Consider the following 57070-nt stretch of genomic DNA (forward strand, 5'->3'; position numbering starts at 1 on the left):
GCAGCTGGTCGCGGCTGAGCACGCGGTTGGCGTGGTCGAGAAACACGCGCAGCAGGCGGAATTCCGCACCGCTGAGCGGATAGGCGGTGTCCTGCGCATCCAGCAGGTGGCGGGCGGTGGTATCCAGGCGCCAGTCGCCGAAGGCCAACTGGCGGCCGGCTTCGCTCACCTGCAGGTTCGGCGGCAGCATCTGCGTGCGTCGGATCACCGCATTGATGCGCGCCAGTAGTTCGCGTGAGGAGAACGGCTTGGTCACGTAGTCATCGGCGCCCATTTCAAGGCCGATGATGCGGTCGGTTTCATCGTCGCGGGCGGTCAGCAGCACCACCGGCACCGCGCGATGCTTGCCGGCACGCAGGTTGCGGCACAGGCTCAGCCCGTCCTCGCCGGGCATCATCACGTCCAGCACCACCAGATCCACCGCGTGGGTATCCATCAGCGCGCGCATCGCACGGCCGCCATCGGCCTGGCTGACACGCAGGCCGCTGCGTTGCAGGTAGTCGGCCAGCATCTGGCGGATCTCGCTGTCATCGTCGACGACCAGGATGTGCGGTACGTGGTTCATTGCGTTCTCGATGAAGACGGCGGTCAGGGCCGCGCTGCGCGGCCATGGTAGCGCGGCTCAGGGGCTGGGCAGCAGGCGCTGGATCTCGCTTTCGGTACGTGCGTAGTCGCCCTCGCCGTAATGGCGGTAGACCACCCGCCCCTGCCCGTCGAGCAGGTACAGCGCCGGCCAGAAGCGGTTGCCCCAGGCATTCCAGATCCGGTACTGGTTGTCCTGCACCACCGGCCAGGTGATATCCAACCGTGTGATGGCCCTGCGCACGTTGCTGGGCAGCCCTTCATAGGCAAATTCCGGCGTGTGCACGCCGATCACCTTCAGGCCCTGCGGCGCGTATCGCGTATGCCACTGGTGGACGTAGGGCGCCACGTTGAGGCAGTTGCTGCAGGTGTAGGTCCAGAACTCGACCAGCACCACCTGCCCTTGCAACTGCTTCAGTGTGAGCGGTGGGCTGTTGTGCCAGGGTCCGCCACCGTCGAACCCCGCCATCGGTGCTGCAGCGAGCGGCTGCGCACCGGCATCCGCGCCGGGCCATGCCAGCAACAGCGCCGCTCCGCCCAGCAGGCCCAACAACAGCGGCAATGCGTACCCTCGCAGTGCGGCCATCGCTCAGCCACCCTGCTCGGCCAGCGGCAGTTCCGCCGGCTTCACCCCTGCCGCTTCCAGAATGCTGTCGGCCACCTGCGCCGGATGCGAAAGCAGCGACACATGGCTGCTGCCGATCGATTGCAGCTGTGCACCGATGCGACGTGCGGTCGCGGCCTGCAGCTGTGGCGACAGCATGCGGTCATCGCGGCTGAGCACGTACCAGCTCGGCTTGCTGCGCCACGCCGCAACGTTCACCGCCTCGCCCAGTGCACTGGCCTTCAACGGGACCTGCGTGCTGTACAGCAATGCGGCCGATTTTTTCATCACGTCCGGCGCGAAGTCCTGGGCGATGGCATCCGCCGGCAAGGTCAGGTAGCCATCCCTTTCCTGCAGTCGCGCCAAGCCCGGACCGACCGGGAAACCTTCGCCCTGTTGCGCCGAAGACTGCCCTGCATCCGGCGCGAAGGCCGCCACGTACACCAGCGCCTGCACCTTCGGGTCATTGCCCGCTTCGGTGATGACCGTGCCACCCCAGCTGTGGCCGACCAGCACCACCTTGCCGGGCGCGGCGGCAATCGCGCGGCGGGTGGCGGCGACATCGTCGGCCAACGAGGTGAGTGGATTCTGTACGGCCACCGCCGGCAGCTTCCAGTCATGCAGGGTACTGATGACCTTGCTCCAGCTGGAGCCATCGGCGAAGGCGCCGTGCACCAGGATGACGGTGGGCGGTGCAGCGGTATCGGCCTGAGTAGCGAAGGCGGGGGCGGCGGCGCCGGCAAGGGCGAGAGCAGCGGCAAGCAACGAGGTACGGATCATGGGTGGCACTCCGGTGTTGGGAGTGGCCATTTCCATCTGCCGGTGTATCGGCGCTGTTTCTCCACGGCGCGGAGTTGTACCGGACTGTAGGGCGCAGGCGGGTTTCTACAGTGGGATACATTCGCGCGCCGGTCCTTGCTGGGTGCTACCGGGTGGATCAGGCTCCCCGCACGCGTGCGCGCAACGCCCCGATGTGCATCCAGGCATCGTCTTTGTATCCGACTGTACGAAACCCGGGCTGCGGCCACAGTCGCTGACAAAACCCCGGGCAACGGCACACGTTGCCGATACCTGCGCCGACTGAAATGGCCTCCATCGACCACTGGCCCGCAGGACACCACCATGATCAGCACTGCCTCTTCCGTCGTTACCCCCCGCCTGGACGCCGTCGGCCGCTGGCTCTCGCCATTGGCGCTGCGCATCCTGCTGGCTTGGGAGTTCTTTGAATCCGGCCGCGAGAAGCTGGCCGGCCAGAACTGGTTCGCCGACCTGGAAGGGCGTTTCCCGTTCCCGTTCTCCACCCTGCCTGCGTCACTCAACTGGCAGCTGGCCACCTGGCTGGAACTGGTGGGCGCTGTAATGCTGCTGCTGGGCCTGGCCACGCGCTCGGTGGCCTACATCTTCTGGGTGCTGACCCTTGTTGCCATCGCCGCTGTGCACTGGCCCGACCAGTGGAACGGCCTGGGCGAACTCTGGCAGGGCTATGCGATCACCGACCAGGGCTACGGCAACTTCAAGCTGCCGCTGCTCTTTCTGGCCATGCTGCTCCCACTGATCCTCAACGGCGGCGGTGCGCTCAGCCTGGACCACCTGCTGGCCGGCCCGCAGCGCCCCACGGCGGGCAACGACGGTCTCGGCTGGGGCGTGAGCCTGATCGCCCTGCTGCTGCCGGTCGCCGCGCTGCTGCCCGGCGTCGGCTTCGGTGGCGCGCTGCTCGGCGGCGCCCTGCTGTTGGGCTACGTACTGCGCCGTCGCCGCAACGCCTGATCCGCATCGCCCCTTCCCGCGCTTCTTCCCTTCGTTTCCGTCGCCTTCAGGCGGCGTCCATCCCGCACGCCCTGCGTGCCAATCCCAAGGAGTCATCATCATGTCCGTCTCGACCAAGAACACCCCCTCCTCCCGCCTGCCGCGCATCGGCGCCATCGGCATCGCCCTGGCCGGTGGCCTGCTGCTGGCTGGCCAGGCCGCCGCGATCCAGCCAATGGCCATCGGTGCCGTGGCGATGAGCGCCGCCGCCGAAGGCAAGTGTGGTGAAGGCAAGTGCGGCGCCAACAAGGCTGCCACCGGCAAGCCTGCCGGCAAGGCCAAGGTGGTCGAAGGCCAGTGTGGCGAAGGCAAGTGCGGCGACGCCTCGTTTGCCCGCACCGACCGAGATCACGACGGCCGGGTCTCGCGTGCCGAGTTCAACGCCGTGGCGGCCAAGCGCGCCGCCGAATTCGACCGCATCGACACCGACCACGACGGCTACATCAGCGAACAGGAAGCGCACGACTACCTGCGCAGTGTCTACACCGCCAACGGCAAGCCGATGCCGAAGGGCCTGTTCTCCCGCGTCAACGACTGATCGTTCCCCACCCGGCGCCGCCCTTGCGGCGGCGCCACTGCCCTGGAGTACCGTCGCATGTCCCTGCCCCTGTCTTCCGCCAGCGCTGGTCTCGGCCTGCGCCGTGGCCTGATCGATGAACTGCTGGCGATGCCGGCCAATGCCATCGACTTCCTCGAAGTGTCGCCGGACAACTGGATCGGGGTTGGCGGTGCCCACGGCGCGGCGCTGCGCCAGTTGAGTGAGCGCCATCGCCTGACCTGCCACGGCCTGTCGCTGTCGCTGGGCGGTCCGGACCCGCTGGATCGCACGCTGCTGGGACAGACGCGCGCCTTCCTCGATCTGCACCAGGTGCAGCTGTACAGCGAACACCTGAGCTACTGCGCCGCCGGCGGCCATGTCTACGACCTGCTGCCGCTGCCGTTCACCACCGAGGCCGTGCACCATGTTGCCGCTCGCATCCGCCAGGTGCAGGACATGCTGGGCCGACGCATCGCCGTGGAGAACATCTCCTACTACGCCGTTGCCGGTGCGGACATGAGCGAGATCGACTTCATCAACGCCGTACTCGCCGAAGCCGACTGCGACCTGCTGCTGGACGTCAACAACGTCTTCGTCAACGCCTGCAACAACGGTTACGACGCCTTCGATTTCCTGGCCCGCGTGCCGGCGCATCGCGTCGCCTCGCTGCACGTGGCCGGCCACTTCGACGAGGACGATGGCTTCAAGATCGATACCCACGGTGCGCCAGTGAAAGGCGTGGTCTGGGCGCTGCTGCGTGAGGCCTATGCACGTGTCGGCGTCCACCCCACCCTGCTGGAGCGCGATTTCAACTTCCCGCCTTTGGCCGAGCTGCTGGCCGAGGTCGAGCAGATCCGCCACGCGCAGGCCGATGTGCTGCTGCCCGAGGTGGCCCATGGCTGAGCCGCTGGCCACCCTGCAGCAGCGCTGGGCCGACCATGTACGCGACCCATCGATGCCCGCGCCTGAGGGCATCGATGCACGGCGGATGGCGGTCTACCGCCGCCTCTGCATCGACAGCCTGGACAGCCTGCTGGCAGGCAGCCTGCCGCGCCTGCAGGCGCAACTGGGTGATGCCTGCTGGCGCGACACCGTGGAGCACTACTACGCGCGGCATGCCTGCCATACCCCACTGTTCCCGCAGATCGCCGGCGAATTCGCCGCGTGGCTGGGCGTGCAGGCAGACCTCGCGCTGCCGGGCTGGGTGGCGGAACTGGCGCATTACGAAAGCACGCAGCAGGCACTGCACATTGAAGCGCGGGACACCGGCCAGCAGCCATTGCATGCGCCACAGGCAGGCAGCGTGCTGGCGCTGTCTCCACTGGTGCGGGTGCTGGGCTACCAGTGGCCTGTGCATGAGGACGCCGGCCAGAACGGCGCGCCTACCGCGATGCCGACGTTGCTGCTGCTGCGACGCCTGGGTGACTTCAGCCTACAGGTGCAGGAACTTTCACCGCTGGCATATGCGCTGCTGTCGGCGTTCGGCGATGACGGCGCCCGTGCGGAAGACGCGCTGCAGGTACTGGCCGATCTGCATGGCGTGGCCGCCGACGAACTACGCACAGCCTGCATTCCGCTGCTGGGCGAGCTGTGCGCGGCCGGCGTGCTGGTTGTGCCGAACGACTGTTGAAGGCGCCGGCCAGCGGCCGGCACTCCCCATTCCTTGGCCGGCCAGAGGCCGGTGCCACCCATTTCCTGATTCGAGGTTTGATCATGGCTGTTTCCAATACGTCCTCCCTGCACGGCTGGCGCCTGTTCGTGGCCATCGCCGTGGTCCTGATCGCATTCGCACTGGCGGCATTCACCCTGCAGCCCGACGTGGTCGAGGGCAGCCGCACGGCGATCCGGGTGACGGCACGCACATCGTTCCTGCTGTTCCTGGCCGCCTTCACCGCCTCCTCGTTCGCCAGCCTGCTGCCCGGCCCGGTCACCCGCTTCCTGTTGCGCGAGCGTCGCATCGTCGGCCTGTCGTTCGCGTTCTCGCACCTGCTGCATGCGGTGGCGATCACCGCCTTCGGCATCCTCAACCCCGCGTTCTGGCCGGCGCGCTCGGCCCTGGCCAACCTGCCGGGCACGATCGGCTATGTAGCCATCCTCGCCCTGGCCATCACCTCGCATCGTGGCATCGCCCGCCGCATGGGCCCCACCGCGTGGCGTCGCCTGCACGTGACCGGCATGTGGATCATCGCCGCAGTGTTCACCTATTCGTACTTCAAGCGCGTGCCCGGCAACTTCGGGTACGCGGTGCCCTCCGCGTTGCTCTTCACCGCTGTCGTGGTGCGCGCGATCGCCAAGCGGGCGCAGTCGCTGCGGCGCAATGCGCATGCGCGGCCGCCGCTGCGGAGTTCTTGAGGAGGCGGTTACCTGTAGAGCCGAACCCATGCTTGGCTGCCTCTGGTTCAGCCGAGCATGGGCTCGGCTCTACAGAGGGATCCCAGCACGATAGACAGCGAATTCCTCGCGGAAAGGGATCTGACCCCACTTCAGATCACGGGGCGCGGCGCAGGGTGATCAGGGTGATTTCCGAAGGCACGCCGATGCGTGCCGGGAATCCGGCCCACAGGCCAGCGCCATTGCTCACGTACAGGGTCATCCCGTCCACCTCGTAGCGGCCGGAGACGTAGCCGCCGTTCGCCCGCTTCACCAGCTGGTCCATGCCGATGATCTGCCCCCCGTGGGTATGCCCGGACAACTGCAGCTTCACGCCGCGCGCGGCCGCCTCACGCGCATTGCGTGGGCGATGATCGAGCAGGATCACCGGTGCGGACGGATTGGCACCGGCCAACGCGGCATCCAGATCCGGCAACGGCAGGCCGTAGCGTGCCGCCACCGGGTCGGTGACACCGGCGATGGTCAGCGCCGCATCACCGCGTCGTACCTGCAGGTGGCTGTTCTCCAGCACCTGCATGTGCAGCGTGCGGAACGCCTGCATCCAGTCCTGGTACTGCGCGTAGTACTCGTGGTTGCCAGTGATGGCGATGACGCCATCCGGAGCCTGCAGATCGGCCAACGGTCGCGCGTCGTCGCGGCGGGCCTCGACGCTGCCGTCGATCAGATCGCCAGTGATCACGATCAGGTCCGGCTTCAGCGCGTTGCTCTCGGCCACCACCCTGCGCACCCACTCGCCGGTCAGCAGACGGCTGGCGTGGATGTCGGTCAGCTGCAGCACGCGATAGCCGTCGAATGCGGCCGGCAGATCCTTGATTGCCACGTCGATCTGCCGGGGCTTGGGTACGGCCATGCCCTGGCTGATCCCATAGCCACTCACAAGCAGGGCCAGCAGGCCGGCCAGCGGCCGCAGCTGCGGTGCACGCAGGGCCGATACCATGCGCGGCCAACGCAGCAGGCGCGAAACCAGCAGGCCGGCGTCCAGTACCAGCATCACCAACGCCAGCAGCAGCACGGCAGTGGAGCAGGTCGCCAACAGGGCGATCGCCATTTTCGGAATTTCCGGCGACGCCATCGTGCCCCAGAAGGTGGCCACGATGCGCAGCTGCACGGCCACGGCCACCACCAGCAGCGACAGCACGACCTTCAACCCGATGGGCATGCGCAGAGGCCAGAACAGGCGCCAGGCCACATACAGGCCCATCAACAAACCGATCGTACTCAGCACTGCAACCATCCATGACAGAAAGCGGGCCCGCCATGGTGACGGCTGCGGGCCATGTTGTGTAGAGCCGCGCCATGCTGCGCTGCTTTGAATGTAGAGCCGAGCGCATGCCCGGCTACATCCGCGGAGCCGAGCATGGGCTCGGCTCTACAACGGCTGGTCGAGGCGCTCCAACCGCAGGCGGGCGATGCGGCGCTTTTCCATCGCCAGCACGGTGATGCGCACGCCGGCCACGTCCACCGCATCACCGATGTCCGGCAGGCGACCCAACTGTTCCAGCACCAGGCCGGAGATGGTCAGGTAGTCGGTACTGCGCGGCAGCGACACGCCGGCCAGTCTCTGCAGGTCGTCCAGGGTCAAGGCACCATCGGCCTCCCACTGGCCTTCCCCCTGCGCGACCACGCCATAGCGTTCGTCCTGGGTATCGACCAGATCACCAGCAATCGCCGCCAGCAGGTCGTTGGCCGTCACCAGGCCTTCCACGCTGCCGTACTCGTCCACCGCCACCGCCAACGGCACCGGATGCTGGCGGATCAGTTCCAGGGCCTGCAGCGCACTGGCGCTGGACAGCACGTACTGAGGCTCGCGCAGGTTGCCTTCCAGCTGCAGCGACCTGCCCTGCAGCAGGTCGGCCAGCAGGTCGCGGCTCTGCACCACGCCGCGCAGGCTGTCCAGATCACCATCGCCAACCAGCAGGCGGGTGTGCGGCGATGCCACCAGGCGTGCCACCACGTCGTCCTGTCCACGCGCCAGGTCGATCCACTGTACGTCGGCGCGCACGGTCATCACGCTCGACACCGGGCGATCCGCCAGCCCCAGCACGCTGCGGATCATCTCGTGTTCGGCCGGCTGCAGGCGTTCCCCGGCATCCACAGGTTCGTCCGCGCCGTCCTCATCGTGGCCATTGGCCGGACGCGCGCCGAGCATGCGCAGCACCGCATCGGCAGTGCGCTGGCGGAACGGCTGGCGGCGCTCGTTGCGCTCGCGGTTGAAACGTACCCACTGGTTGAATGCCTCGACCAGGATCGAGAAGGCGATGGCCGCGTACAGGTAGCCCTTCGGGATCTTGTAGCCCAGGCCCTCGGCCACCAGGCTGAAACCGATCATCAGGAGGAAGCCCAGGCACAGCACCACCACCGTGGGATGCTTGTTGACGAAGCGGGTCAGCGGCTTGCTGGCCACCAGCATCAATGCCATCGCGATGGTCACCGCGGCGTACATCACGCCCAGGTTGTCGACCATGCCGACCGCAGTGATCACCGAGTCCAGCGAGAACACCGCATCGAGTACCACGATCTGTGCCACGACCATCGCGAAGCTGGCGTAGACCTTCTTGCCATTGTCCTCATGCTGGCGGCCTTCCAGCCGCTCGTGCAGCTCCATGGTGCCCTTGAACAGCAGGAACAGGCCGCCGCCCAGCAGGATCAGGTCACGCCCGGAGAAACTGTGGTCGAAGAGCGTCAGCAGTGGCTCGGTCAGCTTCATGATCCACGCCAGCGCCGCCAGCAGCACCAGCCGCATCAGCAGGGCCAGCGCCAGGCCGATCACGCGCGCGCGGTCGCGCTGGTGCGGCGGAAGCTTGTCGGCAAGGATCGCGATGAACACCAGGTTGTCGATGCCGAGAACGATCTCCAGCACGACCAGGGTTGCAAGGCCCATCCATATCGAGGGGTCAGCCAACCATTCCATTTCAGGTCCGTTTCGTCAGTAGGTAAGGGAAAAAAGCGACCACTCAGTCAGCGTCCTGTGCCTGCGCCGGGTCATGCCCGAGCAGGTCGCCGGGCGTGCACTGCAGCTCGCGGCAGATCGCATCAAGGGTGGAAAAGCGGATGGCGCGCGCCTTGCCGGTCTTCAGGATCGACAGGTTCGCCAAGGTGATGTCGATGCGCCCGGCCAGTTCGGACAAGGTCATGCCCCGTTCCTGCAGCATGCGGTCCAGGGTGATGACGATCGCCATCAGATGACACCGTCGAGGTCATCGCGCATCGCCGCACCCACGGCAAACACGCGTGCCAGCACGAACAGCATCAGCACCGCGACCAGGCCGGTGATCGACATGCCCCCGCCCACCTCCATCCAGGTGAAGTCCGGCCCCATCCAGGCCGCGTAGGCACCGATCAGGATCGACAGCAGTTCCATCGCCAGCATCAGCCACGCCATGCGTTGCAGGCGCTGCGCATTGGCATGGGTGAACGGCCGCTCGCGCGCCGCCGACTTCAGCAGCCTCAGCAGATGGCGCAGGAACAGCAGGCACAGCACCAGCAGCGCGATGATCGCGCCCAGGCCCAGGCAGAAGTGCAGGAACAGATCATTGCCATGCGTGGCGACAGCCGCAGCGTCATGCACGCTGTCGAGCAGCCAGCGACGGTCGTGGGCGACCAGCGGCACCGCTAGCAGTGCGGCCAGGATGCCCAGCCAGCACATCGCCCGCACGGCCTGTACGGCGGCCTGGGCCAGGGTGAACAAGCCTCGCGCGGGTCTGGCGCGGGCGGGACGAGCGGTCAAGCGGCCTCCGGCATTGGGGTGGCCTCGCCGCCCCGAAGTGGATTTATCGATAAACGATATACCACATCCCGCGTGAAAGGCTGAATCGCAAGCCTGCCCCTTCCGTCGGTCAGGGCCCGGGCGCAGCGGGCTCCAGCATCGCTTCACCGGGCGTGGCCGAGGCCATCGCCTGCACGCCGGCCTCGGCCGCCTGCCGCGTGACCAGCCGGAAGCGCACCTGCAGCTTGGCCTGCCCCGGCGTGGCCCAGCCGTACTGGATCGCCACCTGATCAGCCGACAGCGGCCCGCGGCCCGGCAACGAGCGTACCTGCAACGGCTTTGGTGCCGCCTGCACCAGCCGCGCGAACCCCTTCTGCACCACCGCCGCCTCGGCCTTCTCCGCATACACCGAGCAGGTGCCATCGTCGGCCCAGCTGACCGCATAGCGCCCGCTGGCCAGCGGCACCATCCAGGCCACACCCGGCTGGCCCTGCAGCAACGTTGCAGCCTCGGCGGGCTGCAGCGGTGACAGCCCGTTGGATTCCATCAGCGACTGCAACCGTGCTGGCGCGCCGATGTGCTGCATGCAGGCGGTATCGAACAGCTCGCTGAAGGGATCCTGCGCCGGGGCCTTGGCCTTGGGCGTACGCGCGGGTTGCGCCACCGCCAGGGTGGGCAGCAGGGCCAAAGCCAGCCAGAAGAACGCAGGACGCATCGGGATTCCACGCTACGGAAAACAGCAGGGAGGATGGCAAAGGCCTGGCGCGCCGCGCAATGGCCGCGATGGCCACCAGCCTCCCGCTGCCGGGTCAGACTGCCATTTCACCCTGGTCCTCGCCATCCCAATAGTGGATGCGGCTGGCGCGCACGTGAATCAGTACCAGCCCCGGTGTATCCACGCCCTGCTCGAACCAGCGCTCAAGATCCTTCACCCAGTGCGCGCGCATCACAGCGCGATCGCGAACCAGCGCCGCCCTTCCCTGCACGTGCACGAACAACGGCGGCTTGCCCAGCAGTGACCTGCTGCCGGAAAAACCCAGCGCAACGGCGGGGTCAGCCTCAATCTCGTGCACCATGTCGGTGTCTTCTGTGGTGAAGAACCAGCTGTCACCGTCGTAGTCCACGTCACCGTTGTTGCTCATCGGACGACCGGCAATTTCTCCGCCGGCGCGGGTCTGCAGCATGGTGAAATCGATGTCGGCCATCTTCTTGGCCAGTTCGGGCAGTGTGAGCTGGGTCATGGTGTCGTCCTTCATCAAGTGAAATCCCAGCGTCTGCGCAGAGTGGTGACCGAAGCGTGGAAGGTCAATGTCGGCTTCTTCACAGAAAGCGAGATAGGGCGCGTGGCGCGTGCGTGACGCGCTGCTCACCACCCCACCTGCGTTTGCAGCAGCTGCACGCCCCATCGCGCGCCGGGCGATCCTGCAGACGCTGCGACGGGTGCATGCACGCATTGGCTGACGCGTGCCATCAGCGCGTGATGCGACCGCCACCCGCGACCCGTACCCGATCGCGCCCCTGCGCCTTGGCCCGGTACATGGCCGCATCGGCGGCACGCAGCAGGGTGCGCCAGCCCAGCGCGTCGGTGCCGCCCTCGGCCACGCCGAAACTGGCGGTCACCCGCAGCACGGTGCCACCGGCCAGCGCGATGTCCATCTGCTGCAGGGCCAATCGCAATGACTCGGCCAGCTGGCGGCCACCGGCCAGATCACCGTCGGCCAGCAGCACCAGGAACTCCTCACCACCATAGCGGGCGATGCTGTCGCTGCGGCGCAGGTGGTGCTGCAGCAACTGCGCCACCTGCACCAGCACTTCGTCGCCGGCTTCATGGCCATGGCCATCGTTGATCGCCTTGAAGCGATCCACATCCAGCAGGATCACCACGGCGCTTGCATCGCCTCCGGCGTGTCTCTGCTGCACCACCTCATCCAGCGCGCGCCTGTTCAACAGTCCGGTCAGCTCGTCGGTGCCGGCGAGCTGGCGCAGCTCGCTGGTCAGTGCCGAGCGCTCGCGCGATTTCTCACGCAGTACTTCGATGGCGTCGAACAGGCGCTGCATCTCGGCCAGCGGATGGGTGACATGCTGCTCCGGGCCAGGTGCATCCGTGGCGAGCTGGATCACCTGCTTCTGCGCCTGCAGCAGTGGCTGCAGGATCTGCAGGTGGGCGATGCGCAGGGCCACGCCCAGCACCACCAGCGTGCCCAGCGCGGTCGCCACCAGCACAGCCAGGCGCATGGCCTCGCGGTTGCGGGTGCGTTCGTAGCGGGCGATGGACACGCTCAGGTAGCCATCACGCAGGGCTTCCAGCGACTGCAGGGTAGGCACGTAGCGCGTGGTGAACTCGGCAGCGGTCCACGGCGGTGGTACACCACGGCGGCCATCCTCGATCAACTGCTCGATCATCGGCAGCGATTCGCCGAAGAACTGCCGTCGTGCCATGTCCCAGTGCCATGACAGTTCCGCGTCGCTGCGGAACACCGACTCATGGCTGCCCGCCAACCGCCACAGCTCCAGCAGGCGGCCCTCGGTCTGCAGTGCAGCGCGTGCCTGCTCCTCGCGCCATGCCCCCGGTACCGCGACCGGCGCCATCACGTTCGAGGCCAGGCGGCCGCCATGTTCGCGAAGATCGATCAGCACCTGGCCCTGCGTCGCCGGAATCGCCGCTTCACGGTCGGCGCTGACCAGCACGTTGATCTGTGCCGAGGTCAGCAGGTGCAGGCGATCAACCACGGCGAACATGCCACTGATCGCACGCTCCACCGCCTCCACCCGGCGCGCATCGTGCGGTTGCGCCACCACCCGGTCCACCGCAGCCCGCGCCGACTGCAGGCGACGTTGCGCGTCGGCCAGCAGGCCACGCTCATCCAGCACGCCCGGGTCGTTCTTGAATACGGTCTCCAGCTGCAGCATGGCGGTGTCGACCCGCTTGCGCGCGGCCGCCAGCTGCGCGGCCAGCCGCGCCTGTTCGGCGGCGTCGGCCGGGTCAGCCCCCAGCAGGCTGTTGGCCGGACCGCGCTCGGCCGAAGCCAGGTTGGCGAGATCGAAGGTCTGCCGCAGCTGGCGCAGGCTGGCCAGGTTGTCTTCGGCGCCGGTGTAGCGCAGCGTGCCCTGGACCAGGGCGATGGCCATCAACGGCAGCGTGCACACCACGAACAACCCAGCCAGGATCCAGACCCAGGTCCGCAACCTGATGGGCGATGCCTTGCCGGCCATGCAGAATTCCCCTGAAGTGCGGCTCACTGTAGCGAGCGGCTCCGGCGGCGCCAAGCCAGCGCCGTACGATCCGCCGGGGTGGATATAGCGCAGCGCGCGCGAACGCGCCGACAACGCCGGCGCCCCCCGTCCAGCCGGTCAGATGCGACAGGTCACGCCGGGTCAGATCCAGCGCTGGTCGACCAGCTCGCGCTTCACGTAGGCATAGAATACCGGCGCCGCCACCAGGCCGGGCAGGCCAAACGCCGCTTCCATCACCAGCATGGCCAGCAGCAGCTCCCAGGCACGGGCCTGGATTTCCCCGCCGACGATGCGTGCATTGAGGAAGTATTCCAGCTTGTGGATCACGATCAGGTACAGCAGCGCGGCCACGGCCACGTAGAACGAGACCGACAGCGCGACGATGGTGATGATGGTGTTGGAAATGATGTTGCCCACCACCGGCAGCAGGCCGGCAATGAAGGTGATCAGCACCAGCGTCTTGGACAGCGGCAGGTGCACGCCGAACAGCGGCAGCACGCCCAGCAGGAAGATCGCCGTGAACACGGTGTTGAGCAGCGAGATCTTCACCTGTGCGAACACCACCTGGCGGAACGCGGTGGCCAGGCGGCTGGTGCGGCCGATCAGCTCCTGCGCCAGCGGTCCCATCTGTGGCAGCGGCAGTTCGTCGTACAGCGCGATCATCGCGCCCAGCACCATGCCGATCAGTACCCGTACGCCAATCTGCACCGCCGAGGTACCGGCCACGCCCAGCTGGCGCTGGTGCTCTGCCGCCCAGTCGTTCAGCGCCGTGCGCAGCGCGGGCATGTCCTCGGGAATGTAGGGCTGCAGCAGCACCGGCACCTGGTGCCGCGAGCTGTTGAGGATATCCATCAGATGGCCCAGCAGCGCATCCGGGCCACCGGTCTCGGTGCGGAAGAACGAGGCCACGCCGATGCCGGCCAGCACCAGCGCGCTGATGATGACCGCGGACAGCACGATGACCGCAATCGCCCGCGCCCGTCCCGGCGGCAGCTTGCCTTCCACGGTGGACGCCAGCACATGGGTCAGCTGGAACACCAGCAGGCCCGACAGCAGGGTCACCACCAGGCCGAGCTTCAGCGCCAGCCACATGCCCAGCAGCATCATCAGCCAGGCCGCGATCCTCGGAACGGGGGGCTTGGGCTGGGCAACGAGGGCGTCTTGCATGGGGGCACGTCCGGGCGGGGTGGCCCATGGTAGAGGATTGGCGACGACGATTCCGCGTGCAGGATGAACGGCCGTCTGGCAGAGCGTGCAGGGGCCTGCGGCCTCGACGCGTCACCCTCACTCGCCGTAGCTGGCGGTGTTCTTGCCCTGCCGTTTGGCGTGGTAGAGCGCACGGTCGGCCAAGGCCAGCCAATCCTCCACGCTGCCGCCGCGCGGCGTGGCGGCAATGCCGATGCTCACGCTGAACTCCACCCCTGGCGTAGCCTGCCGCGCCGCTTCGAGCAGGTGCAGGCGGACCCGCTCGGCTACGTGCATCGCATCCACGGGCGCGCAGTCGTGCAGCAGCACGACGAACTCATCGCCGCCCAGGCGCGCCGGTGTATCACCGGGCCGGGCGAAGGCACGCAGGGTCGAGGCGATGTGCCGCAGTACTTCATCACCAGCGCGGTGCCCGTGCGAATCATTGATGCGCTTGAAGTCATCCACATCGAGCATCAACAGGCAGGCAAAGCCGCCCTGCCCCTGCGCCTTGTCCAGCGCCTGCTGCGCACGCAGGATCAGGAAGCCGCGATTGGCCAGTTCGACCAGCGGATCCATCCGGCTCAGGCGCTGCAGCTGGCGGTTCTGCGACTTCACCCGACGCGCCAGCTGCCAGCTGAGGATGCTGAGCCCGATGCCATAGACGAACAGGAACGGCACGCTGAGCACGATCGTGCGTTGCGACGACACGGGTTGGTAAGGAAACCCGAGCGCCCACCAGGTGAGCGCGAAGCCCACCACCAGAGCCAGCGTGGCCCGCATCGCCAGGCGCACGCCGCCGGCCGCGATCTTGTCGGCCACCAGCAGTGCGGCGAACAGTGCACTGGGCACTGCGCTCAAGCCCATGAACGCGATCCAGCCGCCGCCGAACAAGGAGTCGGCCACCATGCAGCGGAACTGGACCGCGGCTGGCTTGCGCGAGCGTTGGGTCAGCACCAGCGCCAGCGCCGGCCACGCCAGCGCATTGAGCAGCAACAGGACCCAGGGCAGCGGCCCATCCTGGCGCTCCAGCATGATCGAGGCGATGGGAATCGCGCCCAAGCCATTGCCCACGAAGCGCATCCAGCCGATGCGCCGTGCCGCGCCGACGCCTTCGACCGCGACCTCCGTCGAGTCAGTCAAGAACGGCATTGCCGACCCCCCTGCGCGATCGCACGTTCCACCCCGGCCCCTGCCGGGCTGCCAGTCGTGAGTCTGACAGCTTTACGTCAATTCGGGATCAAGGACTCGAACCTGCAGCGTCCCTGGCCTCACCTGGGCCCAGGCGCCGCCGTCGACCCCCGCACCATCAGGCTGAAATCCAGCGTCTGCTGCAGCGGCACATCCGCGTGTTCGATGATGGCAAGCAGCAGGTTGACCGCGCGCTCACCGATTTCCCGCATCGGCTGCCTGATCGTCGTCAGCGGCGGCGTGAGGTAGCGCGAGGAGGCCAGATCGTCAAAGCCGACGATGGACAGCTCGTCCGGCACGCGGATGCCCCGGTCGCGGCAGGCCGCCAGCGCACCCAGCGCCATCTGGTCGCTGAAGCAGAAGACTGCGGTCGGTGCCGACGCATCGGCCAGCAGCGCCACGACCGCGGCATGCCCGGATTCCACCGAAAAGTCGCCCGGCACCACGCTCAGCTTGCGCAGGCGGCCGCGCGCCTTGCCGGCTGCCCGCACCCCCTCCAGACGTTGCTGGTGCAGAGGATTATCCGGCGGCCCGCCGACCACGGCGATCCGTTCATGGCCCAACGCGTACAAATGCTCCATGACAGCGTGTGCAGCGGCGGCATTGTCGATGTGCACACTGGGCAGGCCCAGCGCGGGGTCGAACTCGCATCCGTTGACCACCGGCGCAGCAGCTCCCCTCTGCTGGACAATCTCGCGCGCCGTCGGTGGCAGGCGATGGCCGAGCACGATCATGCCGTCGGCCTCGTTGCGCCGGAGCATCTGCGCGTAGCGCTCCTCGCGGTCGGGTTGGTCCTGGGTATCGCCCAGCAGCACCGCATAGCCGACAGCCTGTGCGGCGTCTTCCGCCCCCTGCAGGATCTGGGCGAAGAACGGGTTGGCGATATCCGGCACCGTGACCAGGATCTTGCCGCTGCGCTGGGTCTTGAGCGTGCGCGCGACCGTATTGGGCACGTAGCCCAGCGCTGCGGCGGCCTGCTCGATGCGTGCGCGCGTCGCCGGCAGCACCTTGTCCGGCCGCGAAAGTGCACGTGACACGGTGCCGGCAGAGACGCCGACGTGCTTTGCAATGTCGTAGATGGTGGCCATGGCGTTAGTTCTCCTGCCCGCTGTGCACTGCACAACAGGTCCTGCGTATGCCCCTGCTAGGATAATGCAATCGATTGCATCGAGGGCGAATCACGTTGAAGACGCTCAAGGGTCCAGCGCTGTTCCTGGCGCAGTTCATCGGCGACACAGCTCCTTTTGATCGGCTGGACACGCTGGCCGGCTGGGCCGCGGGCCTGGGCTATTCTGGCGTACAAGTGCCGACCAGCGCGCCCCACCTGTTCGACCTGGCCGAGGCCGCACGCAGCCAGGCGTACTGCGACGACCTTGCCGGCATGCTGGCCGGGCATGGCGTACAGATCACCGAACTGTCCACCCACCTGCAGGGGCAGCTGGTCGCCGTCCATCCCGCCTATGACAGCCTGTTCGACGGATTCGCACCGCCGGAAAAGCGCGGCGACCCGGCCGCGCGCCAGGCCTGGGCAGTGGAGCAGCTGCTGCTGGCAGCCAAGGCCAGCCAGCGGCTGGGACTGACCGCACACGCCACCTTCTCCGGCGCACTGGCCTGGCCGTACTTCTATCCCTGGCCGCAGCGCCCACCCGGCCTGGTGGAAGAGGCCTTCGCCGAACTCGGCCGGCGCTGGCGCCCGATCCTCGATGCCTTCGATGACTCCGGCGTGGACCTGTGCTTCGAGATCCACCCCGGCGAGGACCTGCACGACGGCGCGACCTTCGAGCGCTTCCTCGACGTGGTCGACCATCATCCGCGCGCGAAGATCCTGTACGACCCCAGCCACCTGCTGCTGCAGCAGATGGATTACCTCGGTTTCATCGACCGCTACCACGCGCGCATCGGCATCTTCCACGTCAAGGACGCGGAGTACCGCGCCAGCGCCAGCAGTGGCGTGTATGGCGGCTACCAGGACTGGATCGATCGCCCGGGCAGGTTCCGCTCACTCGGCGACGGCCAGATCGACTTCAAGTCGATCTTCTCGAAGTTCGCGCAGTACGACTTCCCCGGCTGGGCGGTACTGGAATGGGAGTGCTGCCTGAAACACCCGGAGGACGGCGCACGCGAGGGCGCGGCCTTCATCCGCGACCACATCATCCGCGTGACCGAACGCGCCTTCGACGACTTTGCCGACAGCGGCACCGACGCTGCATCACTGCACCGCATGCTGGGACTCTGAGCCGATACCGCCCCGGGAGGGCAAGCCATGACGCACGCCATGTCGCGCTTGGGCGCGATGATGTTTCTGCAGTTCTTCATCTGGGGAGCGTGGTTCGTGACCTTGGGCACCTACCTGGTGCAGGGCCCGCTGCAGGCCAGCGCCAGCCAGGTGGCGACGGCCTTCCTCAGCCAGTCCATCGGCGCCATCGTCGCACCCTTCCTGGTTGGCCTGATTGCAGATCGCTACTTCGCCGCGCAGCGCATCCTTGCGGTCCTGCACCTGGCCGGCGCAGTACTGCTTTGGATGGCCTCCACAGCGGACAGCTTCAGCACGTTCTCCGCCTGCGTGATGGGCTACATGCTGCTGTTCATGCCGACGCTGGCGCTGGCCAACAGCGTGGCAATGCGGCACATGCAGTCGCCGGAGAAGCAGTTCCCGCTGGTGCGCGTGGCCGGCAGCGTCGGCTGGATCGTGGCCGGTGTGCTGATCGGCTGGCTGGGCTGGGAACAGGCGCATCGGCTCGAACTCACCTTCCAGATGGCGGCGGTGGCATCACTGGTGCTGGGGCTGTACGCGTTCACCCTGCCGCACACGCCGCCGCTGGCGAAGCAGCGCGATGCCGGCCTCGGGCAGATCCTGGGGCTGGATTCGCTGCGGTTGCTGAAGTCGCGCGCGTACCTGGTGTTCTTCCTGGCCTCCATCGCCATCTGCATCCCGCTGTCGTTCTACTACAACTTCACCAACCCGTACCTCAATGACCTGGGCGTGCGCGGCGCTGCGGGCCTGCAGTCGCTGGGCCAGGTGTCCGAAGTGCTGCTGATGCTGGCGATGCCATTCCTGTTCGTGCGGCTGGGGGTGAAGACGATGCTGGCGGTGGGCATGGCTGCGTGGGTGCTGCGCTATGCCCTGTTCGCCTTCGGTGATGCCGGTAGCGGCTTCTCGCTGCTGGTGATCGGCATCGTGCTGCACGGCATCTGCTACGACTTCTTCTTCGTCACCGGCCAGATCTACACCGATGCGCATGCCGGCCCCGACGCGCGCAGCAGCGCGCAGGGCTTCATCACCCTGGCGACCTATGGCGTGGGCATGCTGATCGGCACCTTCCTGTCCGGTGCGGTGGTGGAGCACTTCACCACGGCGGCGGGACCTGACTGGCAACAGATCTGGCTGTTCCCGGCCGGTGTCGCGCTGGTCGTGCTGATCGCCTTCCTGCTGCTGTTCCGCGACCGGCCGCTGGTCGCAGCCGCACCGTCTGCGTCCCGAGGAATCCAGTAGATGGCGACGCTTGGAATCGCCATCGTCGGCACCGGTATGATTGGCGCCGTGCATCGTCGCGCGGCGCTGTTGGCCGGTGCGCAGATCCGCGGCGTGGCCGCCTCGTCCGCGCAGCGTGCACATGAGGTCGCGCAGTCCTGGAATGTCCCGCGCGCCTATCGGGACATCGACGAGGTCATCGCCGATCCGCAGGTGCAGGTCGTGCACGTCTGTACGCCCAATCATCTGCACCGGCCGATGGCACAGGCCGCATTGGAAGCCGGCAAGCACGTCATCTGCGAGAAGCCGCTGGCCACCTCGCTGGAAGATGCACAGGCGTTGGCTGCGCTGGCGGCCTCGCGCGGCCTTGTGGCCACGGTCCCCTTCGTCTACCGCTACCACCCGGTGGTGCGCGAGGCGCGCGCACGCATCGCACACGGCGAGCTGGGGCCTCTGCACCTGATCCACGGGAGCTACCTGCAGGACTGGCTGCTGGACCCGGCCAGCAACAACTGGCGCGTGGATCCGGCACTGGGCGGTACGTCGCGCGTGTTCGCCGACATCGGCTCGCACTGGTGCGACCTGGTGGAATGGATCAGCGGCGAGCGCTTCGCCGAGGTCAACGCGGCGTTCGAGACGGTGATCGCCGAACGCGGCGCCATCACCGGTCAGAGCTTCAGCACGCCCACAGCCAGCGACGCGATGCAGACGGTCACCAGCGAAGACGTGGCCGCGGCGATGTTCAGGACCGGTGCCGGCACACTGGCGTCATTGACGGTCAGCCAGGTCTCCGCAGGACGCCACAACCGCCTCTGGTTCGAGATCGACGGTGCCAGGGCCAGCGTGGCCTTCAACCAGGAGGATGCCGAGCGGCTGTGGATCGGAAGACCTGGCCAGCGCGAGGAGATCTTCGTGCGCGGTCCTGGTGCAGGCGGTGTCGAACAACGGCGGCTGTCGGTGCTGCCGGCCGGTCACGCGCAGGGCTACGGCCAGTGCTTCGAGGCGTTCATTGCCGACAGCTATCGCGCCATCGACGGCGAACGGCCCGAGGGCCTGCCCACTTTCAACGACGGCGTGCGCTCGGCACGGATCGTCGACCGCGTCATCGCATCGGCCAGGACGCGTGCCTGGACCACCATCGATTGAATCCCGGGAGGAACGCCTGATGAAAACCCCTGTCCGCAGAGCCGCAGCCCTCGCACTCCTGCTGCTCACGGCACTGCCCGGCCTCGCCAGCGAAGCCGTCGCCGCGCAGAAGCCCATCGCAGTGCAGATGTACTCACTGCGCAATGCCGGATCGCTCGACCAGCAGTTGAAGATCGTTCGCGACGCGGGCGTGCACGCGGTGGAAACGGTGGGGACCCAGGGCGTCAGCGCCAGCGAACTCAAGCAGTTGCTGGACAGGTATTCGATCAGGGCGATCTCCTCGCACGTTGCGCTGGCCGAGCTGCGCAGAGACCTGGACGGCGTGGTGGCCTTCAACCGATCGATCGGCAACGCCACGCTGGTGGTGCCCTACCTGGACGCGAAGGACCGGCCCACCGATGCCGCAGGCTGGACCGCACTGGGCCAGGAGCTGGGCCGGCTTTCCAAACAGGTTCGGGCCAAGGGCATGCGCCTGGCCTACCACAACCACGACTTCGAGCTGGTCGACTTCAACGGAAGGACCGGCCTGGAACTGCTGTTCGCTGCTGCCGGCCCCGACCTGCAGACCGAACTGGACCTGGCCTGGGTGGCGCGCTCCGGACACGACCCGGCGGTGATGCTGGGCAAGTTCCGTGACCGCCTGTTCGCGGTGCACGCCAAGGACAATGCGCCCAAGGGCCAGGCCCAGGACGAAGGTGGATTCGCCGCCGTCGGCCAGGGCGTGCTGGACTGGAACGCGATCCTGCCAGCCGCGGCCGCCGCGGGCGTGCACTGGTACATCCTCGAACACGACCAACCGCGTGATCCGGCCAAGGTGATCCAGACCGGTGCGGACTACCTGCGTGAACACCTGACCGTCAGCCCGCACGCCAGCGCACAACGCTAGCCCGCGAAGGAGCCCCGCTTGAAGACGATGCTGAAACTGGCTGTGATGCTCTGTGGCGCGACGCTTGCCACCACTGCCTGGTGCAAGGACGATCCTGCCGCCGGCGCCAAGCTCTACAGCGCGAACTGCATGGCCTGCCACGGCGCTGATCGCGCCGGCATGCCGGGTGCGTTCCCGGCGCTTACCGACGTCAGCAAGCGGTTGGATCCCGCGCAGATCAAGGACAAGATCAGGAAGGGCGGCGGACTGATGCCGCCCTTTCCCCAGCTTTCGCAGCAGGAAATCGACGACATCGCCAGTTACCTGGCGAAGTAGCCAGGTGGGATCAGAGTTCCCGCACCCAGATGTTGCGGTAGCTGACCCTGGAATCATGCTCCTGCAGATAGAGCGGCGCACACGCGTGGGGTGAGTACGACGGTGCGCCGATGTACTCGGTCTTCCCCGCCAGCACGGTGTCATCCTGCACCAGCACGCCGTTGTGCAGCACCGTGATGCGCGCAGGCGAGACAAGCCCGCCGCCTGGCGAGAAGCGCGGTGCCTTCCAGATGATGTCGTAGGCCTGCCACTGGCCCGGCGCGCGCGAGGCGTTCACCAGCGGCATGGCCTGCTTGTAGATGGAGCCGGCCTGGCCGTTGGCATAGGTGGGGTTGTTGTAACTGTCGAGCACCTGCAGCTCGTAGAGTTCCTGCAGGAAGATGCCGCTGTTGCCCCGGTTCTGGCCGTCGAAACCCTTTGTTTCGGTGGGTGTAAGCCATTCGACATGCAGCTGGACATCGCAGAAGCGTTGCCGGGTGCGGATGCCCTTGCTGCCCGGCACCACGGTCATCGCGCCGTCCGCGATCTTCCAGGGCACACGCCCACCCTGCTCCGCCTCCCATGCGGAGGCATCCTTGCCATCGAACAGCACGATCGCGTCGGATGGTGCCCTGCCCGGGGGCGTCGCCACGACCGCGGGCACAGGGGTCCATACCTCGGTCTTCTTCGGATCGCGTGCAGGATCGGCAGCGTCCTGTGCGAGGGCTGGTGCAGCGGCCAGTACGCCGGCCACGATCAGCAGCGGCCTGGTCATCATCGTGCGCTCCATCAGCTGGTACCCCACGCAGGCGTACCTGGGACATAGGCCAGGTCGCCTTCGTAGCGACCCGGCACGGCGACGTACTGCAGCACCCCGGTCGCGCCGACCTTGGAGGTGAAGAAGCCGAAGATGGCCAGCTGCTTGATCATCGTGAAGTAATGCGGCATGGCCTCGCCTTCCTCGGGAGTGCCGGTCTCGGTCACGTCAGCGTTGCGTGCCTTGGCTTCGGCGTCCAACGTTCGCAGCAACCCGGTGCGGGCTTCCGGTGTGAGCGATACGAAGCGGCCGCCGGCGCGTCTGTCGATATCGGCCAGGCCGGCGCGGAACGTCGCCTGCTGCCGGGCGGTGTAGCAGTCGCTGACGAACGTCGCCATGAACGCACCGGCGCCCGCGTCCTTCGCCCCGGGTGTCCTGGTCCGCGGCAGGATGGTCTCGGCGATCTCGTCCAGCGTGCCGATTTCGGCATCGGAGAACGCGGCCATCGCGCCCGCCGCTGGCGCTTTGCCATGCACCAGCGCCGGCAACCCGACCATCGCCGCACCGGTGGCGGCCACGATCATCTTCAACAGTTCGCGACGATCCATCACAGGTTCCCCGCTTTCAGTTCGCGCACGGCATGATCGGCGGCCCGCGCGGTCAGCGCCATGTAGGTCAGCGACGGATTCACGCAGGCGCTGGAGGTCATGCAGGCGCCGTCGGTCACATAGACGTTGGGCGCATCCCAGACCTGGTTGTGTGCGTTCAATACGGAGCTCCTGCGGTCACGTCCCATCCGCGCCGTTCCCATTTCATGGATGCCCTTGCCCGGGGCGTAATCGTTGTCGTGCATCTTCACGTCCTTGACGCCGGCCGCTTCCAGCATCTCGGCAGCATCTGCGGCCATGTCCTTGCGCATGGCCAGTTCGTTGGCACGCATCGCAACGTCCATCGCCAGCACCGGCAACCCCCACTTGTCCTTGCGCTCGCGGTCCAGGCGGATCGTATTGTCGTGGTGCGGCAGCATCTCACCGAAACCGGTCATGCCGATGCGCCAGTCACCGGGCACGGTCAGCGCTTCCTTCAGGTCGGCGCCGATGTTCAGTTCGGCGATCTCGCGCGACCAGCCAGTACGGCTGGCACCGCCCTGGTAGCCGAACCCGCGCAGGTAGGCGCGCTTGTCGGCAGCGACGTTGCGGAACCGCGGAATATAGAAACCGCAGGGGCGGCGGCCGAAGTAGTACTTGTCCTCATAGCCCTCGACCCGGCCCGAAGCACCCGCACCGAAGTGGTGGTCCATCACGTTGTGCCCGAGCTCGCCGGACGAGGAACCCAGCCCTCCGTCCCAGATATCGGTTGCCGAGTTCATCAGCAGCCACGTCGAGTTGAACGACGACGCATTGAGGAAAATAACCTTGGCCGTGTACTGGTAGGTCTGGCCGGTTTCGGCGTCGATGACCTCCACGCCGCGCGCACGCTTGCGATCCTTGTCGTACAGCACTTCCTTGACGATCGAGAACGGACGCAGCGTCAGGTTGCCGGTCTTCATCGCCGCCGGCAGTGTCGCCGCCTGGGTCGAGAAATAGGCACCGAAGGGACAGCCAAGGATGCACTTGTTGCGGTACTGGCAGTTGACGCGGCCCTGCTCGGGCATCGGCTTGGTGATGTTGGCGGTGCGCGAGTGGATCATGTGCCGCGTTCCGCCGAACGCCTTCTTGATACGTGCGGCCACATCCTTCTCGACGATGTTCAACGGGATCGGCGGCAGGAACTCGCCGTCCGGCAGCACATCAAGTCCCTCGCGCGTACCGGCGATGCCGGCGAACTTTTCCACATGGTCATACCAGGGCGCGATATCGGCGTATCGGATCGGCCAGTCAGCGGCGATACCGTCCTTGAGGTTCGCCTCGAAATCCAGATCGGAGAAGCGATAACTCTGCCGCCCCCACAGCAGCGAGCGACCGCCGACGTGGTAGCCGCGGAACCAGTCGAAGCGCTTGGTCTCGATGTAGGGCGAGTCCTGTTCGTTGGCCCACATTCCATCCAGGTTCTCGGCCAGTCCGTAGTCGCGCATCAGCACCGGGAACGCGGCCTTCATCGCCTGCGTTGGCCGGTTGCGGTGCGGGAAATCCCACGCCTCCTTCATCGCGTTGACGTAATCCTTGACGTGCTCGATGTTGCGTCCGCGTTCCAGCATCAGGACCTTCAGGCCCTTCTCGGTCAGCTCCTTCGCCGCCCAACCGCCACTGATTCCCGAGCCAACAACAATGGCGTCGTAGTGATTATCTGCCATGGGTTTCTTACCTGGGTGGATATCGTTTCAGACGTCGCAGAGGCGGATCGCCTCGCGCAATGAGGCAACGGGATCGGGCGCGGCAGGCGTGAACTCCTGCGCCAGATACCCCTTGAAACCGGTGTCGCGGATCGCGCGACAGATGGCCGGATAGTGGAGCTCCTGCTGGTCTCCGATCTCGTTCCGGCCAGGCACGCCTGCGGTGTGGTAATGCTTGAAGCAGGCGTGGTGTTTTCCAATGGTAGCGATGATGTCGCCTTCCATGATCTGCATGTGATAGATGTCGTAGAGCAGGCCGAAGTTGTCCGAGCCCAGCCGCTGGCACAGCTCTACGCCCCACGCAGAGTGGTCGCACAGGTAGTCGCGGTGGTCGACCCTGGAGTTCAGCAGCTCCATCACCAGTACCACACCGCGCTTCTCGGCATGCCCGAGGATGCGCTTGAGGCCAGCCTCCGCATTGGCCATGCCTTCCTGCGGATCCATACCGTTGCGGTTGCCGGAGAAGCAGATGAGATTACGGTAACCGGCATCGGCCACCAGATCGATGTGCCGCGTGTAGCGCTCCACCAGCTGGTCGTGGAACTCACGGCCGGCAAAGCCCTTGGTCAGGCCCAGCTCCGCGCCGTTGCACATCGAGCTGTACACGCCATTCGCCTTCAGCGTGGGCCAGTCTTCCGGGCCGACCAGGTCGATCGCGGCGAAGCCGATGTCCTTCACCGTCGCGCAGAGCTGGGCGACGGACAGCTGCGGGAAGGTCCAGCGGGCGACGGAGTGCTTCAGGTTACCCTTCAGCGGTGCAGTGGCGGCGAATGCGGGCAATGTCCCCGCGATCGTCCCGGCCCCCAGGCCAATGCCGCCGGCAACTGCGATGCGCAGCGCATCGCGCCGCGTGAGCCCCCTCGGAGGAGCCGGTCTGATCGAATGGATGGTCATCCACCTTCCGGCCTCCCAACCGGTATCAAACGCAACAATTCACAGCGATGCAATCGATTGCACCATAGGGGAGGAATTTGCCTGTTTGCAAGTCGCGGTGCACGAAAACTGATGCTGCGAAGCACAACGCAGTCGACATCGCGCAAAAAGAAAAGCCCCGCATGAGCGGGGCTTTCTTTTCTGCTGCGAACGAGCTTTCGATCAGAACGGTTGTGCACATTTGATGACTCAGCTCCAAACCCGTCGAGCGGTAAAAACACTGAATCATTCACTTAAAGAGCACGTCGACCGTTCCTTCTTCAACAGACCAAACGGAATCCGTAGATCCCCCACTTCCTTGTCGACGCGTAGACCGTGGAAAATTTCAACTCAATCAGTCTCATTCTGGCCAGTCCCTCCACCCATTTCTGCTTCCCGATACCGTGTCAGGCAAGAGGCATCACCAACTGCATCAACATGTGCTGGTGCAGTTCCAACGTTCATGACCTCGTGATCTCGAAACCTCTGACCAAAGGGTTCTTCAGCGCAGTTCTCCACGACCAACCGCAACCGCTGAGATAACCCAGCATCATTGTCACGCGCCCGAGCCGGCGCTCTATGGATGCAATGGTGTAGCCGGCTGGCATGCCGGTCGCCGCCATCCATTCAACCAACTTGGCCAGCTTTTGATTGGGTGTAACGATCTCAACCGTGTCCCCCGACTGCAGCTCACTGATTAGGCAGGTCTTCAACGTGCTCCTCGCCATCACACCCACGTTCGAAATTGAGGGTTTGCGCCAGAACACTTGCATGCGAAAAATTCGGCAGCAGCGTTTGTGATGTCGAGGCGTGATGTGCAGGCCATATCGCGATCGGCCGATCTCTTCAAGGTTGTATCTGTACTGATCGCGAGCTTCGCCCCCCTCAAGCTCTGGTTTCGAGGCTACCATGACCCGTCCCACAATGATTACACCCACAAGCCATACGCCCAGGGGGATCAGTGGCCCGAAGTAGAACAGCAACGCGACATCAAACTGATACGAGTAGATCGCACCGTTGACGATCCGCATCGCAATCGGCGAGAACAACGAGATCAAGACGCCAGCGAAGAGCAGCTCCATCGCTCGAGTCGGCGTGATTGCATAGGTTCGGGCATTGCACAGGCGTTCGGCCACCGCATACGCTGCGAGACTCCCCCCTGCCGCTATCAGCGCGCACCCGGTGAAACTGATCCACATGGGCAACGCCTTGAGCACTGCAAACTGGTGCTGGATCCATTCTGTCATTGCTTGCCCTCCATCAGTTTACGTTAGCGGCACGAAGCTCAATAAAAAAAGCCCCGGCAGATGCCAGGGCTTTTTTTGTGACTCGCGTGTTCCTTAGAACGGAATATCGTCGTCAGCGAAGTCGTCCATCGGCGGCGCCTGCTGCGGCTGCGGGCGCTGGTTGCCACCCTGGTTGCCGTAGCCACCGCCCTGGTTGCCGCCCTGGTTGCCATAACCACCGCCCTGGCCGCCACGCTGGCCGCCGCCACCGCCGCCGTACTCCTGGCGCGGGGCCTGCTGGCGCTGCGGGCGATCGCCGCCGTAGTTGCCGCCACCGCCACCACCGCCGCCTTCACCGCGGCCGCCCAGCATCTGCATTTCATCGGCGATGATATCGGTGGAGTACTTCTCCACGCCGTCCTGGCCGGTGTACTTGTCGTAGCGCAGGCTGCCTTCGACGTAGACCGAGCTGCCCTTGCGCAGGTACTCGCCGGCGATCTCGCCGAGCTTGCCGAAGAACACCACGCGGTGCCATTCGGTACGTTCCTGCTGATTGCCATCCTTGTCCTTGCGGACGCTGGTGGTGGCCAGGCTGATGCGGGTGATCGCCATGCCGCCCTGGGTGTACTTCACGTCCGGGTCGTTGCCGAGATTGCCGACCAGGATGACTTTGTTGATGCCGCGCGCCATAGGTACCTTCGTCCGTTGTCCAAGGGCAGACCGCCAGTGATAGCACAGCCCCGGGCAGGGGTGCAGTACGCTGGGCCGCCCCTGTTGAAATTTGGGGGAATGCGAGAACGATGCATCTTAGCATTGCCGCCGCCATCCGCCCGGTCAGAAGTCCCTGACCGCAGCCAGGGCTCAGACTGATTTCCTTGTACGGCAATGACTTAGCGCCGCCCCGACGGACGCCTGCAAGGGCATTCGCGTCTGCCCATGGCATCATGCCCGGGCACCTTCCACCTGCCCCCTGCCGTTCGCACATGACCATCAAAGGCAAAGCCACCTCCCTGGACATCGCCCACCTGGCCGGGGTCTCCCAGCCGACCGTGTCGCGGGCCCTGCGCGGCAGCCCGATGGTCAACGCCGAGACCCGCGAGCGCATCCTGCGCATCGCCCGCGAGCTGAACTACAAGGTCGACAAGAACGCTTCCAGCCTGCGCCTGCGCAACGCCGGCACCCTGGCCCTGCTGTTCTTCGAAGACCCAACCAACGACGATTCACTGATCAACCCGTTCTTCCATTCGATGCTCGGCTCGATCACCCGCGCCTGCGCCCTGCACGGGCAGGACCTGCTGGTCTCGTTCCAGCAGCTGTCCACCGACTGGCAGGCCGATTACGAGGACAGCAACAAGGCCGACGGCATCATCCTGCTCGGCTATGGCGACTACCACGAGTCGCGCGACCGCCTGCAGCGGCTGGTCGAACAGGGCACGCATTTCGTGCGCTGGGGCGCCGCCCTGCCCGGCCAGCCCGGCGTGTCGATCGGCAGCGACAACTTCCAGGGCGGGCACGACATCACCACCCACCTGCTGCAGCAGGGCTGCCGCCGCATCGCCTTCCTTGGCCACGCATCCAGCCACTACCCGGAATTCCAGGAGCGTTACCGCGGCCATGTGGCGGCGTTGCAGGAACACGGCCTGGCCGCCGAACCGGCGCTGCAGCACGATGCGATCACCACCGAGGCCTCCGGCCAGGAGGCCTGCCAGGCGCTGCTGGCACGCGGCGAGCCGATCGATGCGATCTGCGCGGCCAGCGACCTGATCGCCATCGGCGCAATGCGTGCCCTGCGCGAGGCCGGGCTGCGGGTGCCGCAGGACGTGGCAGTGACCGGTTTCGACGACATCCCGCTGGCCGCCTCGGTATCCCCGGCGCTGACCACGGTGCAGCAGGACACCAAGCAGGCCGGGCAGCTGCTGGTGGAACGCCTGCTGGCGCTGATCGGCCGGCAGCCGGTGGACAGCCAGAGCATCCCGGTGAAGCTGGTGGTGCGGGAATCGTCGCTGCGCCGGTAAGCGCCACCAGACCTCCCGCCACGCCTCAACGTGCGACGGCGGAATTCTCCCCCCATGACCAACGGCGGATGCGCACGGAAGCCGATGCGCGGATAACGCGCAGACATCGCCCACGGAAAGGTGTACGTCGCATGCTGAAGATCGATTCGCTGTCCAAGACGTACGCCAACGGCGTGCATGCTCTCAACAATGTCAGCCTGGACATCCCGCGCGGGATGTTCGGCCTGCTCGGGCCGAACGGCGCGGGCAAATCCTCGTTGATGCGCACCCTGTCCACCCTGCAGGAAGCCGACAGCGGCTCGGCCGTGCTCAGCATCCCCGGCGAAACTCCGATCGACGTACTGCGCGACAAAGACGCCGTGCGCCGCCGGCTGGGCTACCTGCCGCAGGATTTCGGCGTGTACCCGAAGGTCAGTGCGCTGGACCTGCTGGAGCATTTCGCGGTGCTCAAGGGCCTGACCCAGCGCGCCCAGCGCCGCGAAGTGGTCGATGGTCTGCTGCAGCAGGTGAATCTGTGGGACGCGCGCAAGCGTAAGCTCGGCACGTACTCCGGCGGCATGCGTCAGCGTTTCGGCATCGCCCAGGCACTGCTCGGCGACCCGCGGCTGGTGATCGTCGACGAACCCACCGCCGGCCTCGATCCCGAGGAACGCAACCGCTTCCTCAACCTGTTGGCGGCCATCGGCGAGAACGTGGCGGTGATCCTGTCCACCCACATCGTCGAGGACGTGACCGACCTCTGCCCGACGATGGCGATCATGAACAAGGGCCAGGTGCTGCTGACCGGGCGCCCGGCCGATGCCATCGACGCGCTGCAGCAGCAGGTCTGGCGCAAGCAGGTCGATCCTTCGGAACTGGCCGACCACGAGGCACGCTACGTGGTGCTGTCCACCCGCCTGGTCGGTGGTCGCCCGGTGATTCACGTACACAGCGCCAATGACCCCGGCGACGGTTTCGCAGCCGTGGCCCCCGATCTCGAGGACGTGTACTTCCAGCGCCTGCGCCTGCAGGCCCGTGCCCGCGCGGCAGCCTGAGCGGAGCACGCCATGATCTTCAACTTCTTCCGCTTCGAGCTGCGCGAGCAGCTGCGTTCCCCACTGCTGTGGCTGCTGGCCGGGCTGTTCGCCCTGCTCGCCTTCGCCGCGGCCTCCAGCGATGCGGTGCAGATCGGTGGCGGCACCGGCAACGTGCATAGCAACGCGCCGACGGTGATCGCGCAGATGCTGGGCATCTTCACCCTGCTTGGCATGCTTGTCACCGCGCTGTTCGTCAGCAATGCGCTGCTGCGTGACTTCGAGCTCGGCACCGCCGAACTGATCTTCGCCAGCCCGGTGAAGCGCCGCGACTATCTTGCCGGACGCATCGCCGCAGCACTGGCGGCTGGACTGCTGGTCTATGTAGTGATCGCGTTCGGCCTGTGGCTGGCGCCGTTCATGCCCTGGGTCGATCCCGAACGCGTGGGCCCGATCAGTTGGCAGGGCTATGCCTGGACCTTTGCGGTCATCGTCATTCCCAACCTGCTGTTCACCACCGCGCTGCTGTCACTGCTGGCCGCGGTGACCCGCTCGATCCTGTGGGTCTACATCGGCCTGGTGGCCTACCTGGTGCTGTACGGCGCCAGTGCCGCCCTGCTGCGCGACATCGACAACACCTGGATCGCGGTACTGAGCGAGCCGCTCGGCATGCGTGCACTGGGCCGCACCATCCGCTACTGGTCCACCGCCGAACGCAACAGCGGCATTCCGGCGCTGGCCGGTTACCTGCTGGCCAACCGCGCCCTGTGGCTGGGCGTGGCCGCGGTGCTGTTCGCCGCCACGTTCGCGCTGTTCCGCACCGAACGCAGCGGCAGCGGCCGCCGGCGCTGGGGACGCAAGCTCACGCTGGCGGCCGCCGATACGGTGACTGTTCGTCCTGCCCGCGCAGCCCTACCCCGCGTGGTACCGGCGTTCACTGGCAGCACCGCATGGCACCAGTTCCTGCGCCAGGTGCGTTTCGACACCGGCGGCGTGCTGCGCAGCGTCCCGTTCATCGTGCTGCTGGTGCTGGGGCTGGCCAACTTCCTGCCCAGCGCCCTGTTCCGGCAGACGCTGTATGGCACCTCGATCTGGCCGGTCACCTCACAGATGATCATGGGCCTGCAGGGCGCCTTCAGCTGGCTGCTGATCATCATCGTGCTGTTCTTCGCCGGCGAGCTGGTCTGGAAGGAACGCGGCGCGCGCATCAATGAAGTGACCGACGCCATGCCGGTGCCGAACTGGGTACCGCTGCTGGCCAAGTTCGTCGCGCTGGTGGCGGTGATCGCCTGTTTCCAGGCGGCCGGCGCGCTGGCCGCGATGAGCGTGCAGCTGGCCAAGGGCTATACGCACCTGGAGCCGCTGCTCTACCTGCGCAGCCTGGCGCTGGATTCGGTGGTCTACATCCTGATGGGGGGCCTGGCGCTGGTGCTGCAGGTGCTCACCAACAACAAGTTCGTCGGTTACGCGCTGCTGATCGTGGTGATGATCGGCCAGGGCGTGCTGGGCATGCTCGACTACACGCAGAACATCTACAACTTCGGCAGCTGGCCGATCGCTCCCTATTCGGATATGAACGGCTACGGCCACTTCCTCACCGGACAGCTGGCGTTCCAGGGCTATTGGGCGTTGTTCCTGCTCGCGATGATGTGCGTGGCCTCCGCGTTCTGGGTGCGTGGTGTCAGCCAGGGCCTGCGCCAGCGCCTGGCCCTGGCCCGGCGTCGCCTGTGGGGTCCGACCGGTGTCTTCGCCGCAGTGGCCGCCCTGGCCTTTGTCGGCGTGGGCGGCTGGCTGTACTGGAGCACCAACATCCGCAACGAGTTCCTTTCCCCGGATCAACAGCTGGACCTGCAGGCCCGCTACGAGCGCGAGCTGTCGAAGTACCGCAACCTGCCGCAGCCGCGCATCGTGGCGGTAGACAACCGCGTGGACCTGTCCCCCGAATCGCAGTCGATGGTGATCGATGCGAACTGGACGATCCGCAACCTGCACGCGCAGCCGATCCCGGAACTGCATGTCTCGATGGGTGATGACAAACAGCTGGTAGCCGCCGATCTTGGCGGACAGACGATGGCCTTCCATGACAAGGACCTGGGGTATCGCATCTACCGGCTGGACAAGCCCCTGCAACCGGGCGAAAGCCGCCGTGTCCATTTCCGGGTGGTGCAGAAGCCCAATGGCATCACCGCCGGCCAGGCGCCGAGCAACCTTGTGGACAACGGCACGTTCTTCAACAGCCGCGTGCTGCCGTCATTCGGCTACAACGAAGGCGCGGAGATCACCGACCGCAACGAGCGGCGCAAGCGTGATCTCGGCGAGCCGCGGCGCATGCCCAAGCTGGAAGACGAAGCGGCGCGCGCCAACACCTACATTTCCAATGATGCTGACTGGCTCGATTTCCGCACCACCGTCTGCACCGCGGCTGACCAGGTCGCGCTGGCCCCGGGCTACCTGCAGCACGAGACCACGGTGAAAGGCCGGCGTTGCTTCAGCTATGCCATGGACCGGCCGATGCTGAACTTCTATGCCTACCTGTCGGCGCGTTGGGACGTGCGCAAGGCGAAGTACAAGGACATCCCGATCGAGGTCTACTTCGACCCGGCGCACGGCTACAACGTGGACCGGATGATCGAGGCGGTGCAGAAGTCGCTGGCCTACTACGAAGCGAACTTCACCCCGTACCAGCACCGCCAGGTACGCATCATCGAGTTCCCGGGCTATGCGCGCTTCGCGCAGTCGTTCGCCAACACCATCCCCTACTCCGAGGCCATCGGTTTCATCGCCGACCTGCGTGACCCGGACAAGGTGGACTACGTTTTCTACGTGACCGCGCACGAGATCGCACACCAGTGGTGGGCGCACCAGGTAATCGGTGCCAACGTGCAGGGCGCGACGGTGCTGTCCGAATCGCTGTCGCAGTATTCGGCACTGATGGTGATGGAGCAGGAGTACGGCCGCCAGCACATGCGCCAGTTCCTCAAGCGCGAACTGGACGGCTACCTGTCCGGACGTGGTGGCGAGGCCATCGAGGAACAGCCGCTGGAACGTGTGGAGAACCAGCAGTACATCCACTACCAGAAGGGTTCGCTGGTGTTCTACCGGCTGCGCGAGGAGATCGGCGAGCAGGCGCTTAACCGGGCATTGAAGCGTTTCCTGCAGGACAAGGGTTACCAGCAACCGCCCTACACCACCTCGCGCGAATTGCTGGGCTACATCCGCGCCGAGACCCCGGCCGACCGCCAGCAGCTGGTTACCGACCTGTTCGAGAAGATCAGCTTCTACGACAACCGGGTGATGGCCGCCAGCGCCCGCAAGCGCGATGACGGCCGCTACGACGTGACCGTGGACCTGCACGCGGCCAAGCAGTATGCCGACGGCAAGGGCCAGGAAAGCGACGGGAAGATGGATGACTGGGTCGAGATCGGCGTGTTCGCCAACGGCCCTTCCGGCAAGGAACGCGACCAGAAAGTGCTGTACCTGCAGCGCCATCACATCACCAGTGCCGAGCCGAAGATCACGGTGACGGTGGACGAGAAGCCGGATGAAGCGGGCTTCGATCCCTACAACAAGCTGATCGACCGGGTGAGCGACGACAACCGGCGCAAGGTGACGATGTGAGGCCCCAAGCAGGCGAGCATGGTTCGGCTCTACTGTAGTGCCGAGCCATGCTCGGCACATGGCCCGGACTGGCCGCGCGGATTCAGCGCGCGGCCTTCGGTCCCAGCAACGCCAGCAGTACGTACACCACGATCGAGGCGACGGTACCCAGCGCCGCCAACAACCCGAATGCCCACGCCGAGCGCCCCTGCTGCCGCGCCCACTGGGCCAGATGCCAGGCAGCGCCCAGGTTGATCAGCCAGGCAATGACGAACACCGGCCACAGCACCATGCCCACCGCGCGCAGCAGCGGCATGGCCACCAGGGCGGCAACGATGGCCGCGATCAGGAAGATCAGGGCCGAGCGGGAATGGCGTGATCGTGCCGGCGCGTCGGCGGGTAGTCCTCTGAATTCCATGGCGAAGCCTCGATCCCGATGTCGCCCAAGGGGATCACGGACGGCGTTCGAAAGGAAGCCTTCTGTAGCGTCGAGCCGTGCTCGACTGATCAGGCATTGTGCGGAAGGCAGCCGAGCATGGGCTCGGCTCTACAGGACAATCAGCCCTGGGCGAAGTCCTTCAGGATTTCGCCGATACCGCTGGGCGAGATCTCGAAGCCCAGCGACGTGCCGGGGTTGATCACCACGCCGTAGCCACCCGGTACGCGGCGCAGCACGTCCAGCATCAGCCAGCGGATCTGGTGGGGGACCTGCTGGCTGTAGATGCCGACCCGCGACGGGTCGGTGAACACTGCCACGTGCAGGGTGCCCTGCTTGTCGAACAGCAACGGGTCGAAGCCGCTGCCGTCGGGGGTTACCAGGCTGCCGGTCAGCAGCACCACCTCGGAGGCAACGAAGGCCTCCATGAAGGCGCGGATCGGGACGGCACCGTCCATCGCCGCCTTCAGCAGGGTTTCGATCGGGGTCTGCGGGGCGAGGTCGGTCATGGCAACGGCGGGGAGATAGGGGCTCCTATTGTAGAGCCGAGCCCACGCTCGGCTGCCCCTATCTGCGTTCCTCAGAAGCGCAGCCGAGCATGGGCTCGGCCCTACAGCCGCCTGGGCCAGGCCCATCAACGCCCCAGCCGCTGGTCCCGTGCCTGCTGGTCGGCCATCGCCTTGTCCAGTTCGGCCTGCAGCGCAGGCTGCTGCACAGGCGCATCCAGCACGTAGACCTTCACCCCATGCGCCGGCACGGCAGCCTTCAGCTGGCGCTTGACCTGCACCGTGCCGCCACCCAGTGCGTCGCGCCAGGTACCGGCCTGCAGGTAGCGCTCCACCTCGAAGGTGCGCGCCGCATCGCCCTTGTTCAGCAGCACCAGCGCCGTCTGCGCCACATCGCCGTGCTGCAGCACGCGGAAGAACACCGCCTCGTCACCCTGCAGCCGCTCGTTCACCTGCAGGCCACGCTGCAGTGCCGGGGTCGCTTCACGCAGTTTGGCGATGCGCTGCAGCGGCACGAAGATCGGGCTCTGCGGCGCGGCGTCCACGCGCGTTTGGCCAAAGTAGGCCCGGTTGCCGGCATGCTCGGCGCGGCCGCGCATGAAGCCGGTTTCCGAACCGTAATAGACCACCGGAATGCCGCGCGCGGTGAACAGCCAGTTGTGCGCGTCGATGAAGCCGTTGTCACTGGCCTGCAGGCGCGGCATGTCGTGGTTGTCGTAGAAGCTCATCAGCTCGTACGGGTTGGCGTACGGACCACCGCTCAGGTGCAGCGGCTCGGCCAGCATCTCAAAGCCTTTTCCGGCGGTGCCGAAGGTCTGCTCCAGCGCGCCACGCAGCGGGAAATCGAGCACGCTCACGTTCGCATTGGCCGGCCAGGTGTGCTCGGCGATGCGCGCGGCATCGTAGTCGAACGCTTCGCCGAACATGAACATGCCCGGGTGCTCGGCGCGGATTCGCTTGACGAAGGCGTGCCACCACGGGTGCGGCAGCCAGCCGATGGTGTCGATGCGCAGCGCGTCCACGCCCTGCGCGGTCCATTGCAGATAAGCACCGACCAGGTAGTCCATCACCGCCGGATTGTCCTGGTTGAAGTCGGACAGCTCGGCCAGGTTGCCATCGAAGATCGAACCGTCCTTGCTGTCGACCGGACCGATGTTGTTGTAGAACGCGTGCAGCGGGTTGTGCTTCGGGTCCAGCTTCTGCGGCGGCAGGTTCTGGTGGTCGGCAATCAGCGTTCCATCCTTGTCGAAGATCTGGCCGAACTGCGGTTGCCGCGTGGGCATGGTCCAGGCCGGCGAACCGTGGTTGCCGACGATGTCCAGCACCACCTTCAGGCCGGCGCCGTGCAGGCCCTTGGTCAGGCCGGCGAAGTCCAGGTCCTTGCTCGGCAGGTGCTCGTCGAGTGTGTAGAAGTTGATGCCCCAGTAGCCGTGGTAGCCGGTCTTGCCGCGGTCGGTCAGCGTGCTGGTGCAGCTGATCGGCTTGCTGCCGGTGAAGGCTTCATCCGGGTTGTCGACGATCGGCGTGATCCATACCGCACCGAAACCCAGGCTGCGGATGTACTGCGCATTGTCGAGCACGCCGCGGAAGTCACCGCCGAGGTAGCCGATGTTGCCGTCCACCTTGTCCGGGCACGGCACCGGGATATCGAAGGTGCGGTGCTTGCCACCCTGGTCGCGGTGATCGTTGGAGGGATCGCCATTGACGAAGCGGTCGGTGACCACGAAGTACACCGCATCGCTGGCGAACGGCTCGGTGGTACCAACGTAGTCCGGGCGCGGAGTGGCCACGGCCTGGCCGGCGAACAGGGCAAGGGAAACAGCAACAGCCAACGCAGCACGCATCACACCACCTCCGGACGGGACGGAACCCGCAGCACGCACAGGCCGGCGACGAACAGGCTGCAGCCGCCCAGTACCAGCACATGCATCGGCTGGCCACCCAGCCACGCGCGCAGCGCAAAGCCGAGCGCGCTGGCCGCGACCAGCTGCGGGATCACGATGAAGAAATTGAAGATGCCCATGTACACGCCCATCTTCGACGCCGGCACGCTGTCGGACAGCAGCGCATACGGCAGCGACAGGATCGACGCCCAGGCGAAGCCGACGCCGACCATCGACAGCAACAGCCAGTGCGGGTCGCGGATGAACATCAGCGACACCAGACCGGCGCCACCCAACCACAGGTTGACCAGGTGGCTCCAGCGCAGGCCGATGGCACGCACCATCGGTGGAATCAGTACCGCAGCCAGCGCAGCGAAGCCGTTGTAGGCGCCGAACAGTACGCCCACCCAGTTGGCGCCCTCGTTGTAGGCCGCCGTCTTCGGGTCGGCCGAACCGAAGTGGACACCAGCCACCGCCGCGGTGGTGTAGATCCACATTGCGAACAGCGCGAACCACGAGAAGAACTGCACCCAGGCCAGCCGCCGCATGGTCACCGGCATCGCTCGCAGGTCGCCGACGATGGCGGCCAGCATATGCGTGCCAGGCAGCGCGCGGGCCACGGCCAGCAGCAGGCCGTAGCCTGCACACAGTCCCGCCAGCACGTACAGCATCCTGTCACCCTGGCGCCAGGCGATCAGCAGGGCCAGCAGCACGCCCAGCCCCAGCCACAGCGCCACCTGCGTCCACGGTGCCGGTCCGCTGACAGCGCGCGCGGCATGGTGCGAAGGTGGCTCGGCATCATCGAATGCAGCCAGCTGTGCCGGCGAATACTCGCGGGTACTGACCACCGTCCAGGTGATCGCCGCCAGCAGCACCACCGCGCCGAAGTAGAACGCATAGCGCACGGTGTCCGGCACTTCACCGGCGGCAGCCGTATTGGCCACGCCGAAGTGGGCAAGGATGAACGGCAGGAAGCTGGCGACAATCGCGCCCACGCCGATGAAGAAGCTCTGCATCGCATAGCCGGTGGGCCGCTGCCGCGGTGCCAGCTGGTCGCCCACGAAGGCTCGGAACGGTTCCATCGACACGTTGATCGAAGCGTCGAGCACCCACAGCGTGCCGGCGGCGATCCACAGCGTCGGCGAGTTCGGCATCACCAGCAGGGCAAGCGTGGTCAGCACCGCACCGATCATGAAGAACGGACGGCGGCGGCCCCAGCGCGTCCACGTGCGGTCGGACAGGTAGCCGATCACCGGCTGCACCAGCAGGCCGGTCAGCGGTGCGGCGATCCACAGCCCGGGCACCGCCTCGATGTCCGCGCCCAGCGTCTCGAAGATGCGGCTGGCATTGGCATTCTGCAGCGCGAAACCGAACTGGATGCCAAGGAAGCCGAAACACATGTTCCAGATCTGCCAGAACGACAGCTGCGGTTTGGCGGGACGATTCATCGTGCGCCCTCTTCCACGGCCACCTGCACCACCTTCAATGCCAGCACCTTCGCCTGGTTGAGCACACCGTCGCGCCCGCCCTTGCCACCGGTGTAATGCGCGAAGTGTTCCAGCGCGCTCATGTTGAAACCCTCTTCAAGCGTGACCGTGCACGGTCCCTTGGGTACTGCGAACGTCGCCGCCGTGGAATCCTGAACGGCCACGCTGTGCGGCAAGGCAACCGTGTGCCGTTGCAGCGGCTGGCCCGCGCACTGCAGCGCCAGCTGCTTCACCGCAGCGGTGACGCCCGTATTGATCGGCCCGTTCGGGTTGGCGTACTGCAACCGCAGGCGTACGTGCCCGGCCTTGGCCGAAGTGAACTGCCAGCGCTGTCCCCCTTTCAGCCGCTGCTCCGGCCCGACACAGACCATCGGGCTGTGCAGCGATTCCAGCCGGCCTTCGCGGCGGGTCAGGCTGAGGCAGTGCTGCAGGCCATCGTCGCTGATGCGCGCCACGCCGTTGCTGGCAGTGACTGCCTTGCCGTCCTTCCACAGCACCTGATCGGCTGCCACCGCAACGTTCCAACCCGCGCCCTTGCGCAGGGCCTGCGGTGCCACCGGCGTGACCGGCGCACGGGCGTTGGCATCCGCAGTCGTGGCAGCGAAACCAGTTGCTGCCGGGGCGGCGACCAGCTGCACCGTCGTGATGCTGCCACGCGTGGTGGTCCTGCCTGACACCAGCAGGCCATCGCTTACGGTCTGCGGGCGCTCCAGCACGTAGCGCTTGCCGTTGGCCTCCAAGGTGATGCGGCGCTGCTTGCCGAACAGCTCGGGCACCAGGCTGGCCGGCAGTTTGGGCTGCACGCTGCCATCGTCCTGCACGCCGAATACACCTTCGACCACCATCGACAGGTACCCCGCCACCGACCACAGCTGCCGCTCGGAATTGACCACCGGGCCGCTCAGCGCGCCTTCCTCGACATGCACCGCCTGGCTGACCAGCTCGTAGTTCTCCATGTTGGAACCGGCCAGCGCGGCACCCTGCATCAGCGAGCGGATCTCGGCGGCGATGCGCGGCGCATCGTCCAGCTGCCGCGCTGCACGCAGCGAATAGGCGCTGACGAACGGCCAGATCGCACGGTTGTGGTAGATCGGCTGCTGCGCTTCCTGCGGCCAGACCACCGGGCTGCCAGCCGGCCCGATCGGGTACGCCGCCAGCGCACGGCGCGCACGCTCGGGCGGCAGCACGTCGGCCAGGATGCCCAGCGACAGGCCGAGCAGATCCACCTTGGCATACGGCACCGGGTGCGCGGCTTCACCGATGTAGCTCATGTACAGGCCGATGTCCTCGCGCCAGAAGCGCGCATCGATCTGCTGCGCCAGCGCGTCGGCCCAGGCCCTGTATTCGGCCGCACGGGCGTCACCGCGTTGGGCGGCCAGCTGCTCGGCCAGGCGCAGCGCCTGGTAGTGCAGCACGTTGGTGGACAACGCATAGGAATCACCGATGAAACGCACATCCTCGCGGGTCCAGTCCGGATAGGTCTGCTCACGCCAGTCCAGGAACGAGGTCTCGCCGCGGTACAGGCCCATCTGCGCGTCGAACACCATCGCCCGGTCCTGCGCCAGCGTACCCTGCAGCGCCTGCCAGACCTGATCGGCAAACGCCGGATCATCCAGCAGGTGGCGCGCGGCCAGGAACCACACCACGCGGTCGCTGCTGATCGGCCAGCTGCCGCCGGAACCGGTGTCCTGCGCCACGAACAGGCCGGGCGTGTGCCCGTCGCGCGCCGCCGACAGCTTGAACTGCAGCGACTGACGGGTGCGCAGGGGGTCCAGCCGCGCCAGCGCCAGGTCGGCGGCGAAGCTGACATCGCGGGTCCAGACATAGGGCCAGCGTGCGCCGGTCTGGAAACACTCGCACGGCACCGGCCTGCCTTCGTCGAAGGCAGGATCACGGATCGCGTCCACGCGGTCCTGGTCCATCTCCTGCTGGGCAAGCGCGAACAGTGCATCGAACATCACGCTGCCGGTGCGGCTGCGCATCGGTGCGGCTGCGATCTGGACTGCCCCCTTCGGCGCATGCAGCACGAAGCTGCCGTTGGCAGCGGCTTCGGCGCGCGCGTGGCGGCCGTCGAATTGCAGGTCGGCCGCCTGCGCGGTCGATCCCAGCGCTGCCCCAAGGGCAGCGGTCAGGCAAATGATCTTCAGCATCGAAGCGGCGGACCGGCTTGCGCCCGTCGGCCTCCCTCCCTCTCTGCACGCGTTGTAGGTCCGTACCGTCGTTGCCGGCGGGCGGGCGCGGCCCCTCCCTCAAGGGGCCTTGGCCCCATGGTAGACGCGGGGCTGTCGACTGCGCCCAGCTGCATACGTATTCATGGCGCTGCGCGGTAGCGCGCCGGCTGCGCTGGCTTATGGTCCGGGTCTGCCAACGGCGCCTTGGGAGGGGAAATGCCGATGTCACCCACTGCTGTACGCAGCGCGCTCGCGCATGTGTTCGGCCTGGCATTGCTGGGAATGGCGGCGCTGTCGCAGGCTGCGCCGCAGGTTGTCAGCGTCGAATCGCCGGGCAAAGTGCTCAGGGCCAGCCTGGTGCTGGACGGCGGCACGGCGCGCTATCGCGTCGAGCGTTTCGGCGAGACCGTGGTGGAGGATTCGAAGCTGGGCTTCGCCCTGCGCGACGGCCGGCTGGATCGTGATTTCGCGGTGATCGGCCAGCAGCAACGCAGCGTCGACGACCGCTGGGAACAGCCCTGGGGCGAGCGCCGGCTCACCCGAAACCACTTCAACGAACTGACAGTTCAGCTGGCCGAGAACACCGGCAACAAGCGCCGCCTGGATGTGGTGTTCCGCGTCTATGACGACGGCCTCGGCTTCCGCTATGTGTTCCCCGAGCAGCCCAACCTGCGCGAGGCGATCATCGATGACGAGCTGACCGAGTTCGCCATCGCGCCGGAATCGACCGCCTGGTGGATTCTGGCCGGCGAGCCGATCCACTACGAATACCTGTACCAGCGCACCCCGCTGCGCGAAGTGCCGCTGGTACATACGCCGATGACCCTGCGCAGCCGCGATGGCCTGCACGTGGCAATCCACGAGGCCGCGCTGGTGGACTACGCCGGCATGTGGCTACGCCGCACCGAGGGCCAGCGCCTGCGCGCGCAGCTTTCGCCTGCGGCCGAAGGCTGGAAGGTGCGCCGCGCCCTGCCCTTCGCCACACCGTGGCGCACGCTGCAGATTGCTGACCGCGCAGGTGGGCTGGTCGAATCGGACCTGATCCTCAACCTCAACGAGCCCAACGCGCTGGGCGACGTGAGCTGGGTGAAGCCAGCCAAGTACCTGGGCGTGTGGTGGTCGATGCACCTGGACAACGAGAGCTGGGCGACCGGGCCGAAGCATGCGGCCACCACCGCCAAGACGAAGAAGGTGATCGACTTCGCCGCTGCGCACGGCTTCCGTGGCGTGCTGGTGGAAGGCTGGAATCCCGGCTGGGACGGCATGTGGGTGGGCAACGGCTACGAATTCGATTTCACCCGCGCCACGCCCGATTTCGATATCGACGCGCTGTCGGCGTATGGCCTGAAAAAGGGCGTGCACCTGATCGGCCACCACGAAACCGGCTGCGCCATCGAGCACTACGAGGATCAGCTGGGCGCCGCGCTGGACCTGTACGCACGGCTGGGCGTGGACCAGTTCAAGACCGGCTACGTCTGCGACGATGGCCAGGTCGACCGCCGCAACCCAGCCGGCGGCCCGCTCTGGCGCGAGTGGCACGACGGGCAGTTCATGGCCCGCCATCACCTGAAGGTGGTGCAGGAGGCCGCGCGCCGGCACCTGTCGGTGAACCCGCATGAGCCGATCAAGGACACCGGCCTGCGCCGCACCTACCCCAACTGGATCTCTCGCGAAGGCGCGCGCGGCATGGAGTACAACGCCTGGGGCCAGCCGCCGAACCCGCCGGAGCACGAGGTCAACCTGGTCTTCACCCGGATGCTGGCCGGGCCGATGGATTACACCCCCGGCATCCTCAGCCTGAAGGGCCGCCACGGCCTGGCCATCCCCAGCACGCTGGCCCGCCAGCTTGCCCTGTACGTGGTGTTGTACAGCCCGATCCAGATGGCCGCCGACCTGCCCGAGCACTACCTGCAGCACCGCGAGGCGTTCCGCTTCATCGAGGACGTGGCGGTGGACTGGGAGCAGAGCCGCGTGCTCGATGGCGAAGTGGGCGACTACGTGACCATCGTGCGCCGCGACCGCAACAGCCGCGACTGGTTCCTCGGCAGCATCACCGATGAACACGGCCGCGTGCTGCCGGTGTCGCTGGGCTTCCTGGAACCCGGCGTGCGCTATCGCGCAGAGATCTACCGCGATGGTGACGGCGCCGACTTCCGCAGCAACCCGTTCGCATTCGCCCGGGAAACCCGCGAGGTGACCAGCGCCGATGCCCTGACGCTGGTGCTGGCGCCGGGCGGTGGGCAGGCCATCCGCTTCACGCCGATCCGCTGAACGTTTTCCTGCCTGCGCCCCCGTAGCGCCCGAGCCCACGCTCGGGCGGCGGTGCGCAGCACCGAAATGCAGCCGAGCATGGGCTCGGTTCTACAGAACGAGACACTTGAAAGCGATTACACCCCTGCAAACGCCATTGAATACGTATGCAGGGTGATTCCCGCGAAGAATGCGCTGCCTACCATAGCGGCGACGACAGCGGCCACCGCGTCGCACGTTCACGGCACCGCCGGAACGCTCACAGATCGATCTGCAACATTGCCTGGGAGGGGAAAATGTTGAACCACAAGCACAGTGCGCTGAGTCTCGCGCTGGCCGTTGTGCTGGCGCCGACGCTGGCGTCGGCACAGTCCACGCAGAGCACCACCACGCCGGCCGGCACCGCCGCCACCAACCTGGATACGGTGCAGGTCACCGGCATCCGCCGCGGCATCGAGAGCGCGATCGCAGTCAAGCAGGACGCCACCTCGGTGGTCGAGGCGATCTCCGCCGAAGACATCGGCAAGCTGCCCGACGTCAGCATCGCCGAATCCATCTCGCGCCTTCCCGGCCTGGCCGCCCAGCGCGTTGCCGGCCGTGCGCAGGTGATCAGCGTGCGCGGCCTGTCACCCGACTTCGCCACCACCCTGCTCAATGGCCGTGAAGTGGTCAGCACCGGTGACAACCGCGGCGTCGAGTTCGACCAGTACCCGTCCGAGCTGGTCAACGGCGTGACCGTCTACAAGACCCCGGACGCGGCCCTGGTCGGCCAGGGCCTGTCGGGCACCATCGACATGCAGACCGCACGCCCGCTCAGCTTCGGCGAGCGCGTGATCGCGGTCAGCGGCCGCTACCAGAAGAGCTCCCTGGGCCGCGCCGCCAACATCGATCCGTACGGCAATCGTTTCAGTGCCAGCTATATCGACCAGTTCTTCGACAACACCCTGGGCATCGCCATCGGTTACGCGCACAGCGACATGCCGATCCAGGAGAACCAGGTCGGCCTCTACGAGCCCTGGACCACCGAGCACACCGACAAAGGCGAGCGTCGCGGAATCGCGCCAGGCACCTACTTCACCGACGGCATCAAGGCGTTGCGCCGTACCGGCAACAACAAGCGCGACGGCGTGATGGCGACGATCCAGTTCCGCCCGAGCAACAGCTGGACCAGCACCTTCGACGCGTTCCACACCGAAGCCGAGCAGATCGACACCGCCAACCAGTTCGAGCTGAGCCTCAGTGGCAATGGCGAGGACAGCAACAATCCCAACGCGATCCTGCCGGTGTTCAGCAATGTCGGCCGCAATGCCGATGGCAGCTTCACCGGTGGCACGATCAGCAATGCGTACCCGCTGGTCCGCGGCATGTACAACAAGCGCAAGGACAAGATCGACGCGTTCGGCTGGAACAACGAGTTCAACGTCGGCGGCGTGAAGCTGGTCGCCGACCTGAACTACTCGAAGGCGACCCGCCGCGAGATCAATCTGGAAAACAACCTGCAGCTGGTGCCGCGCCCGCAGTTCGACACGATCGGCCTGGTGGTGAACAACAACAGCTTCTCGCAGATCACGCCGGGGCGTGACTATTCCAATCCGGACAGCCTGTTCCTGACCAACACGATCTATGGTTCCGGCTACGGCAAGGTGCCGGAGGTCGAAGACCGTTTGAAGGGCGCAAAGCTGGCGGCGACGCTGCCGGTTCCCGAAGCCATGTCCAGCTGGTTCTCGGATGTGGACGTGGGCGTGAACTATGCCGACCGTCGCAAGCAGAAGGCCCAGGCCGAAGGCAACATCCTGCTCGGCGCCCAAGGCGAATCCACCATCGCCCCGGACCTGCAGTACCGGCCGGTCAACCTCGGTTTCGCCGGCATCGGCTACATCCCGTCGTGGAACGTGCCGGCAGCGGTGGGTCGCTACATGACCTTCAATCCGGTCGACAACCTGGACTACCTGATTCCCAAGTCGTGGACGGTCGAGGAGAAGATCACCACCGCGTGGGCACGCCTGAACATCAACACCGACATCGGCGTGGTCGGCGTGCGCGGCAACATCGGCGTGCAGATGCAGCACACCGACCAGAGCTCGGATTCGCGCTACTGGGACAGCTCGCAGCCGGCGGGCAGCAACATCCAGCCCTTCTCTGCCGGCAAGACCTACAAGGATTGGTTGCCGAGCTTGAACCTGGTGTTCATGTTCCCGCACCAGCAGACGCTGCGCTTTGCCGCCGCCAAGCAGGTGGCGCGCCCGCGCGTGGACCAGATGCGTGCCGGCCTGGAATTCGGCGTGGATACCAACAACGGCCGCCCCGGTGGCAGCGGCGGCAATCCGCTGCTGGATCCGTGGCGCGCAACCGCGCTGGACCTGTCCTATGAGAAGTACTTCGGCGAGAAGGCCTACGTGGCTGCGGCGATCTTCTACAAGGACCTGAAGAGCTACGTCTACACGCAATCGGTGGACAACTATGACTTCAGCGGCCTGCTGGGCAACTACCTGCCGCCACCGGGCATGACCGCACCGGTGCTGACCACCGGCACCTTCTCCACGCCGCAGAACGGCAAGGGCGGCACGTTGAAGGGGCTGGAACTGACCGGGTCGTTCCCGCTGGAGATGCTGACCGACAGCCTGCGTGGCTTCGGCGTGCAGGCCAGCGCGACCTTCAACAAGAGCGACATCACCATCCTGGATCCGGAAAGCGCCTCCAGCGTGGGCAGTGACCCGATCAGCCTACCCGGCCTGTCCAAGCGCGTGTACAACTTCACCGCCTACTACGAGCGCAGTGGCTTTGAAGCACGCGTGAGCCAGCGCCGCCGCTCGGACTTCATTGGTGAGATCGGCAACTTCAACGGCAACCGCACGCTGCGTTACGTGGTGGGCGAGAACGTGACCGATGCACAGATCAGCTACACCTTCAGCGACAGCAGCAGCCTGCGCGGGCTGACCCTGCTGCTGCAGGGCAGCAACCTGACCAACGAGCCGTACCGCACCTATGCCGGCAGCAAGGACCGCCCGCTGGAGTACATCGAGTGGGGCCGCACCTACATGCTGGGCGTGAACTACAAGTTCTGAGGTCGTGCCGGGCCCTGCCCGGCGCCCCGGACTCGGTAGTGCCGGCCGCTGGCCGGCAACAGAAAACAGGGAGCAGGACCGGAAACCCGCTGCGCAGGCAGCGGGTTTTCTTTTGCGCAAAGGCTGGCCGTTGGTCGACAGGGCCCCGCCCACAAAAAAGGGACGGGGCGCTTCGGCCCCGTCCCCGCAAGTACCGCCACCGGAGAAAACGGTCAGCTGCGTCGGGCGCAATACACCGCGCGCGGCGGCAGCTGGAGTTCATTGCCCTGCACCGTGCCCGCATCCGGGCCCGGCACCGCCACCTGCTGCCAGTTGCCCGGCGGCAGCGGATGGCGCACCGCCTCGGCCGACAGGTTGAAGGCCAGCAGAAGGGTTTCATCTGCAAGCATACGCTCGAACAGCAGCACTGGCTCGGTACTGTCGATGAAACGGATGCTGCCATGCAGAAGTGCCGGCTGACTGCGCCGCCAGGCCAGGAATGCCCGGAACGCGGTCAGCACCGAGTGCGGGTCGCGTTCCTGCACGGCCACCGCCGCCGCCCGGTGCTCGGCCGGAATCGGCAGCCACGGCTGGCCGGACGTGAAACCGGCCAGCGGCGCATCGGTCCACGGCATCGGCGTGCGGCAGCCATCACGGCCCTTGAAGTTCGGCCAGAAGGTGATGCCGTAGGGGTCCTGCAGGGCCTCGAACGGCACCTCGGCCTCGGCCAGGCCCAGCTCCTCGCCCTGGTACAGGCACACCGAGCCGCGCAGCGAGCACAGCAGCGCCACCAGCATACGCGCCAGCCGCGGGTCGGCCGGGTGCCCGCCCCAACGGCTGACCGCCCGCTCCACGTCGTGATTCGAAACCGCCCAGCACGGCCAGCCTTCGGTCATCGCCGCTTCCAGGCGGGAGACCGTGTCGCGGATGTAGGCCGCGCTGTAGTCGTCCACCAGCAGCTCGAAGCTGTAGCCCATGTGCAGGCGGCCGCCCCGGGTGTACTCGGCGGTGGTGGCCAGCGAGTCCTCCGAGGAGATCTCGCCCAGGCTCACCGCGCCCGGGTACTCGTCCAGCAGCGCGCGCAACTGCTCCAGGAAGGGCAGGTTCTCCGGCTGCGTGTTGTTGTAGTAGTGGTACTGGTACGCGTAGGGGTTGTCCGGGCTGAAGCCGCGGCCCACGCGCTTGTCGGCGGGCTTTGGCGGGTTGTCGCGCAGCTGCGCGTCGTGGAAGCAGAAATTGATGGCGTCCAGGCGGAAGCCGTCCACGCCGCGGTCCAGCCAGAACCGTACGTTGTCCAGGGTGGCCTGCTGCACGTCCGGGTGGTGGAAGTTCAGGTCCGGCTGGTCGACCAGGAAGTTGTGCAGGTAGTACTGCTCACGGCGCGGCTCCCACTGCCAGGCGCCGCCACCGAACAGCGACAGCCAGTTGTTCGGCGGGGTGCCGTCCTCGCGCGGGTCGGCCCACACGTACCAGTCGGCCTTCGGATTGCTGCGGTCCTGACGGCTCTCGCGGAACCAAGCGTGCTCGATCGAAGTGTGGCTCAGCACCTGGTCGATCATCACCTTCAGGCCCAGGCCGTGCGCCTTGGCCAGCAGGCGATCGAAGTCGTCCAGACTGCCGAACAGCGGGTCGACGTCGCGGTAGTCGGCGATGTCGTAGCCGAAGTCGGCCATGGGGGACTTGAAGAACGGCGAGATCCAGATCGCGTCCACGCCCAGCGCGGCAATGTGGTCCAGCCGCTCGATGATGCCCGGCAGGTCGCCCACGCCATCGCCGTTGGCATCGAGGTAGCTGCGCGGGTAGATCTGGTAGATGACGGCTCCGCGCCACCATGGATAGTGCGACATCGACAGCCCCCCTCCGGGCATGCAGGGCCCGCCGGAAGCGGGCCGAAATCCTGTTCCGGCAAGCTTAGCGGCGGCCTCCCGGGCATGGCGCGGCCTGCATACGTATTCACGCAGGCGGCAGCCTTGGCGGGGCCGCGGACGCCGGCCAGCCCGGTTTGCGCCCGAATTCACGGCCAGCGCCTATAATCAGTGGTGAGCCTGAAAGCCTGATCGCATGACCATCACCGAAGACACCCGTCCCGCCCTGGGCCTGCCCCAGATCCAGTCGCTTGCTGCGGCCGACATGGCCGCCGTCGATGCCCTGATCCGGCGCCGGCTGTCTTCGGACGTCGTGCTGATCAACCAGATCGCCGATCACATCATTTCCGCCGGCGGCAAGCGCCTGCGCCCGATGCTGGTGATGCTGGCCGGCCGTGCGGTCGGCAATGTCGGCGCGGACCACCACCAGCTGGCCGCGATCATCGAATTCATCCACACCTCCACCCTGCTGCACGACGACGTGGTGGACGAATCCAGCCTGCGGCGTGGCCGCAGCACCGCCAACGCGCTATGGGGCAACGCGCCGAGCGTGCTGGTCGGCGACTTCCTGTACTCGCGCAGCTTCCAGCTGATGGTCGAGCTGGAGCGCATGTCGGTGATGCAGATCCTGGCCGATGCCACCAACCGCATCGCCGAGGGTGAGGTGCTGCAGCTGCTGCACGTGCACAACCCGGACACCGACGAAGCGGCTTACCTGCGCGTGATCGAGCGCAAGACCGCGGTGCTGTTCGCCGCCGGCACCCGCCTGGGCGCGCTGGCCAGCGGTGTGGACGAAGCCACCCAGCAGGCCCTGTTCGACTACGGCATGCACCTGGGCTACGCGTTCCAGATCGCCGATGACGTGCTGGACTACTCGGCCAACGCTGACGAGCTGGGCAAGAACCTGGGCGATGATCTGGCCGAAGGCAAGGCGACGCTGCCACTGATCCACGCGATGGCGCACTCCGACGATGCCACCCGTGAGCGCCTGCGCACCATCGTGCAGGACGGCGACGCCTCGGCGATGCCGGAAGTGCTGGCCGCGATCCGCGCCACCGGCGGCCTGGAGTACAGCCGCGCGCGTGCCGAGGAATACGCCGACGCCGCCGAGCGTGCGCTCGATGGCCTGGGTGATAACGATGCGGTGGCCGCCCTGCGCGGCCTGGCACGCTACGCGGTGCAGCGCTCGCATTGACCAACTCCGGTAGTGCCGGCCGCTGGCCGGCATTCCCGCCGCTGTGGGTGGGTGCCAACCTTGGTTGGCACGCCTTTGTTTACCGGAAACGCTCCTCGAAGAACTCATCCAGCGCCTTCCAGGCGCGCTTGGCCGCCCGTTCGTTGTACTGGCAGCCCGGCGGGCTGTTCGCATCGCGCTCGGCGAAGCAGTGCACCGCACCGCTGTAATTGGTGAACTCCCAATCGACCTTGGCCGCGTCCATTTCCTTCTGGAAACCGGCGATGTCCTCGGCGGTCACGCTCTTGTCGTCGGCACCATTGAGCACCAGCACCGACGGGTGCGTGCCACCGGCCTGCGCCGGCAGCGGCGAACCCAGCCCACCATGCAGGCTGACCACACCGGCCAACGGAGCGCCGGCCCGGGCGAGCTCCAGCACCGTGGTGCCGCCGAAACAGAACCCGACCGCGCCGATCCGGCTGGCATCCAGCGGCACCTTGCCGGCCTGCGCCTTGAGCACGTTCACCGCCTCCAGCGCGCGGGCACGCAGCAACGGCCGGTCGTTGCGCAGCTTGGTCGCTACCGGCCCGGCCTCGGCATCGGTCTTCGGCCGCACACCCTTGCCGTAGACATCGGCCACCAGCACCACGTAGTCGTCACCGGCCAGCTGCTTGGCCTTCTCGATGGCCGATTCGTTCACGCCCTTCCAGTTCGGCACCATCACGAGGCCAGGGCGCTTGTCATGCTCGCCGTCGTCATAGACCAGTACGCCACTGAAGGTCGTTCCCTGGTGCTTCCATTCCACCGGCTGCGCCTTCATCGCCGCCCACGCCGGCAGCGCCGCCAGGCCCAGGATCACCGCCACACCGCATCGCCAACGTTTCATGCGCCTGCTCCGCAAGAAAAAGGGGACGGAGGGGATCAAGCCGTATTCGCCCCTCCCGCGTCGCATTCTGCATTGGCGACGTGACGCAGGTGTGGTTGGATACGACTTGATCCCCTCCGTCCCCTTTTTTCGCATGAACCTTGTTGATCGCTTTCTGTCTGGCCTGATCCCGCGCCTGCCTGCCGACGATGCCCCGCAGTGGGCCCACGTACGGGGCGCCAGCGCCGAGGACCTGCAGCGCCTGCGTGTGCAGTGGCCGCAGGTGCCGGACAGCCTGGTGGAACTGCTCTCGCGCGTGGATGGCACGCACTTCCGCGAATACCCCGGCGGCGAGGTCTGCGTGCTCATGCTGGGTTCGGACGTCGAGGACGGCGGCTATCCCTACTACCTGCGCTCGGTGGCACAGATCTTCGAGGACCAGCAGCAGTGGGACGACAGCATCCGCTCGATCTACGAGGAGTGGCTGGATGACGAACCGGAGATCCTCGGCGACGGCATCGACGCCGACGTGCCGATGAACCGCCGCCTGTGCTTCTCGCACTGCATGAACAATGGCGGCACCTCGATGCTGTACCTGGATTTCGATCCGGCGCCGCGCGGCACCGTCGGCCAGGTGGTTCGCTACCTGCATGATCCGGACAGCTATGCGGTGATCGCGCCGAGCTTCGATGTGTACCTGCAACAGTTGATCGATGGCGGGTACGCGTTCCTCGATCAGGACGACTGAAATCCAGCCGAGCATGGGCTCGGCTCTACAGTAGATCCACGCCATGCGTGGATGGCGTCCTCACCCGCGCTCGATCCAGTGCAGCGTCCCCGGCGCGAAGGCCAGCAGATCCGCTGCCTCCAGCGACGCGCGCGGCCAGTGGCGTTCCGGCGGCTTCGGCTGCCGGGCACCCACCGCACCGTCGTAGTCACGCACCAGCAGGCCGATACGCGCGGCACCGGCCTGCAACAGCGCTTCGATACGCTGCAACCACTGGCCGGCATCCCCCAAGGCTTCATCGCGGCGTGCCTGCTGATCCTGTTCATGCCGCGCCAACTGCGCCGCCAACGCGCGCGCGATTTTCGCTTCGCTCCAGCCCTTCCTGCGCCAGCGTTCGGCATCGCCGTTCCACTCACGAACCGCCTGCGCCGAGGCCAGCGACGTGCCGCAATCGCAGTGCACGGCACTCAACCACGGCTGCCAACCGGGCCCGACCGCTGACTGCAGGCTGGGCGAATCCTGCGCAAACAGGCGCCGGCCACTGCGCTGCATGATCGCGGCGGCATCGACCTGCGCAATCGACGCAGGAAGGAACAAGGTGATGAACGTGCACATGCGGCTATCCGGGTCCGTCCGGGGATGCGCCCCATGGTAACTCGCCGGGGTCAGAGCCCTTTCCTGAGGAAAGGGATCCGAGCCCGATCCGGCGGATCAAGCGATGCCCAACCCCGGGATCGCGCTGATGCTGTCCGGGTCGAATCCGGCCAGCTCGGCGAAATGGCGGCCACGCGCCACGTAGTCGCGGTAGGCACCAAAACTCGGCGCGCCCGGCGACAGCAGCACCACCCCGCCCTGCGCCGCCAGCGCGCTGCGAGCCAGCGCCATCGCCTCGGGCAGATCGCCCGCCGCGTGCAGGCCGAAGCGGCCGGCATCGGCCAACGGTTGCAGCATCGCGTGGATGCGCGGGCCGTTGCTGCCCATGGTCACGATCTCCACCGGCGGCACGTCGTGCGCCATGTGCTGCATGAAATCGGTCCAGTCCAGTCCACGATCGTGCCCGCCCACCAGCAGCGCGATGCGCTGGCCGGCAAAGCACTCCAGCGCGGCCAGGCTGGCATGCGGCGTGGTGCTGATCGAATCGTTGACGTAGGTCAGGCCCTCGGCCACGCCGATGCGCTGCAGGCGGTTCGGCAACGGACGGAAATCCTGCACCGCCGGAGCGAGCGCCACCGCGTCCAGGCCCACCGCTTCCAGCGCGGCCAGCACCGCGCACAGGTTGCCGCGGTTGTGGCGGCCCGGCAGCGGCGTGTTGCAGGTATCGAATACGGGCTGTTCACCGCGATGCACGACGTCACCGCGCATGTGCCAGCCCTGCGGCTGGTTGAACCAGACCACTTCACTGTCGGGCAACGACAGCGCGGCCAGGTGCGGATCGGCGGCATTGAGCACGGCGATGCGCGGCGCAGCTTCGGTCACCAGCCGCAGCTTGTCTTGGATGTAACGCTGTTCGCTGCCGTGCCAGTCCAGGTGTTCCGGGAACAGGTTCAGCACCACCGCCACCTGCGGGTGGGCGCCACTGCGCGCCACTTCCCCGGTCTGGTAGCTGGACAGTTCCACCGCCCAGTATTCCGGCGCCGGCTGCGGATCCAGCACTTCCAGCAGCGGCAGGCCGATGTTGCCGACCAGGCCGGTGCGGTGGCCGGCGGCACGCAGCAGGTGCGCGACCAGCGCGGTGGTGGTGCTCTTGCCCTTGGTGCCGGTCACGCACACGGTGTCGTGCACGATGCCATCGTCGGCGGCGTGTTCGGCGAACCACAGCGCGGTGCCGCCGATGAACGTGGTGCCCTGCTCCGCCGCCGCCAGTGCGATCGGCTGGTAGGGGCTGATACCAGGCGATTTGATCACCACATCGAACGCGGCCAGCGCTTCGGCAGTGGGTTCACCGCGCACGTCCAGCAATTCCTGCGTTTCCGCACGCGCCGCCTCGGCCTCAGCGGCCGGGCAGAACAGGCTCAGGGCCAGCGCGGGCAGGCGCGCACGCAGCACCGAAAATGCCGCACGGCCCTCACGCCCCCAGCCCCACAGCGCGACGCGCTTTCCTTCAAGCTGCGAAATCTTCACGCACCTGTTCCCACAACGCGGTCGGAATGCGGTGCTCGCCCTGCAACAGCAGCAGCGGTGCCAGTTCCAGTTCGGCGGCATCCAGCTGCGGCTGGATCTCATTGCAGAAGCGCTTCACCAGCACGTCTTCCTTCCATTCCGGGCGCTGCGCCAGGGTCGCCATCGCCGCACGCGATTCGCGGCCTTCGCCGACGCACTCGAACGGCTTGTGGTCCTGGAACTCCAGCAGTGCATCGAAGCCACCGGCCTGTTCGGCATCATCCAGCAGGTTGCGGCCAAAGATGCGCACCAGGCGCGTCTTCGGCATGAACGGGGCCAACGCCAGGAACACGAAGTGGCACTTCGGGCAGACGCCGCACCAGCGGTTCACCGGGCGCTCGCCGAGGATGTGGAAGTTGCGGTTGCAGCTGGAGAAATGCGCGTCGTAGAAATCGGTCTTGGCGAACTGGCGGGCCACCGCCAGCTCGGACATCGGGCGCAGCAGCGAGTAGTACTGCAGGTCCGCCGCCACGTGCTTCTGCACATGGCTGCCGAACGCCTGCTCGAAGGCCCAGCCCTTGGACCACTGGTGGTTCACTTCGCCGGTGCCCGGAATCTGGCTGCCGTAGCTGGCCGAGCGCTCGTTGGAGAACACCACCTGGTCCACGCCCTGCAGCAGCGCGGCCAGCACCATGATCGCCGAGTTCACCGCGGTGACCGGAATATGCCCGTTCCACGCGCCCTGGCGGTTGAGCTCGAACAGTTCCGGCGCCAGCGCGCGGCCCAGGTTCAGCGTCGGCAGGCCGGTGCGCTCTGCGCAGGCGCGGATCAGCTGCGAACCGCCAATCCAGGTCACCGTTTCGTCCACGCCGGCACGGCGCAGCGCTTCGATGCTGACCAGCGAATCCTTGCCGCCACCGATGGCCACCAGCGCATGCGCCTGCAGGCCCAGCACCGGGGCCTGCACCGCTTCGCCCTGCACCGGCAGGCGGAAACGCCCACGCAGGTTCAGGCCGTTGCGGTAGGCGAACTCGCCCAGGCCGTTGAGGTAGACCGTCTCCACCAACGCCGCGGTATCGGCATCGATTGAATAGCTGTCGATGCTGACCGTCTCCGGCACGCCGGCCTTGTAGTAACTGACACCGGCAATCAGGTGCAGCAGCTGCAGCGCACGCTGCACGGCGGCGGCGCGCGCCTGGTCCAGTACGAACGGGGCGCCCGGCACGGTGATGGTTTCCACCATCTCCGGGCCGTCATCGAAGGCGTAGACCAGCTTGGCCACGCCGGTTTCCGCAGCGAATTCGCAGCGGACGAAGCGGAAGCGGGAAACCTGGTGTTTATCGAAAGCAGTCATGGTGTATCCGGTCAGGCACGGGCCCGCGCAGCAGCACGGGGCGTGTCGGTGGGCGGGTGCAGGGCGCGGGTGGCGATCACTCGATCACGTCTTCGCGCGGCATCGCCCGCTGGTTGTAGGTGTTGGACATCACATAGCCGTAGGCACCGGCATCAGCGATCAGCATCACATCATCCGGTGCGGTGGACACCGGCAGCTTGCGGCGCTTGCCGAACACATCGCTGGATTCGCAGATCGGGCCGACCACATCGAATGCCGCCTCGGCATAGCCGCCCTGGCGGCTGAGGTTCTCGATGTCGTGCCAGGCGTCATACAGCGCCGGGCGCATCAGGGTGTTCATGCCGGCATCCAGGCCGACGCGGCGCACGCCGTCCTTTTCCACAACCTGAGTGGCGTGGGTCAGCAGCACGCCGGATTCGGCGACCAGGTAACGGCCCGGCTCGATCGCCAGGCGGAACGCCGGATGCAGCGCTTTGACCTCGGCCAGACCCTCGGCCCACGCATCCAGGTCGAACGGCTCGTCCTCGGCGGAATACGGAATCGGCAGGCCGCCGCCGATGTCGATGGTCTGCACGCTGCCGATGCGGCGGGCGAAACCGGCCAGCTCATCGCACATCAGGCGCCAGTGCTGCGCAGTCTCCACGCCGCTGCCCAGGTGCGCGTGCAGGCCGACCACGCGGCTGCCCAGGTCGGTGGCCGTGCGCACGAATTCGTCGACGCGGGCGATCGGCAGGCCGAACTTGGAGTCCTTGCCGCCGGTACGGACCTTGGCATGGTGGCCTTCGCCACGGCCCAGGTCGACACGCAGCCACAGCTCGCGGTTGCGGAACAGGTCCGGCCAGCGCTGCAGTGCTTCGACGTTGTCGACGGTCACGGTCACCCCGAGCGCGAACGCCGCTTCGTATTCGCTGCGCGGGCAGAAGCTGGGAGTGAACAACACGCGCTTGGGCGACAGTTCCGGCAGGTGCTGGAACACGTGCTTCAGTTCGCCGTGCGAGACGCACTCCAGGCCGAAGCCCTCGGCTTCCAGCAGCTGCAGGATGGCCGGGTGGCTGTTGGCCTTGATCGCGTAGTAGCGCTGGTCGATCGGCTTGATCGCGGCCAGCGCGCGGGCACGGGCGCGCACGGTCGGCAGGTGGTAGACGTAGCGCGGCGTACCGGCATCGGCCAGCTGCAGCAGGTGCGCGCGCTGGCCACGCCACCAGGGCGTGCCACGCGGGCGCACGGTGCCGGCGATCTCGCGCCAGCGCGGGCCGAACACCTCGGTCTCTTCCACCGGCATCGCACCGCTGTCAATCAGCTCGGCGTGCAGGATCGGCAGCAGGCCGTCAGCATCGGCCTCGTCGATGACGAAGGTCAGGTTCAGGTCGTTGGACGACTGCGAGATCATGTGCACGCGCTCGCGGCCAAACGTGGCCCACACGTCCGACAGCTTGTGCAGCAGCGAGCGCATGCCACGGCCGACCAGGGTGATGGCCGCGCACGGCACGATCACCTTCACCTTGCAGATCTGCGACAGGTCCGCCGACAGCGCGGCCAGCACATCGGTGTTGACCAGGTTCTCGGACGGGTCCAGCGACACGGTAACGTTGGTTTCGGCCGAACCGATCAGGTCCACCGACAGGCCGTGCTTCTTGAACAGGTTGAACACATCGGCCAGGAAGCCGACCTGCTGCCACATGCCGATGCCTTCCATCGACACCAGCACGATGCCGTTGCGGCGGCTGATCGCCTTCACCCCCGGGACCGGCGCGGCACTGCCATCGATGCTGGTACCCGGCAGTTCCGGGCGCTCGGTATCGAGAATGGCCATCGGCACGCCGGCATCACGGCACGGCTTGATCGAGCGCGGGTGCAGCACCTTGGCGCCGGTCGTGGCAATTTCCTGTGCCTCGTAATAGTCCAGGCGGGTCAGCAGGCGCGCGTCCGGCACATCCTTCGGGTTGGCGCTGAACATGCCCGGCACGTCGGTCCAGATCTCCACGCGGCTGGCACCCAGCAATGCACCGAAGTACGCCGCCGAGGTATCCGAACCGCCGCGACCGAGGATGGCGGTGCCGCCATCGGCGTGACGCGAGATGAAGCCCTGGGTGATCAGCAGGCGGGTCGGCTGCGCGCGGAAGCGCTGCATCCACTCTGCGTCGGCGCGCCACTGGCAGTTCACCGACAGGCGCTGCGACCAGTCGCTCTGGTTCGGCTGCGGCGGCATCGCATCCAGCCACTGGCGGGCATCCATCCAGCCCATGTCCAGACCTGACGCGCGCAGGTAGGCCGCACCCAGTGTGGAGGACAGCAGCTCGCCCTGGCCCAGCACTTCGGCCTGCCAGTCCAGCGGACGGGTGGCCGCGCGCGCGTCGTCCAACAGGCCCTGCAGCGCCGCCAGACGTTCGGCCAGCACCTCGCGGCCAAGGCCCAGTTCAACCAGGAAGCCCTCGTGGCGCTCTACCAGCGCGGCCACGCGATCACGGCTGTCCGGCGCGCCATCGGCGATCGCGGTCAGTTCGTTGGTGACCCCGGACAGCGCCGACACCACCACCAGCACGCGCGAGCCGGTCTCTTCCGCACGTTTTTTCGCCAGCTTCCCGATCGTGTCCCAGCGATGACGACGCGACACCGAGGTGCCGCCGAACTTCAGTACGATCCAACGATCGACAAGGGGGGAAGCTGACATGGATTGGCTATGTAGAATGTGGGGAAGCCGCCCTCGGGGGCGGAACCTTTGATTCTAAGCGCAATATCCCCGTAGATGGCCGTCCTTCGTTACCTGCAGCTCGATGTCTTCGCCCCCCGCCCCGGCACCGGCAACCCACTGGGCGCCATCCTGGACGCCGACGGGCTCTCCAGCAGCCAGATGCAGGCCCTGGCCGCCTGGCTGAACCTGTCCGAGACGGTGTTCTTCCTGCGCCCCAGCGCGCCCGGCGCCGACTACCACATCCGCATCTTCACCCCGACCCGGGAACTGGCGTTCGCCGGCCATCCCAGCGTCGGTGCGGCCTGGGTGGCGGTGACCTGTGGCCTGGCGACTCCACGTGACGGTGCCCTGCTGCAGCAATGCGCGGCCGGGCTGTTGCCGGTAAAGGTGAGTGGGCCGGCCGAGGCGCTGGAGATCCAGCTGGCCAGCCCACCGGCCCGGCAGCTGGCAACCGCCGCCGACGCGGCACCCGCAACGCTGCTTGCGCTGGCTGCCGACGGCCATGCACCGGAGCTGTGGGACAACGGCGCACGCTGGTGGCTGCTGCCGCTGCGCGATGGCGCCGCCGTGCGCGACCTGGAGCCGGACATGGCATCGGTGGCCGCCTGGAGTCTCGCCACCGATGCCACTGGCGTGGCGGTATTCGCCGACGAAGCCGGCACCGACCACAGCCGCGTGGTCCGCGCGTTCTGTCCTGCTGATGCGCCCAGCGTGCCCGAGGACCCGGTGACCGGCAGCGCCAATGCGCTGATCGGCGTCTGGCTGCGGCAGCGCGATGCCCTGCCCGGCCGCGAGGGCCGCTACGTGGCCAGCCAGGGCCGCGAAGTGGGCCGCGATGGCCGCGTGCAGGTGCAGGTCGACGCGCAGGGCACGGTGTGGATCGGCGGCCAGGTGCAGTGCGTGATCGACGGCAGCATCCATTGGTAGCGCCGGTCCACGCCCGGCGAACGCAGTACACGGACGCCGGGCATGGCCCGGCGCTACCGTATCCCCTCTCGTTTACGGAATCTGCCCCCTATGACCACCCGCCGTTTCCTGCAGCTGGATGTGTTCTCCCCGCGCGCCGGCGCCGGTAACCCACTGGCCGTGGTACTCGATGCCGAGGGCCTGGATGACGCCAGCATGCAGGCCATCGCACGCTGGACGCGCCTACCGGAAACCACCTTCGTGTTCGCGCCGCAGGCACCTGGTGCCAGCTACCGGCTGCGCATGTTCAGCCCGCAGAAGGAAGTCCCGTTCGCCGGCCACCCCAGCGTCGGCACCGCGCATGCGGTGCTGCAGGCGGGCCTTGCTACACCGGTCGAGGGCGTGCTGGTGCAGGAGGGCATTGCTGGTGCGCTGCCGCTGCGCGTCAGTGGTGAAGGTGCGCAGCAGCGCATCGCCATCCGCACCCCGCGCGCGCAGCTGGCCGAAACCGCCGAAGCCACCGATCCACGCCTGCAGGCCGCATTGAAGGGCTGGCCACTGGGCACACTGCCGCCGGCACGCATGCAGGGTGGCCGCAGCTGGTGGGTGGTGCAGGTGGCCGATGAAGCCGCATTGCGCGCCCTGCAGCCGGACTGGGATGCGGTGGCGGCAGTGGCTGAATCCACCGACAGCATGGGCGTGTTCGCCTATGCCTTCAGCGAT

Annotated in this window: 49 protein-coding genes (2 of these 49 only partly in view); 19 read left to right on the forward strand and 30 right to left on the reverse strand. The window is 66.7% G+C overall.

Going from position 1 to position 57070, the window contains the following annotated elements; all coding sequences use genetic code 11:
* The 3 genes in view from V3B41_RS06270 to V3B41_RS06280 are tightly spaced (at most 57 nt apart) and all read right to left on the reverse strand, a layout consistent with a single transcriptional unit that may run on beyond the window.
* On the reverse strand, window positions 1-565 hold the 5' portion of the coding sequence (locus V3B41_RS06270; RefSeq protein WP_049430004.1) for a response regulator transcription factor. Its footprint begins 176 nt before the window's first position; only the first 565 of its 741 coding nucleotides appear in the window; its start codon is at window positions 563-565; the stop codon falls past the left edge of the window.
* 57 nt (window positions 566-622) lie between these two features.
* Window positions 623-1168, reverse strand: coding sequence for a redoxin family protein (locus V3B41_RS06275; RefSeq protein WP_197633751.1), 546 nt, complete (start codon window positions 1166-1168; stop codon window positions 623-625).
* Between the two features lie 3 nt (window positions 1169-1171).
* Entirely contained in the window at window positions 1172-1966 is a 795-nt protein-coding gene (locus V3B41_RS06280; protein ID WP_049430006.1) for an alpha/beta hydrolase, read from the reverse strand.
* A 342-nt stretch (window positions 1967-2308) separates the two neighbouring features.
* Between V3B41_RS06280 and V3B41_RS06285 the strand changes: the two genes are divergently transcribed.
* The 5 genes from V3B41_RS06285 to V3B41_RS06305 all read left to right on the forward strand — a co-directional run bounded on the left by V3B41_RS06285 (window position 2309) and on the right by V3B41_RS06305 (window position 5882).
* Entirely contained in the window at window positions 2309-2953 is a 645-nt protein-coding gene (locus tag V3B41_RS06285) for a DoxX family protein (RefSeq protein ID WP_049430007.1), read from the forward strand.
* Window positions 2954-3053: 100 nt separating this feature from the next.
* Complete coding sequence (locus V3B41_RS06290) at window positions 3054-3530, forward strand: EF-hand domain-containing protein (protein ID WP_197633752.1); 477 nt, start codon at window positions 3054-3056, stop codon at window positions 3528-3530.
* 57 nt (window positions 3531-3587) lie between these two features.
* Window positions 3588-4433: a DUF692 domain-containing protein gene (locus tag V3B41_RS06295; RefSeq protein ID WP_049430009.1), complete on the forward strand. Its 846-nt coding sequence runs from the start codon at window positions 3588-3590 to the stop codon at window positions 4431-4433.
* Window positions 4426-5160: a putative DNA-binding domain-containing protein gene (locus V3B41_RS06300; protein ID WP_057502669.1), complete on the forward strand. Its 735-nt coding sequence runs from the start codon at window positions 4426-4428 to the stop codon at window positions 5158-5160. The genes V3B41_RS06295 and V3B41_RS06300 overlap by 8 nt, the downstream gene beginning before the upstream one ends.
* A gap of 83 nt (window positions 5161-5243) precedes the next feature.
* The gene (locus tag V3B41_RS06305; protein WP_329860498.1) at window positions 5244-5882 is read left to right on the forward strand and encodes a ferric reductase-like transmembrane domain-containing protein; all 639 of its coding nucleotides are present in this window, start codon (window positions 5244-5246) and stop codon (window positions 5880-5882) included.
* 136 nt (window positions 5883-6018) lie between these two features.
* Here V3B41_RS06305 and V3B41_RS06310 read toward each other — a convergent pair whose 3' ends face one another.
* The 10 genes from V3B41_RS06310 to V3B41_RS06355 form a co-directional block, all read right to left on the reverse strand.
* Window positions 6019-7155: a metallophosphoesterase gene (locus tag V3B41_RS06310; RefSeq protein WP_329860500.1), complete on the reverse strand. Its 1137-nt coding sequence runs from the start codon at window positions 7153-7155 to the stop codon at window positions 6019-6021.
* Window positions 7156-7290: 135 nt separating this feature from the next.
* On the reverse strand, window positions 7291-8832 hold the full coding sequence (locus V3B41_RS06315; RefSeq protein WP_295548958.1) for a TerC family protein: 1542 nt from the start codon (window positions 8830-8832) through the stop codon (window positions 7291-7293).
* A 43-nt stretch (window positions 8833-8875) separates the two neighbouring features.
* The gene (locus V3B41_RS06320) at window positions 8876-9100 is read right to left on the reverse strand and encodes a helix-turn-helix transcriptional regulator (RefSeq protein ID WP_005408494.1); all 225 of its coding nucleotides are present in this window, start codon (window positions 9098-9100) and stop codon (window positions 8876-8878) included.
* Entirely contained in the window at window positions 9100-9567 is a 468-nt protein-coding gene (locus V3B41_RS06325; protein ID WP_295549002.1) for a DUF2975 domain-containing protein, read from the reverse strand. Before V3B41_RS06325 ends, V3B41_RS06320 begins: the two co-directional genes overlap by 1 nt.
* A 190-nt stretch (window positions 9568-9757) precedes the next feature.
* Window positions 9758-10342, reverse strand: coding sequence for a hypothetical protein (locus V3B41_RS06330; RefSeq protein WP_197632808.1), 585 nt, complete (start codon window positions 10340-10342; stop codon window positions 9758-9760).
* A gap of 94 nt (window positions 10343-10436) precedes the next feature.
* Window positions 10437-10868, reverse strand: coding sequence for a pyridoxamine 5'-phosphate oxidase family protein (locus V3B41_RS06335; RefSeq protein WP_180849188.1), 432 nt, complete (start codon window positions 10866-10868; stop codon window positions 10437-10439).
* A 229-nt stretch (window positions 10869-11097) separates the two neighbouring features.
* A complete protein-coding gene (locus tag V3B41_RS06340) occupies window positions 11098-12840 on the reverse strand; it encodes a GGDEF domain-containing protein (RefSeq protein WP_295548963.1) in 1743 nt (580 codons plus the stop codon).
* Between the two features lie 162 nt (window positions 12841-13002).
* Window positions 13003-14028 carry an AI-2E family transporter gene (locus V3B41_RS06345; RefSeq protein WP_329860506.1) on the reverse strand — a complete coding sequence of 342 codons (1026 nt, stop codon included), beginning with the start codon at window positions 14026-14028 and terminating at the stop codon, window positions 13003-13005.
* A gap of 117 nt (window positions 14029-14145) precedes the next feature.
* Complete coding sequence (locus tag V3B41_RS06350) at window positions 14146-15198, reverse strand: diguanylate cyclase (RefSeq protein ID WP_329860508.1); 1053 nt, start codon at window positions 15196-15198, stop codon at window positions 14146-14148.
* A gap of 119 nt (window positions 15199-15317) precedes the next feature.
* On the reverse strand, window positions 15318-16325 hold the full coding sequence (locus V3B41_RS06355) for a substrate-binding domain-containing protein (RefSeq protein WP_197632811.1): 1008 nt from the start codon (window positions 16323-16325) through the stop codon (window positions 15318-15320).
* Between the two features lie 95 nt (window positions 16326-16420).
* Between V3B41_RS06355 and V3B41_RS06360 the strand changes: the two genes are divergently transcribed.
* The 5 genes from V3B41_RS06360 to V3B41_RS06380 are packed head-to-tail and all read left to right on the forward strand — an operon-like array spanning window position 16421 to window position 21056.
* Complete coding sequence (locus V3B41_RS06360; protein ID WP_329860512.1) at window positions 16421-17473, forward strand: sugar phosphate isomerase/epimerase family protein; 1053 nt, start codon at window positions 16421-16423, stop codon at window positions 17471-17473.
* A 27-nt stretch (window positions 17474-17500) separates the two neighbouring features.
* A complete protein-coding gene (locus tag V3B41_RS06365; RefSeq protein ID WP_100443778.1) occupies window positions 17501-18730 on the forward strand; it encodes a nucleoside permease in 1230 nt (409 codons plus the stop codon).
* Window positions 18731-19855 (forward strand): Gfo/Idh/MocA family oxidoreductase, encoded by a 1125-nt coding sequence (locus V3B41_RS06370; protein ID WP_049430021.1) that lies wholly within the window; start codon window positions 18731-18733, stop codon window positions 19853-19855. It abuts the gene before it with no gap.
* 19 nt (window positions 19856-19874) lie between these two features.
* Window positions 19875-20741 carry a sugar phosphate isomerase/epimerase gene (locus tag V3B41_RS06375; protein WP_049430022.1) on the forward strand — a complete coding sequence of 289 codons (867 nt, stop codon included), beginning with the start codon at window positions 19875-19877 and terminating at the stop codon, window positions 20739-20741.
* Between the two features lie 18 nt (window positions 20742-20759).
* The gene (locus tag V3B41_RS06380) at window positions 20760-21056 is read left to right on the forward strand and encodes a cytochrome c (RefSeq protein WP_180849190.1); all 297 of its coding nucleotides are present in this window, start codon (window positions 20760-20762) and stop codon (window positions 21054-21056) included.
* A gap of 10 nt (window positions 21057-21066) precedes the next feature.
* On the opposite strand, the gene V3B41_RS06385 is transcribed toward V3B41_RS06380, so the two are convergent.
* From V3B41_RS06385 to V3B41_RS06410, 6 genes are all read right to left on the reverse strand, one after another.
* The gene (locus tag V3B41_RS06385) at window positions 21067-21825 is read right to left on the reverse strand and encodes a DUF1080 domain-containing protein (RefSeq protein WP_049430055.1); all 759 of its coding nucleotides are present in this window, start codon (window positions 21823-21825) and stop codon (window positions 21067-21069) included.
* On the reverse strand, window positions 21825-22400 hold the full coding sequence (locus tag V3B41_RS06390; protein WP_049430023.1) for a gluconate 2-dehydrogenase subunit 3 family protein: 576 nt from the start codon (window positions 22398-22400) through the stop codon (window positions 21825-21827). Before V3B41_RS06390 ends, V3B41_RS06385 begins: the two co-directional genes overlap by 1 nt.
* Window positions 22400-24085, reverse strand: a complete 1686-nt coding sequence (locus V3B41_RS06395; protein WP_049430024.1) for a GMC family oxidoreductase — start codon at window positions 24083-24085, stop codon at window positions 22400-22402. Before V3B41_RS06395 ends, V3B41_RS06390 begins: the two co-directional genes overlap by 1 nt.
* Window positions 24086-24112: 27 nt before the next feature.
* Complete coding sequence (locus V3B41_RS06400; RefSeq protein WP_049430025.1) at window positions 24113-25018, reverse strand: TIM barrel protein; 906 nt, start codon at window positions 25016-25018, stop codon at window positions 24113-24115.
* Between the two features lie 479 nt (window positions 25019-25497).
* Window positions 25498-26283: a hypothetical protein gene (locus V3B41_RS06405; protein ID WP_049430026.1), complete on the reverse strand. Its 786-nt coding sequence runs from the start codon at window positions 26281-26283 to the stop codon at window positions 25498-25500.
* Window positions 26284-26376: 93 nt separating this feature from the next.
* On the reverse strand, window positions 26377-26952 hold the full coding sequence (locus tag V3B41_RS06410) for a single-stranded DNA-binding protein (protein ID WP_006423759.1): 576 nt from the start codon (window positions 26950-26952) through the stop codon (window positions 26377-26379).
* Window positions 26953-27245: 293 nt separating this feature from the next.
* Here V3B41_RS06410 and V3B41_RS06415 point away from each other — a divergent pair, with 293 nt between their 5' ends.
* The 3 genes from V3B41_RS06415 (at window position 27246) to V3B41_RS06425 (ending at window position 32908) form a co-directional block, all read left to right on the forward strand.
* Entirely contained in the window at window positions 27246-28277 is a 1032-nt protein-coding gene (locus tag V3B41_RS06415) for a LacI family DNA-binding transcriptional regulator (protein ID WP_049430028.1), read from the forward strand.
* Between the two features lie 131 nt (window positions 28278-28408).
* On the forward strand, window positions 28409-29311 hold the full coding sequence (locus tag V3B41_RS06420) for an ABC transporter ATP-binding protein (protein ID WP_049430029.1): 903 nt from the start codon (window positions 28409-28411) through the stop codon (window positions 29309-29311).
* 12 nt (window positions 29312-29323) lie between these two features.
* Window positions 29324-32908: a M1 family aminopeptidase gene (locus tag V3B41_RS06425; RefSeq protein ID WP_049430030.1), complete on the forward strand. Its 3585-nt coding sequence runs from the start codon at window positions 29324-29326 to the stop codon at window positions 32906-32908.
* Window positions 32909-32990: 82 nt separating this feature from the next.
* On the opposite strand, the gene V3B41_RS06430 is transcribed toward V3B41_RS06425, so the two are convergent.
* The 5 genes from V3B41_RS06430 to V3B41_RS06450 all read right to left on the reverse strand — a co-directional run bounded on the left by V3B41_RS06430 (window position 32991) and on the right by V3B41_RS06450 (window position 39349).
* A complete protein-coding gene (locus V3B41_RS06430) occupies window positions 32991-33305 on the reverse strand; it encodes a hypothetical protein (protein WP_329860520.1) in 315 nt (104 codons plus the stop codon).
* A 140-nt stretch (window positions 33306-33445) separates the two neighbouring features.
* Entirely contained in the window at window positions 33446-33832 is a 387-nt protein-coding gene (locus tag V3B41_RS06435; RefSeq protein ID WP_049430032.1) for an SseB family protein, read from the reverse strand.
* A gap of 125 nt (window positions 33833-33957) precedes the next feature.
* Window positions 33958-35673 carry an alpha-amylase family glycosyl hydrolase gene (locus V3B41_RS06440; RefSeq protein WP_295548982.1) on the reverse strand — a complete coding sequence of 572 codons (1716 nt, stop codon included), beginning with the start codon at window positions 35671-35673 and terminating at the stop codon, window positions 33958-33960.
* Window positions 35673-37160, reverse strand: coding sequence for an MFS transporter (locus V3B41_RS06445; protein ID WP_049430034.1), 1488 nt, complete (start codon window positions 37158-37160; stop codon window positions 35673-35675). Before V3B41_RS06445 ends, V3B41_RS06440 begins: the two co-directional genes overlap by 1 nt.
* Window positions 37157-39349 carry a Six-hairpin glycosidase-like protein gene (locus V3B41_RS06450; protein WP_329860524.1) on the reverse strand — a complete coding sequence of 731 codons (2193 nt, stop codon included), beginning with the start codon at window positions 39347-39349 and terminating at the stop codon, window positions 37157-37159. Before V3B41_RS06450 ends, V3B41_RS06445 begins: the two co-directional genes overlap by 4 nt.
* 237 nt (window positions 39350-39586) lie before the next feature.
* Between V3B41_RS06450 and V3B41_RS06455 the strand changes: the two genes are divergently transcribed.
* Window positions 39587-41641, forward strand: a complete 2055-nt coding sequence (locus V3B41_RS06455; protein WP_329860526.1) for a glycoside hydrolase family 97 protein — start codon at window positions 39587-39589, stop codon at window positions 41639-41641.
* A 275-nt stretch (window positions 41642-41916) separates the two neighbouring features.
* A complete protein-coding gene (locus tag V3B41_RS06460) occupies window positions 41917-44685 on the forward strand; it encodes a TonB-dependent receptor (protein ID WP_329860528.1) in 2769 nt (922 codons plus the stop codon).
* 212 nt (window positions 44686-44897) lie between these two features.
* On the opposite strand, the gene V3B41_RS06465 is transcribed toward V3B41_RS06460, so the two are convergent.
* Window positions 44898-46511: an alpha-glucosidase gene (locus V3B41_RS06465; protein ID WP_049430037.1), complete on the reverse strand. Its 1614-nt coding sequence runs from the start codon at window positions 46509-46511 to the stop codon at window positions 44898-44900.
* Between the two features lie 214 nt (window positions 46512-46725).
* Between V3B41_RS06465 and V3B41_RS06470 the strand changes: the two genes are divergently transcribed.
* A complete protein-coding gene (locus V3B41_RS06470; protein WP_049430038.1) occupies window positions 46726-47724 on the forward strand; it encodes a polyprenyl synthetase family protein in 999 nt (332 codons plus the stop codon).
* A gap of 79 nt (window positions 47725-47803) precedes the next feature.
* Here V3B41_RS06470 and V3B41_RS06475 read toward each other — a convergent pair whose 3' ends face one another.
* Window positions 47804-48589, reverse strand: coding sequence for a dienelactone hydrolase family protein (locus V3B41_RS06475; RefSeq protein ID WP_049430039.1), 786 nt, complete (start codon window positions 48587-48589; stop codon window positions 47804-47806).
* A 133-nt stretch (window positions 48590-48722) separates the two neighbouring features.
* Here V3B41_RS06475 and V3B41_RS06480 point away from each other — a divergent pair, with 133 nt between their 5' ends.
* The gene (locus tag V3B41_RS06480; RefSeq protein WP_049430040.1) at window positions 48723-49316 is read left to right on the forward strand and encodes an SMI1/KNR4 family protein; all 594 of its coding nucleotides are present in this window, start codon (window positions 48723-48725) and stop codon (window positions 49314-49316) included.
* Window positions 49317-49376: 60 nt separating this feature from the next.
* Here V3B41_RS06480 and V3B41_RS06485 read toward each other — a convergent pair whose 3' ends face one another.
* The 4 genes from V3B41_RS06485 to V3B41_RS06500 form a co-directional block, all read right to left on the reverse strand.
* Window positions 49377-49910 carry a hypothetical protein gene (locus tag V3B41_RS06485; protein WP_049430041.1) on the reverse strand — a complete coding sequence of 178 codons (534 nt, stop codon included), beginning with the start codon at window positions 49908-49910 and terminating at the stop codon, window positions 49377-49379.
* 96 nt (window positions 49911-50006) lie between these two features.
* Window positions 50007-51416, reverse strand: a complete 1410-nt coding sequence (gene murD, locus V3B41_RS06490) for a UDP-N-acetylmuramoyl-L-alanine--D-glutamate ligase (RefSeq protein ID WP_329860533.1) — start codon at window positions 51414-51416, stop codon at window positions 50007-50009.
* Complete coding sequence (gene murL / locus V3B41_RS06495) at window positions 51397-52749, reverse strand: UDP-N-acetyl-alpha-D-muramoyl-L-alanyl-L-glutamate epimerase (protein WP_049430043.1); 1353 nt, start codon at window positions 52747-52749, stop codon at window positions 51397-51399. The genes murD and murL overlap by 20 nt, the downstream gene beginning before the upstream one ends.
* Window positions 52750-52825: 76 nt before the next feature.
* Complete coding sequence (locus V3B41_RS06500; protein ID WP_049430044.1) at window positions 52826-55420, reverse strand: bifunctional aspartate kinase/diaminopimelate decarboxylase; 2595 nt, start codon at window positions 55418-55420, stop codon at window positions 52826-52828.
* 75 nt (window positions 55421-55495) lie between these two features.
* On the opposite strand from V3B41_RS06500, the gene V3B41_RS06505 reads away from it, so the two are divergent.
* Window positions 55496-56368, forward strand: coding sequence for a PhzF family phenazine biosynthesis protein (locus V3B41_RS06505; protein WP_049430045.1), 873 nt, complete (start codon window positions 55496-55498; stop codon window positions 56366-56368).
* 90 nt (window positions 56369-56458) lie between these two features.
* Window positions 56459-57070, forward strand: the 5' portion of a protein-coding gene (locus V3B41_RS06510; protein ID WP_049430046.1) for a PhzF family phenazine biosynthesis protein. Its footprint extends 267 nt past the window's final position; 612 of the gene's 879 nt are visible here — the first part of the coding sequence; it begins with the start codon at window positions 56459-56461; the stop codon falls past the right edge of the window.

This window comes from Stenotrophomonas sp. SMYL89 (assembly GCF_036319985.1).
Taxonomy (GTDB): domain Bacteria; phylum Pseudomonadota; class Gammaproteobacteria; order Xanthomonadales; family Xanthomonadaceae; genus Stenotrophomonas; species Stenotrophomonas maltophilia_Q.

What these genes read in the sequence shown, in the direction of transcription:
- V3B41_RS06275 (WP_197633751.1), bottom strand. Translation starts at nt 1,168, where the DNA reads ATGGCCGCACTGCGAGGGTACGCATTGCCGCTGTTGTTGGGCCTGCTG.
- V3B41_RS06295 (WP_049430009.1), top strand. Translation starts at nt 3,588, where the DNA reads ATGTCCCTGCCCCTGTCTTCCGCCAGCGCTGGTCTCGGCCTGCGCCGT.
- V3B41_RS06325 (WP_295549002.1), bottom strand. Translation starts at nt 9,567, where the DNA reads ATGTGCTGGCTGGGCATCCTGGCCGCACTGCTAGCGGTGCCGCTGGTC.
- V3B41_RS06435 (WP_049430032.1), bottom strand. Translation starts at nt 33,832, where the DNA reads ATGACCGACCTCGCCCCGCAGACCCCGATCGAAACCCTGCTGAAGGCG.
- V3B41_RS06310 (WP_329860500.1), bottom strand. Translation starts at nt 7,155, where the DNA reads ATGGTTGCAGTGCTGAGTACGATCGGTTTGTTGATGGGCCTGTATGTG.
- V3B41_RS06300 (WP_057502669.1), top strand. Translation starts at nt 4,426, where the DNA reads ATGGCTGAGCCGCTGGCCACCCTGCAGCAGCGCTGGGCCGACCATGTA.
- V3B41_RS06285 (WP_049430007.1), top strand. Translation starts at nt 2,309, where the DNA reads ATGATCAGCACTGCCTCTTCCGTCGTTACCCCCCGCCTGGACGCCGTC.
- V3B41_RS06425 (WP_049430030.1), top strand. Translation starts at nt 29,324, where the DNA reads ATGATCTTCAACTTCTTCCGCTTCGAGCTGCGCGAGCAGCTGCGTTCC.
- V3B41_RS06335 (WP_180849188.1), bottom strand. Translation starts at nt 10,868, where the DNA reads ATGACCCAGCTCACACTGCCCGAACTGGCCAAGAAGATGGCCGACATC.
- V3B41_RS06480 (WP_049430040.1), top strand. Translation starts at nt 48,723, where the DNA reads ATGAACCTTGTTGATCGCTTTCTGTCTGGCCTGATCCCGCGCCTGCCT.
- V3B41_RS06320 (WP_005408494.1), bottom strand. Translation starts at nt 9,100, where the DNA reads ATGGCGATCGTCATCACCCTGGACCGCATGCTGCAGGAACGGGGCATG.
- V3B41_RS06415 (WP_049430028.1), top strand. Translation starts at nt 27,246, where the DNA reads ATGACCATCAAAGGCAAAGCCACCTCCCTGGACATCGCCCACCTGGCC.
- V3B41_RS06355 (WP_197632811.1), bottom strand. Translation starts at nt 16,325, where the DNA reads ATGGCCACCATCTACGACATTGCAAAGCACGTCGGCGTCTCTGCCGGC.
- V3B41_RS06475 (WP_049430039.1), bottom strand. Translation starts at nt 48,589, where the DNA reads ATGAAACGTTGGCGATGCGGTGTGGCGGTGATCCTGGGCCTGGCGGCG.
- V3B41_RS06330 (WP_197632808.1), bottom strand. Translation starts at nt 10,342, where the DNA reads ATGCGTCCTGCGTTCTTCTGGCTGGCTTTGGCCCTGCTGCCCACCCTG.
- V3B41_RS06315 (WP_295548958.1), bottom strand. Translation starts at nt 8,832, where the DNA reads ATGGAATGGTTGGCTGACCCCTCGATATGGATGGGCCTTGCAACCCTG.
- V3B41_RS06385 (WP_049430055.1), bottom strand. Translation starts at nt 21,825, where the DNA reads ATGGAGCGCACGATGATGACCAGGCCGCTGCTGATCGTGGCCGGCGTA.
- V3B41_RS06365 (WP_100443778.1), top strand. Translation starts at nt 17,501, where the DNA reads ATGACGCACGCCATGTCGCGCTTGGGCGCGATGATGTTTCTGCAGTTC.
- V3B41_RS06500 (WP_049430044.1), bottom strand. Translation starts at nt 55,420, where the DNA reads ATGTCAGCTTCCCCCCTTGTCGATCGTTGGATCGTACTGAAGTTCGGC.
- V3B41_RS06505 (WP_049430045.1), top strand. Translation starts at nt 55,496, where the DNA reads ATGGCCGTCCTTCGTTACCTGCAGCTCGATGTCTTCGCCCCCCGCCCC.
- V3B41_RS06390 (WP_049430023.1), bottom strand. Translation starts at nt 22,400, where the DNA reads ATGGATCGTCGCGAACTGTTGAAGATGATCGTGGCCGCCACCGGTGCG.
- V3B41_RS06455 (WP_329860526.1), top strand. Translation starts at nt 39,587, where the DNA reads ATGCCGATGTCACCCACTGCTGTACGCAGCGCGCTCGCGCATGTGTTC.
- V3B41_RS06280 (WP_049430006.1), bottom strand. Translation starts at nt 1,966, where the DNA reads ATGATCCGTACCTCGTTGCTTGCCGCTGCTCTCGCCCTTGCCGGCGCC.
- V3B41_RS06445 (WP_049430034.1), bottom strand. Translation starts at nt 37,160, where the DNA reads ATGAATCGTCCCGCCAAACCGCAGCTGTCGTTCTGGCAGATCTGGAAC.
- murL (WP_049430043.1), bottom strand. Translation starts at nt 52,749, where the DNA reads ATGACTGCTTTCGATAAACACCAGGTTTCCCGCTTCCGCTTCGTCCGC.
- V3B41_RS06450 (WP_329860524.1), bottom strand. Translation starts at nt 39,349, where the DNA reads ATGCTGAAGATCATTTGCCTGACCGCTGCCCTTGGGGCAGCGCTGGGA.
- V3B41_RS06290 (WP_197633752.1), top strand. Translation starts at nt 3,054, where the DNA reads ATGTCCGTCTCGACCAAGAACACCCCCTCCTCCCGCCTGCCGCGCATC.
- V3B41_RS06460 (WP_329860528.1), top strand. Translation starts at nt 41,917, where the DNA reads ATGTTGAACCACAAGCACAGTGCGCTGAGTCTCGCGCTGGCCGTTGTG.
- V3B41_RS06440 (WP_295548982.1), bottom strand. Translation starts at nt 35,673, where the DNA reads ATGCGTGCTGCGTTGGCTGTTGCTGTTTCCCTTGCCCTGTTCGCCGGC.
- V3B41_RS06430 (WP_329860520.1), bottom strand. Translation starts at nt 33,305, where the DNA reads ATGGAATTCAGAGGACTACCCGCCGACGCGCCGGCACGATCACGCCAT.
- V3B41_RS06370 (WP_049430021.1), top strand. Translation starts at nt 18,731, where the DNA reads ATGGCGACGCTTGGAATCGCCATCGTCGGCACCGGTATGATTGGCGCC.
- V3B41_RS06420 (WP_049430029.1), top strand. Translation starts at nt 28,409, where the DNA reads ATGCTGAAGATCGATTCGCTGTCCAAGACGTACGCCAACGGCGTGCAT.
- V3B41_RS06400 (WP_049430025.1), bottom strand. Translation starts at nt 25,018, where the DNA reads ATGACCATCCATTCGATCAGACCGGCTCCTCCGAGGGGGCTCACGCGG.
- V3B41_RS06470 (WP_049430038.1), top strand. Translation starts at nt 46,726, where the DNA reads ATGACCATCACCGAAGACACCCGTCCCGCCCTGGGCCTGCCCCAGATC.
- V3B41_RS06305 (WP_329860498.1), top strand. Translation starts at nt 5,244, where the DNA reads ATGGCTGTTTCCAATACGTCCTCCCTGCACGGCTGGCGCCTGTTCGTG.
- V3B41_RS06395 (WP_049430024.1), bottom strand. Translation starts at nt 24,085, where the DNA reads ATGGCAGATAATCACTACGACGCCATTGTTGTTGGCTCGGGAATCAGT.
- V3B41_RS06485 (WP_049430041.1), bottom strand. Translation starts at nt 49,910, where the DNA reads ATGTGCACGTTCATCACCTTGTTCCTTCCTGCGTCGATTGCGCAGGTC.
- V3B41_RS06410 (WP_006423759.1), bottom strand. Translation starts at nt 26,952, where the DNA reads ATGGCGCGCGGCATCAACAAAGTCATCCTGGTCGGCAATCTCGGCAAC.
- V3B41_RS06340 (WP_295548963.1), bottom strand. Translation starts at nt 12,840, where the DNA reads ATGGCCGGCAAGGCATCGCCCATCAGGTTGCGGACCTGGGTCTGGATC.
- V3B41_RS06350 (WP_329860508.1), bottom strand. Translation starts at nt 15,198, where the DNA reads ATGCCGTTCTTGACTGACTCGACGGAGGTCGCGGTCGAAGGCGTCGGC.
- V3B41_RS06345 (WP_329860506.1), bottom strand. Translation starts at nt 14,028, where the DNA reads ATGCAAGACGCCCTCGTTGCCCAGCCCAAGCCCCCCGTTCCGAGGATC.
- V3B41_RS06405 (WP_049430026.1), bottom strand. Translation starts at nt 26,283, where the DNA reads ATGACAGAATGGATCCAGCACCAGTTTGCAGTGCTCAAGGCGTTGCCC.
- V3B41_RS06465 (WP_049430037.1), bottom strand. Translation starts at nt 46,511, where the DNA reads ATGTCGCACTATCCATGGTGGCGCGGAGCCGTCATCTACCAGATCTAC.
- V3B41_RS06375 (WP_049430022.1), top strand. Translation starts at nt 19,875, where the DNA reads ATGAAAACCCCTGTCCGCAGAGCCGCAGCCCTCGCACTCCTGCTGCTC.